Origin of the sequence: Ramlibacter sp., assembly GCF_050250995.1 — a bacterium.
GTDB lineage: Bacteria > Pseudomonadota > Gammaproteobacteria > Burkholderiales > Burkholderiaceae_C > Ramlibacter.
Window position 1 is genome coordinate 1 of record NZ_JBFWNP010000041.1, and the last position, 46,769, is coordinate 46,769.

Consider the following 46,769-nt stretch of genomic DNA (forward strand, 5'->3'; position numbering starts at 1 on the left):
GAGTGGTTGCTCACGGTGAAGTCGCCGGACAGGTTGGACTTCACCGAGAGGTTGCCGAAGCAGGGCTCGATGGAGGCGTCCACGCCGATGATGTTGGAGATGGTCGCGGTGGGCGCGATGGCGACGCAGTTGCTGTTGCGCATGCCGTCGGCGGCGATCTTTTTACGCAGTGCGTCCCAGTCGAGCGTGGCGGAACGGTCGACCTCGACGTAGCCGCCGCGCGCCTGCTCCAGCAGGTCCAGCGTGTCGGGCGGCAGCACGCCCTTGTCCCAGAGCGAGCCCTTGTACGACGAGTACTTGCCGCGCTCGCGGGCGAGCTCGGTGGACGCCCAGTAGGCGTGGTAGCAGATCGCCTCCATCGACTCGTCGGCGAACTGCACGGCCTGCTCGCTCGCATAGGGAATGCGCAGCTCGTACAGCGCGTCCTGGAAGCCCATGACGCCCAGGCCGACCGGGCGGTGGCGCAGGTTGGAGTCGCGCGCTTTCTTCACCGCGTAGTAGTTGATGTCGATCACGTTGTCGAGCATCCGCATCGCGGTGGAGATGGTCCGCTTCAGCTTGTCGTGATCGACCTTGCCGTCCTTCAGGTGCTGCGGCAGGTTGACCGAGCCGAGGTTGCACACGGCCGTCTCGGTGTCGGACGTGTTGAGCGTGATCTCGGTACACAGGTTCGACGAATGCACCACGCCCGCGTGCTGCTGGGGCGAGCGGACGTTGCAGGCGTCCTTGAACGTGATCCAGGGGTGCCCGGTCTCGAACAGCATCGAGAGCATCTTGCGCCACATGTCGGTGGCCGGCACGGTCTTGGACGGCTTGATCTCGCCGCGCCGCGCCATCTCTTCGTAGGCGACGTAGGCCTTTTCGAACTCGGCGCCGAACTTGTCGTGCAGGTCGGGCACGCTCGACGGCGAGAAGAGGGTCCACTCGCCCTTTTCCATGACGCGGCGCATGAACAGGTCGGGGATCCAGTTGGCCGTGTTCATGTCGTGCGTGCGCCGGCGGTCGTCGCCGGTGTTCTTGCGCAGCTCCAGGAACTCCTCGACGTCGAGGTGCCAGGATTCGAGGTAGGTGCAGACCGCGCCCTTGCGCTTTCCGCCCTGGTTGACTGCCACCGCGGTGTCGTTCACCACTTTCAGGAAGGGCACGACGCCCTGCGACTCGCCGTTGGTGCCCTTGATGTGCGAGCCGAGCGCCCGCACGCGCGTCCAGTCGTTGCCCAGGCCGCCCGCGAACTTGGAGAGCAGCGCGTTCTCCTTGATCGACTCGTAGATGCCGTCGAGGTCGTCCGGGACCGTGGTGAGGTAGCACGACGACAGCTGCGAGCGCAGCGTGCCGCTGTTGAAGAGCGTCGGCGTGCTCGACATGAAGTCGAAGCTGGAGAGCACTTCGTAGAACTCGATGGCGCGCGCTTCGCGGTCGATCTCGTTGAGCGCCAGGCCCATGGCCACGCGCATGAAGAAGGCCTGCGGCAGCTCGATGCGCGACTTGCGCACGTGCAGGAAGTAGCGGTCGTACAGCGTCTGCAGGCCGAGGTAGTCGAACTTCAGGTCGCGCTCGGCCTTGAGTGCGGCGCCCAGGCGCTTCAGGTCGTACTGCAGCAGCTCGGGGTTGAGCAGCTCGTTGTCGACGCCCTTGCGGATGAACACCGGGAAATAGTCGGCATAGGCTTCGGCGGCTTCGGCGGCGGGGACTTCGCGGCCGAGGATTTCCTTGAAGATCGTGTGCAGCAGCAGGCGCGCGGTGACGAAGGTGTAGTCGGGGTCCTTCTCGATCAGCGTGCGGGCCGCGAGGATCGAGGCCTTGTACACCTCGTCGAGCGGCACGCCGTCGTACAGGTTGCGCATGGTCTCGGCCATGATGGGCTGGGCGCTCACGTCGGCGCCGAGGCCGCGGCACGAGGTCTCGATCAGCGTGCGCAGCGCCTGCAGGTCGAGCGGCACGCGCTGGCCGCCGTCGATCACGTGGAACTGCGGCTCGCGCGGCGCCTCGGGCGCCTGCTTCGCGCGTTCCTGCGCGCGGCGCTCGCGGTACAGCACGTAGGCGCGCGCGACTTCGTGGTGGCCGCCGCGCATGAGGCCGAGCTCGACGGAGTCCTGCACGTCCTCGATGTGGAAGGTGCCGCCGCCGGGGCGCGAGCGCACCAGCGCGCGGATCACGGCGTCGGTCAGCTGTTCGACGGTCTCGCGCACGCTGGCGGAGGCCGCGCCGCTCGTGCCATGCACGGCGAGGAAGGCCTTCATCAGCGCGATCGAGATCTTCTGCGGCGCGAAGGGCACCACGGCGCCGTTGCGGCGGATGATCTGGTGGTGCGCGAGGGGATTGGGCTGCGGGGCGGCGACGGCGCCGGCGAGGGGCTGGATCGTGATGGCGGTGGGGGCGTGGGACGTGCTGGTAACTGCTTGCTGCATCGTTTCTTCCTCGACGGGGTTGTTCTCGGCAGGAGGCGAGTGTAATCGCTCCGTGACTGCGGACACACTATAGATAGTGTCTCCGGGAACTTCAAGCACTAGATGTAGTGGTTGTCCTGGGGGCGAGTCGTGTATGGACGGTGCATGCCCTGTGGATAGCTTGTGTGCAGAAACGCATGGCCGGGCTGCATGCCGCGCCGATGCTCGATTCCCCGTTCACCGCGGGAACGAGGAACGTTCCCAGCCGAGTCCCGCGATCAGGCACGGCCAATCGAAGCGCGCGCCCGGATCGGCCTTGCGTCCCGGCGCGATGTGTTCGTGTCCCGCCACATGTTCGACCGGATAGCGCAGCGCGATCGCGCTGCACAGCGCGAGGAGCGTCTCGTACTGCGCGTCCTCGAACGGCTCGCCCTCGAGCCCCTCGAGCTCGATGCCGATGGAGTCGTCGTTGCAGTTCGCGCGGCCCCGGTATTCGGAGGCGCCCGCGTGCCACGCGCGGTCGTCGCAGCTCACGAACTGCCAGAGCTCGCCGTTGCGCCGCACGAAGAAGTGCGCGGAGACCTGCATGCCTTCGATCGACTTGAAGTAGGGGTGCGCGTTCCAGTCGAGCGTGTTGGTGAAGAGCTGGCGTACCCCGTCGCCGCCGTACCGTCCGGGCGGCAGGCTGATGGAATGCACGACGATGAGGTCGATGGCCGCCCCCTCGGGACGTGCGCCGAAGTTCGGCGAGTCCTCGCGCCGCGCGAAGCGGTACCAGCCGTCGCGCCACGGCGCCGAATCGTCAGGAGGCTGTGTCATTCGCCTCGGTGTCGCTGCCCGGCACCGCGATGCCCAGGCGCGAAATGCGGTAGCGCATCTGCCGCAGCGTGAGGCCGAGGCGCTGCGCGGCGGCGGTGCGGTTGAAGCCGGTTTCGCGCAGGACCTGCGTCAGGACCTCGCGTTCCTGCTGGTCGAGCCAGGCCTGCAGATCGGTCGGGATCGACGGCGGATGGGGCGTGGCGGAGGGAGCGGCGGGAGCGGCGGATGCGGCGCTTGCCGTGGGCGCCACCCATTCGCCCGCCGCCTGCAAGGGCGCGAAGTCCGCCTGCAGCTCCCCGCCATCGGACAGGGCCACCGCGCGATGAAGCAGGTTCTCGAGTTCCCGCACGTTGCCCGGCAGCGGCTGCTGGATGAGTTGTTCGAGCGCCTGCGTCGACAGGACCGGCACCGGCAGGCCGGACTCGAGGCCGATGCGCGCGAGCAGGGCGTCGCACAGGGCCGGCAGGTCCTCGCGCCGTTCGCGCAGCGGCGGCAGCACGAGCTCGATCACGTTGAGCCGGTAGTAGAGATCCTGCCGGAAGCGCCCCGCCTGCACGTCGGCCGCGAGGTCGCGATGCGTCGCGCTCACGATGCGCACGTCGACCGCGTCTTCCTGCGTCGAGCCGAGCGAGCGCACCTGCCGCTCCTGGATCGCGCGCAGCAGCTTCGACTGCATCGCAAGCGGCAGGTCGCCGATCTCGTCGAGGAAGAGCGTGCCGCCGCGCGCGGCCTGGAAGTAGCCCTCGCGGTCCGCCGCCGCGCCGGTGTACGAGCCCTTCTTCGCGCCGAAGAACTCCGCCTCGAGCAGCGCCTCGGGGATCGCGCTGCAGTTCACGGCGACGAAAGCGCCGTCGCTGCGGTGGCTGCACGCATGGAGCGCGCGCGCGGCGAGTTCCTTGCCCGTGCCGGATTCCCCGCGCACGAGCACCGGGGCCATGCTCCGCGCGACCTTCGCGATGCGCTCCTTGACCATGCGCATCGGCGGCGAATCGCCCACCATGCGCTGCAGCGCGCCGTCGGCGGTCTCGGCGCGCGCCGGCGCGGAGGCGGCACGCGCTGCCGCCGCGCCGCGCGGCTTGACGGCGCCGGGGTCGTGGATCGCGGAGGCGACCACCGAGCGGAACTGCTTCAGGTCGACGGGCTTGGTGAGGTAGTCGAACGCGCCGGCCTTCAGCGCCTCGACCGCGTTCTCGGCCGATCCGTAGGCCGTCATCACGATGCAGCGTTCGCTGCGCTGCTGCGTGCCGATGCGCTGCAGCAGTTCGAGGCCCAGGCCGTCCGGCAGCCGCATGTCCGTGATGACCGCGTCGAAACGGCGGCCTTCGAGCAGCTGGCATGCCTCCGCCAGCGTGCCCGCGGCATCGACGCGGTAGCCTTCGCGCAGCAGCGTGAGCTCGTAGAGCGTGCGCAGGTCCGGCTCGTCGTCGACGACGAGGACGTGGGCGGCGGACGCGGCGGCGTTGGGGGCGGCGGGGGCGGCGGAGGCCATCAGGCGCTGATTGTGTCGTACGGCGCGCGGCCGGCCACGCGCGCCGGTGCGCGAAATGTGACGAAAAACTCGTTGCCGTCCGGACGGTCGCCCGCCGCCGACACGCGGCGGTAGGCGATGGTGGCGCCGTGCCGGTCGCACAGTTCGCGGCATATATAGAGGCCCAATCCGCTCGAGCGGCTCTCGGACGAGAAGAACGGCTCGAACAGGTGGCGCTGCACGCCCGGATCGATGGGCGCGCCGTCGCTGAACACCGACAGCTGCGCGAACGCGGCGCCCGAGCGCGTGCCGACCTGGATCGAGCCGGGCCGGTGCCCGGCGTAGCGCAGCGCGTTGTCGAGCAGGTTCACCAGCACGCGGCGCAGGTGGTCGGGCTCGAAGATCACGGCGCCTTCGCCCGCGTGCAGCGCCATCCGCACGCGGGGTTCGGCATTCGCGTGCTGCGCCCACTCGTCGCAGATCGCGCAGACCGACTCGTCGAGCGCCAGCGTCTCGGCCGCGGGGCGCTGGTGCTGCACGCGCGCGATGTCGAGGATGTCCTCGACGATGCGCGCGAGCCGCTGCGCGTTCTGGCGCACGAGCTCGCTCAGCTGCTTCTGCGTCGGCTCCGCGAGGTCTTCGCCGAGCAGTTCGTTGGCCTGCGCGATCGCCGCGAGCGGATTGCGAATCTCGTGCGCGACGGCGGTGGACATGCGGCCCATGGCCGCGAGCCGCTCGGTGCGCAGCCGCGCCTCCAGTTCGCGCTGGTCCTGCAGGAACATCACGCACAGGCTGCCCGCCTGCGCTTCCTGCGCGAGCGTCATGCGCGTGCGCACGTGGACGAGCCGGCGCTCGCCGCCCGGTTGCGCGAGGGCGAGTTCCTCGCGCTGGCCTTCGTTGTCGCCGAAAGCCCGCTGGGCGACCACGGCGAGCGGCTGGCCGGCCGGGTCGTCGCGCAGCGGCAGCGGCAAGGGCGCATCCATTTCCCAGCCCAGCAGCGCGCGCGCGGCGGGATTCGCGGCGTGAACCTGGCCGTCGGCGTCGATCACGAGCACGCCCTCGCTCAGCGTATCGATCACGAGCTCGTTGACCTGGGCCTGCGTGCGCGCGGCGAGCAGGCTGCGGCGCGCCGCGTTCTCCTCGCGCGCGAGCCGCGCCGACAGCTGGTTCGCGAGCATCGACATCGCGAAGTAGCCGATGCCGGTGAGGCCCGCCTGCAGGAAGCGTTGCGCGTAGTCCTGCGGCTGCTGCAGGGCATGGATCCACGCATCGGTGAGCAGCAGCAGCGTCACGGCCGCCGCCGTGCCGAGCGCCAGCAGCGCGGAGCCGAGCACGGCGGCGGTGAGCACGGGCAGGGTGAAGAGCGCCGAGAAGTTGAGGCCGCCGGCCTGCAGGAACTGCAGCGTCGCGAAGGCCAGGAGATCGACGCCGATGGTCGACACCCACTGCGGATCGAACGCGTGCCCGGGCGACAGCGGCTGCGCGAACACGCGCACCGCGAGCGCCGCCGCGACGTAGGCGATGCACATCGCCACGATCCAGAGGCTCATGTTGCCGCTGTAGCCGAGCGTGGCGAGCCCGCCCAGCGAGAGCGACAGCACGATGCCCACGGACACGCGGGCCGTCATGAAGCCGCGCCACAGGCGGTCGAACGCCCAGTCGTCGCCGCGCGGCCCGCCCGGCGGCGGGCTGGCCCAGGCGAGGGGCGCGGACGCGGCGGTCACGGCGAAGGCGCGTCGCCGCCGCGCAGGCGATGTTCCTGGCTGCAGAAAAGGCGTCCGCCGGCGTCCGCGACGGCGTCGCCGCGCGGCAGGTGGACCGAGCACACGGGGCAGCGGATCATGTCCTGCGGATCGGCGACGGGCCGGGGCCCGGGAGCGGCGCGCGACGAGGATTTCGTGGCGATGCGGCCGTTGCGCCACCAGACATAGGCGACGACGAGCACGGCGAGGAGGACGAGATACTTCATGCGGGACGTTGCAGCACGACTTCGAGCACGAAGCGGGAACCGGCGTAGCCCAGCAGCAGCAGCAAGGCGCCGGTGTAGAGGACGCGCACGGCCTTGCGCCCGCGCCAGCCGAAGCGCAGCCGACCCACCAGAAGCAGCGCGAAGGTGAACCATGCGAGCAGGGTGAGCACCGTCTTGTGGTCCCAGCGCCAGGCGCCGGAGACGATGCCCGCGGCGAGCGTGAGCGACAGCAGCAGGAAGCCGGCCGTGGTGAAGCGGAAGGTGAGGCGTTCGAGCGTGAGCAGCGGCACGCCCGCCGCATCCGTCGCCGAGCGCATCTGCCGCTCCGCCCGGCGCATCAGGAAGGCATGCAAGACCGCGGCCGCGACCATGCCGTACGACGCGATGCCGAGCGCGAGGTGGATGGGCAGCCAGGGCGAAGTCCCGATGTGGACCGGGCGTCCGGGGAATACCAGCGCGGGCAGCAGTGCGAGCGTGCCGAGCGCGGCCATGGCCCAGCGCGCCTGGAGTTGCGGAAACATCCGGCGCTCGACGATGTAGATCGTGAGCATGAGCCAGACCGTGAACGACAGTGCCTGCGCCCAGCCGAAATGCGGCGCGTCGCCGAGCAGGCCCCACACCAGCGCGAGCCCGTGGAGCAGCCAGGCGGCGATAAGGGTGCCGCGCGCGGCACCCTCGCTCAGCCGCGCGGCGCCGGCGGCGGGCAGGGCGTAGGCCACGGCGGCGGCCAGCGTGAGCGCCACACCGGCTGGAGACGCACTCGCTAGAATCATGGCTCCAGTTTAGCGGTTGCGCTGCGAGCCACGCGCGGCCGGTCTCCCAACTCCCCATGGCCTCCGCCCTCTCCGACAAACTCTCACGCCTGGTCAAGCAGATGCGCGGCCAGGCGCGCATCACGGAAGACAACGTGCAGGACATGCTGCGCGAAGTCCGCATGGCGCTGCTCGAAGCCGACGTGGCGCTGCCCGTCGTGCGCGACTTCATCGCGCGCGTGAAGGAGAAGGCGCTGGGCCAGGAGGTGATGGGCTCGCTCTCGCCGGGGCAGGCGCTGGTGGGCATCGTGCATCGTGAGCTCGCCGCCACGATGGGCGAGGGCATCAGCGACATCGACCTCGCGACGCAGCCGCCCGCCATCATCCTCATGGCCGGCCTGCAGGGCGCAGGCAAGACGACGACGACGGCCAAGCTCGCGAAGCACCTGATCGAGAAGCGCAAGAAGAAGGTGCTCACCGTGTCGGGCGACGTGTACCGCCCCGCCGCTATCGAGCAGCTGAAGACGGTGACGGCGCAGGCCGGCGCCGAGTGGTTCCCGAGCACGCCGGACCAGAAGCCGGTCGACATCGCGCGCGCCGCGATCGACCATGCGCGCCGTCAGTACTTCGACGTCCTGCTGGTCGACACGGCCGGGCGGCTGGCCATCGACGAAGCGATGATGCGCGAGATCAAGGAACTGCACGCGGTGCTCAAGCCGGTGGAGACCTTGTTCGTCGTCGATGCGATGCAGGGCCAGGACGCGGTGAACACCGCGAAGGCGTTCAAGGAAGCGCTGCCGCTCACGGGCATCATCCTCACCAAGCTCGACGGCGATTCCCGCGGCGGCGCGGCGCTGTCGGTGCGCCAGGTCACCGGTGCCCCGATCAAGTTCGCGGGCGTCTCCGAGAAGATCGACGGGCTGGAGGTGTTCGACGCCGACCGGCACGCCGGCCGCATTCTCGGCATGGGCGACATCGTCGCGCTGGTCGAGCAGGTGCAGGCGGGCGTGGACATCGAGGCCGCGCAGAAGCTCGCGGCCAAGGTGAAGTCGGGCTCCGGCTTCGACCTCGACGACTTCCTGTCGCAGATCCGGCAGATGAAGCAGATGGGCGGTCTGTCGAATTTCATGGACAAGCTGCCCGCGCAGATGCAGGCCAAGGCCGGCGACGTCGACATGAACAAGGCCGAGCGCGAGATCCGCCGCAAGGAAGGGATCATCTGCAGCATGACCGCCGCCGAGCGCCGCAAGCCCGAGATCATCAAGGCCACGCGCAAGCGCCGCATCGCCGCCGGCGCGGGCGTGCACGTTCAGGAGGTGAATCGCCTGCTCAACGAGTTCGACCAGATGCAGCAGATGATGAAGAAGATGAAGGGCGGCGGCCTCATGAAGATGATGAAGCGCATGGGCGGGGGCAAGGGGATGCCCAAGCTGCCTTTCTGAGGGCCGTCGACCTGCGAGGCCGTCATCCCGCCTTCGCGGGAAGGACGGCGATCAGGCCGCGGCCATCACCACCTCGCCGCGCAAGGAGTGCGGCAAGGCCTGGGTGATCGTCACGTCGACCATGTGTCCCGTGAGCCGCGGGTCGCCCTTGAAATTGACGATGCGGTTGCACTCGGTGCGGCCCATCAGCTCTGACGCATCCTTGCGCGACGGACCTTCGACGAGGATGCGCTGCACGGTGTCCACGCGGCTGGCGCTGATGCGCCGCACGTTGTCTTCGAGCACCTGCTGCAGGTGCTGCAGGCGCTTGAGCTTCACCGCATGCGGGGTGTCGTCGTGCAGCGTCGCCGCGGGCGTGCCCGGCCGCGGCGAGAAGATGAACGAGAAGCTCGCGTCGTAGCCCACGTCGTCGACCAGCTTCATCATCTTCGCGAAGTCGTCCTCGGTCTCGCCGGGGAAGCCGACGATGAAGTCGGTCGACAGCGAGATCTCGGGCCGCACCGCGCGCAGCCGGCGGATGATCGACTTGTATTCCATGGCCGTGTAGCCGCGCTTCATGGCCATGAGGATGCGGTCGCTGCCATGCTGCACCGGCAGGTGCAGGTGGCTCACGAGCTGCGGCACCTTGGCGTAGACGTCGATGAGGCGCTGGGTGAATTCGTTCGGATGACTCGTCGTGTAGCGGATGCGCTCGATGCCGGGGATCTCGGCGACGTACTCGATCAGCAGGGCGAAGTCGGCGATCTCGCCGGACTCGCCCATGGGCCCGCGGTAGGCGTTGACGTTCTGGCCAAGCAGCGTCACTTCCTTTACGCCCTGGTCGGCCAGCAGCGCGACCTCGGTCAGCACGTCGTCGAAGGGCCGTGACACCTCCTCGCCGCGCGTGTAGGGCACGACGCAGTAGGAGCAGTATTTCGAGCAGCCTTCCATGATCGACACGAAGGCCGACGCGCCTTCGACGCGCGCGGGCGGCAGGTGGTCGAACTTCTCGATCTCGGGAAAGCTGATGTCGACCTGCGGCCGCGCCTGCTTCTCGCGCGCGGCGAGCAGCTCGGGCAGGCGGTGCAGCGTCTGCGGGCCGAACACGACGTCGACATACGGCGCGCGCTCGATGATGGCCGCGCCCTCCTGGCTCGCGACGCAGCCGCCCACGCCGATCAGCACGCCCTTCTGCTTGAGGTGCTTCACGCGGCCGAGGTCGGAGAACACCTTCTCCTGTGCCTTCTCGCGCACGGAGCAGGTGTTGAAGAGGATGAGGTCGGCCTCTTCCGGGTCGCTCGTGGGCTCGTAGCCCTGGGCGGCGTTCATCACGTCGGCCATCTTGTCCGAGTCGTACTCGTTCATCTGGCAGCCGAAGGTCTTGATGTAGACCTTGCGCGTCATCGCACGACTCCGATGGCCGTGCGCGCGGCCCAGATGAGCGAAAGCAGCTCGTTGAAGCGCTTGTAGCCATTGGGGTCGCCGGTGTTCACGCCGCCGACCTTCTCGTACTCGGCCGGCGTGAGCAGCCAGACCTCATGGACGAGCCCCATGGGGTCGCGCTTGTAGACGACGGGCACGGTGCGTCCCGCGAGCGCGCCCGACAGCACCATCATGTTCTGCGTGTCGCGGATGCGCGAGCCCGGCGACAGGCGCGCGGCCTCGCCGTTGATGCGGATGTCGGGGGGCGTGGCGCTCACGGTCATGAGCGCGGGCTTCACGTCGACGGGCGCTTCGCGCACGATGCCCTGTGCGAAGGCGAGCGAAGAGGAGGCAAGGAGGAGCAGGGCCGTGGCGGCCCGTTGCGTCCAGCGTTTCATGGTGTAGATCCAGAGGCTGTGTCGACAGGGACGGATTTTACTTGGGCGCGGCTCTGAATGAGAGATCGACGACTTCGCGCCGGCGTTCGAGCACGCGGAGCTCGAAGCGGCGAAACGGCTCTCGGCCTAGGAGCGAGCCCAGTTCGCAAGGTCGCTCGCGACCCGTCCGACGACCGCGGGCCAGCCCTCCGCGGCCGACTGGCGGTACAGCCGCATGCAATCGGGGTACCACGGGCTGTCGTCGCGACGCTGCATCCACCGCCAGTCGAGCCCCGCGCCGGGCAGCATCACCCAGCAAGGAATGCCGAGCGCGCCGGCGACGTGGGCGATGGCGGTGTCGACGCAGATCACCAGGTCGAGTTGCGAGACGATGGCCGCGGCGTCCGCGAAATCCTTCATCTCGTGGCCCAGCGCGAGCAGCGGCTGTCCCGGCGGCGGCTGCAGCGCCTCGGCCTCGCCCTGGCCCTTCTGGAGACTGACGAAGTGGACGTCCTGCACGTCCCACAGGGGCGCGAGCCCGGCCAAGGCGAGGGAGCGCCGCGCGTCGTTGGGATGCGCGGCGCTGCCGCGCCAGACCAGGCCGACCTTGCGCGCGGCGGGCAGCCGGGCGTGCCAGTGCGCGACGCGCTCGGGCAGTGCGTGCAGGTAGGGCAGGCGCGCGGGGATGGTGGCGAGCGTCGTCCCCATGTAGAGAGGCGCGCTCAGCATCGGACATTGCCAGTCGGCCTCGCCCGCGAACCGGCTGGATGCGTCGTCCACGCCCTCGCAGGTGCGCAGCAGCGCGACGAGGCTTTCGGGACACTTCACGGACAGCCGCGCGAGGCCCCGGGCCTTCAGCAGGGGGGCATAGCGGATGAACTGCACCGCGTCGCCGAGTCCCTGCTCGGCCACCAGCACGAGCGTGCGACCGGCGAGCGGTTCGCCCCGCCAGCGCGGCAGGCCCGGCACTTCGGCATGGACCGGCGGCTCGGCGCGCGTCGGATCGAAACGGCTCTCGTAACCGGCCCAGCCCTCCTCGAAGCGGCCGAGCGCCAGGCGCAGCATCGCGAGGTTCGTGCGCGCATCCGCGTCGGCGGGCGCCAGTTCGCTCGCACGCAGGCATGCGACCTCGGCCTCTTCCCACCGGCCCGCTTCCTGCAGCAGCATGGCGAGGTTGTGGTGGGCTGCGGTGAAATCGGGCTGGGCCGCGATGGCCGCGCGAAAGGCGACTTCCGCCTCCGCGGGCCGGCGCTGCGACTGCAGCAGCATGGCCAGGTTGTAGTGCGCGGGCGCGCGGCCGGGATCGAAGGCGATGGTCGCACGGTAGGCCGCCTCCGCCTCGCCCGCGCGGCCCGCGCTCGCCAGCACGACACCGAGGTTGTAGTGCGCGGCCGCATAGCGCGGGTTCAGGGCGATGGCCTTGCGCAAGGCGCTTTCCGCTTCGTCGGGCCGCATCGAGCGGGCAAGCACCGCGCCCAGATTGGTCCAGGATGAAGGGCGTTTCGCGTCGGCGGCGATGGCGGCGCGAAGGCGTGCTTCGGCGGCGGCCAGGTCGGCGTCGTCGATCGCGGTCGCGCCCGGATGTTCGAGCGCGCGGTGACGCGCCCAGCGGGCGAGATCGCCGCGGACGCGTTCGAGGACCGAAGCCCAGTCGCCTCGCGCGGGCTGGCGATAGAGCCGCATGCAGCCCGGGTACCACGGGCTGTCGTCGCGGTCGTCGAGCCAGCGCCAGTCGGCGCCCGCTTTCGACAGCAGGACCCAGCACGGCTTGCCGAGCGCGCCGGCCACGTGCGCGACGGCGGTGTCCACGCAGATCACCAGGTCCATCTGCTGCACCAGCGCGGCGAGGTCGGCGAAGTCGTTCATCTCGTGGCCGAGCGCCAGCAGCGGCTGGCCCGTCGGAGGCTGCAAAGCTTCTTCCTCGCCCGCTTCCTTCTGCAGGCCGACGAACTGCAGGCCCCGCACCTGCCACAGCGGGGCGAGGGTCGCGAGCGGCATGGAGCGATGCGCGTCCTCCGGATGCGATGGCCGTCCCCGCCAGACGAGGCCGACCTTGCGTCCGGCCGGCAGGCGCTCGCGCCATCGCGCGACACGCTCGGGCAGCGCGCGGAGATAGGGCAGTTGCGCGGGAATGGTGTCCAGGGTCGTGCCCAGGTGCAGCGGCACGCTCAGCAGCGGACAGTGGAAGTGGTGCGCGCTGCGCGGCAGCGCGGCGGCCTCGTCGATATCGGCGCACGTCGCGAGAAGAGGGACAAGCCTCTCGGGACACTGGACGACGATGGAGCGGGCGCCCCGCGCCTTGAGGAGCGCCGCATAGCGGACGAACTGCACCATGTCGCCATAGCCTTGCTCGCCGACGAGGAGCAGCGTCCGGCCGGCGAGCGGCTGCCCGTGCCAGCGCGGACTCACCTGCGGCGAGAGCGGCGTCGGAACATGACGGCGCGCGTCGAATCGCGATTCGCAGCGCTGCCAGCCTTCGGCGAACTTCCCCCGCCGCAGCAGCAGGAGTCCGAGGTTCGATACGGCGTCGGCGTTCGCCGGATCGAGCGCCATCGCACGGCGGTACAGCGCCTCCGCCTCGTCGAGTCTTCCGTCGTCGAGCAGGAGGTTCGCCTCGTTCATGCGGTCCTCGGACTGGCGCGGGTCGACGGCCGACCGCGCGCGCTCGGCGCGCGCCAGCGCCTCGAGATCGCGCAAGACCTGCGCGAGCACCGGCGCCCAGTCGCCTGCCTGCCGTTGCCGATACAGCCGCATGCAGCCGGGGTACCAGGGACTGTCTTCGCGGTCGCGCAGCCAGCGCCAGTCCACGCTGGTGGCGGGCAGCAGCACCCAGCACCGCTTGCCCAGCGCGCCCGCGACGTGCGCGACGGCCGTGTCGACGCAGATGACCAGGTCCAGTTGCTGCACGAGCGCGGCGAGGTCGGCGAAGTTCTCGACCTCGTGGCCGAGCGCGAGCAGCGGCTGCTGCGGCGGCGGGCGAAGCGCCAGGTCTTCGTCGCGGCCCTTCTGGAGGCTCACGAACCGCACGTCCGGCACGGTCCACAGCGGCGCGAGCTCCGTCAGCGCGATTGAGCGATGCGCATCGTTCGGATGCGTCGGGCGGCCGCGCCAGACGATACCGACCTTCAGGCCCTCGGGCAGCTTCGAGCGCCAGTGCGCACCGCGTTCAGCCGGGGCGCGCAGGTACGGCAGGCGCGCGGGCAGGTTCGAGAGTGTCGTGCCGATGCGCAGCGGCACGCTCAGCATCGCGCAGTGCAGGTCGTGCGAGTTTCCCGGCAATTCGGGCGCGGCCACGTCGACCCCCTCGCACGTCCGAAGGAGCGGCGCCAGCTTCGCATCGCACAGCACGTCGACACGCGCCGCGCCGCCCGCCTTCAGGAGCGCGGCGAAGCGGATGAACTGCACGCAGTCGCCGAAGCCCTGCTCGCCGACGAGCAGCAGGCGCTTGCCGGCAATCGGCTCGCCCCGCCAGGCCGGCGTGTCGAGCGCAGGCAGGCGCACGGCGTCGGGACGCTCGGGGTCGAGCCGGGATTCGACGTCGGGCCAGGCTTCCGCATAGCGGCCGAGCGCAAGTCGCAGGCGTCCGAGCGCCGTCCGGGCTTCGGACAGGCCGGGCTCGAGGCGCAGGGCATGGAGCCACGCCTGCTCGGCTTCCTCGTGACGCCCCATGTCGACGAGCAGGACGGCGAGGTTGTGCCATGTCCGCGGCGCGCGGGGCGCGAGCGCGATCGATGCGCGAAGGGAGGCTTCTGCCTTCCAGAACGACCCTCTCTCCAGCCAGAGCAGACCGAGGTTATTGTGGATGTCCGCATGACCGGGCTCGAAGAGGAGCGCCTGATTCAGGCAGGCGAGGGCTTCGTCGTGCCGCCCGGCGGATCGCAGAAGCGATGCGAGATTCACGAGCGCGGCGGCATTGCGCGGCTGCGCCGACAGCGAGCGGCGGAAGGCGGCCTCGGCGGCATCGCCCTCGCCGCGCTTCATCAGCGCGGTGGCGAGGTCGGATTGCAGTTGCGCGTAGTCGGCATGCATGCCGCCGCGACTATAAGGCGTATCGCGAGGGGCGTCAGCGGCGCGCCGAGGGCTTGCGCCGGCTGGATGGGGTATGGGAGTTTCGAGGGATACTGCGCGAACCATGAAGAAGTTCCTCATCTACGAACAGAAGGGCGCCGTCGTCACGCTCACGATGGACCATGCCGAGCACCGCAACCCGCTGACCGGCAACACGGCCGTGGCGGAGTTCGTGGAGGCCATCGACCGCATCCACGACGACGCCTCGGTGCGCTGCGTCATCGTCACTGGCAATGGGCCGTCGTTCTCGGCAGGCGGCAACGTCCGCGACATGAAGCGCCAGACCTCGCCCGAGGTGGGCGAGATCCTGATCCGCCAGGAATACCGCCGCGGCATCCAGCGGCTCGCGCTCGCGCTCTTCGGCCTCGAAGTGCCCGTGATCGCGGCCGTCAACGGCCATGCCATCGGCGCGGGGCTCGACCTCTCGTGCATGTGCGACATCCGCATTGCTTCGGAAAAAGCGAAGTTCGCCGAAAGTTTCGTGAAGCTCGGGCTGATCGCGGGCGACGGTGGCTCCTGGCTCCTGCCGCGCATCGTCGGCCTGTCGCGCGCGGCCGAACTCGCGTTCACCGGCGACACCATCGATGCGCAGCAGGCGCTCGCGTGGAACCTCGTGTCGCGCGTGGTGCCGCACGAACAACTGCTCGACGCGGCGAACGAACTCGCCGCGCGCATTGCCGCGAACCCGGGGCATGCGCTGCGGCTGACGAAGCGCCTGATCCGCGAGGGACACGACAGCACGCTCGCCAGCGTGCTCGAACTGGCCGCGGTGTTCCAGGCCGTCGCGCACAAGACGCCGGACCATGCCGAGGCCATCGACGCGTTCCTCGAGAAGCGGGCAGCGAAGTTCGGCGACGGGCGATAGGACGAGGAGGGGGCGGGCCTCCCTCAGGACTCGGCCACGTAGGTATTCGTCAGCGCGCCGATGCCCTCGATGTCGATCGTGATGCTGCATCCGGGCTTGAGCCGGCCGACCCCGATCGACGTGCCGCAAGCGATCACGTCGCCGGGCCGCAGCGTCATGTCGAACGAGATGCGGCTCACGAGCTCGGCGGGCGGCATCACCATGTCGTCGAGCCGGTAGTTCTGGCGCTCCGTGCCGTTGAGGATCGTGCGCACCGTCGCGTTGCGCCAATCGAACTCGGTCTCGATGCAGGGTCCGAACGGACCGAAGGTGTCGAAACCCTTGGCGCGCGTCCAGTGCGGGAACACCTTGTCCTGCAGCGGTTCCATGCCGGTGACATCGTTCACGCAGGTGTAGCCGAAGATGCAGCGGGTGGCCTCGGCCTCGTCCACGCCGCTCGCCTCGCGACCGATGACGATGCCCAGTTCTCCTTCGAACACGACGGTGCCGTCGAAGCGTCGCGGCCGGCGGATCGTGCCGCCCGGCGCGAGGAACGAGGTGCCGGCCTTGATGAAGTAGAGCGGTTCCACGGGGTCGGGCAGGTGCATCGCGGCCCCGAGCGCCTTGAAGTTGCGCCACATGCCGAGCATCTTCGACGGCTCGCAGGGTGCGAGCAGCTCCACGTCCGCGAGCGCGACACGCTCGCCCGTGGGCTCCGCGCCGGCGAACATGTCGCCCCGATGCACCTGCACGGTCTCCTCGTCGAGCCGGCCGAACGCCGTCGTGATGCCGCGACGGAATCGGATCCACCGGCTCATGACGTCACCTCGGCGCGGCTCCCGCCGAAGATCGCCGCGTTGTGTTCGCCCAGCGACGGCGCCGCATAGCGCACGGGCACGTCCGCGCCGCGCGCACCGAGGTTGCAGCCGACCTGCCGGATCGTGCCGCGCGTCGGGTGCGGCACGTCGACGAAGATGCCGTTGTGCCGCGCCTGCTCGAGCCCGGCCACGCTCGCGTAGTCGGCGATCGGCGCGCAGAGAACGTCCGCCGCTTCGAGCCGCTCGACCCAGGCTGTCGTCGTGTCGTTCTTCAAGGTCGCGGCCAGTTCTGCGACGAGCGCGGGCCGGTTCGCGACGCGGTCCGCGAGCGCGGCGAAGCGCGTGTCGTCGACGAGCTCGCTGCGCCGCAATGCATCGCAGAGCTTGCGCCACCGGTCCTGCTGGTAGGCCGCGATCATGATCCAGCCATCGCGCGTCGGAAACGCTTCGTTGGGCGCGGCATACGGCGCTGCGCTGCCGGTCTTCGCGGGCAGTTCGCCGGACGCGAAGTAGCCGGCGATCGCGGTCTGCTGCAGCATGAGCGAACTCGCGAGCATCGAGATGTCGACATGGCGACCGAGCCCCGTCGCGTTCCTCGCGAGCAGCGCCGCCTGCACGGCCGACGAGGCGAGGAAGCCGGTCACGATGTCGAGGATGGGCACCGACACCTTGATCGGCCCGCCGCCCTCCTCGCCGGCCAGGCTCATGAGGCCCGACACCGCCTGCAGCACGCCGTCGACGCCCGCGCGGTGTCGCCAGGGGCCTTCCTGACCATAGGCCGAGATGGAGCAGTAGACGAGGCGCGGATTCATCTCGTTCGCCTGCTTCCAGCCGAGGCCGAGCCTGTCCATCACGCCGGGGCGGAAATTCTCGACCAGCACGTCGGCGTCGGCCACGAGCCGGCGGGCGCGCTCGACATCATCCGGCTTCTTCAGGTCGAGAACGATGCCGCGCTTGTTGCGGTTCAGGGCGAGGTAGATCGTGCTGACGCCGTCGATCCACGGCGGGCCCAGCGTGCGGCTCGTGTCGCCCGTGGGCGGCTCGATCTTGATCACGTCCGCGCCCAGGTCGGCGAGCACGAGCGTGCATACCGGGCCCGAGGCGATCTGCGTGAAGTCGACTACGCGCAGGCCGGCGAGCGGCGTTGCGGATCCTGTCGATGACGATGCGTCCATGGTCACTCCGGCTTGATGTTGGCGCTGCGGATCAGCTCGCCCCACACGGGGCCTTCGCGCAGCAGCATCTTCGTCACGTCGTCGCCGCTGCCGCGGCCCACTTCGACGCCCTGCTTCTCGAGCGTGGCGACGAAGCTCGCGTCCTGCCGCACCTTCGCCATGGCGGCCGCCACCTTCGCGACCACAGGCTTCGGTGTCGCCGCCGGCGCGGCGAGGAAGTATCGCACCGCGCTGTCGACGTCCTGCAGCCCCTGCTCGGCGAAGGTGGGCACCTCGGGCGCGACCGCCGAGCGCTGCGGCAGGGCGACGCCGTAGCCGCGCAGCTTGCCCGCGCGGATGTGGGAAAGCACCGAGCCGACGGCGAAGAAGCCGTATCCGACCTGGCCCGACAGCACGTCCTGCAGCGCGGGACCGGAACCTTTGTACGGCACGCCGTTGAAGCTCACGTTCGCGCGCTTGTTGAACAGCTGCCCGGTGAGGTGCTGCGGCGTGCCGAGTCCGCCGAAAGCGTAGTCGAATTTCGCCGGGTTCGCTTTCATTCCCTGCAGGAGTTCGCCGAGGTTGCGATAGGGCTGCGTCGACGCGGAGACCAGCAGGATGGGCGCGACGGCCACCGGCGCGATCGCCACGAAATCCTTGATCGGGTCGTAGTTCAGCTTCGGATACAGGTGCTGGTAGATCGACATGCTGTTGTCGCCCATCAGCAGCGTGTAGCCGTCCGCGGGCGCGCGCGCCACGAGTTCGGTGCCGAGGTTGCCGCCGCCGCCCGCGCGGTTCTCGACGATGACGGCCTGGCCGAACTCCTTGTTCAGGCGTTCGGCGACGAGACGCGCGAGCGCATCGGTGCCGCCGCCGGCGGGGTAGGGCACGACGATTTTGACGGTGCGTGCGGGCCAGTCCTGCGCCTGGGCCTGCACTTGCGCATGGCCGGTCGCGACGAATGACAGCAGCGCGAGCAGCGCGGCGCGGCGCGCGGGGGAGGAAATGCGGTTCATGTGTGTCTCCGTTGGAAATGGAATCAGCGTCCGGAGAAGCGCGGCTTGCGCTTCTCCGCGAAGGCGCGGCGTCCCTCGATGCGATCGGCGCTGTTCTTGAGCAGGCCGAAATAGGTTTCGGTGAGCGAGAAGGCGGCGTCGACCGGCAGGCCTTCGGATTCGTGCGCCAGCTTCTTGATCGCGGCGACGGCGAGCGGTCCGCAGTCGCAGATGCGCTGCGCGAGCTCGCGGGCGCGCGGCATGAGCTCGTCGGGCGACCACACGTCGCTCACGAACCCGTGGCGCATCGCCTCGGCGGCATCGATGCGGTCGCCCGTCATCATCAGCTTCATCGCGATGGCCGGCGGCAGCTTGCGCAGCAGCATCGGCACGCCGCCCACGCCGGGGAAGCTGCCCACCTTCGCCTCGGGCAGGCCGAAGGATGCATTCGACGAGGCCACGCGCAGGTCGCATTGCAGCGCGAGCTCCATGCCCCCGCCCACGCAGTAGCCGTTGACCGCGGCCACGACCGGCTTCCACAGCTGGAGGTGGTGGAACATCATGTAACGCACATAGTTGCCCGCCTTCACGCTGGCGTCGTCGGCGCGCACCATCATCTCGGCGTAACTCGTGTCCGTGGGCGTCGACTTCTTGAGGTCGGTGCCCACGCAGAACGACTTCTGCCCCGCGCCCGTGAGCAGGATCGCGCGCACGCCGTCGTCGTCTCGGCAGGCGATCAGGTGGTCGCGCAGCAACGTGACCGCCTCGACGTCGAGCGCGTTGAGCGCGTCGGGGCGGTTGATGGTGATCTCGGCCAGATGGCCGGCGCGCGTGAGTTCGATGGAGGACATGGCGCGGACCTCAGACGTTGGGGCTGGAGAGGCTTCGGCCGCCGCACACGTAGAGCGTCTGGCCGGTGATGTAGGAGGAGTCGGGTCGCGCGAAGAACTCGACGGCGGCCGCGATGTCCTCGGGCGTGCCCACGCGCCGCGCGGGCACCGAATTCGCGAGCTTCTCCTGCAGCTCGGGCGTGAAGCCGCGGAACAGCGGCGTATCGATCAGGCCCGGCGCGATGGCATTCACCGTCACGCCTCTCGCCGCGAACTCGATCGCGAGACTGCGCGTGAGGCTCACCACGCCGCCCTTCGCCGCCGAGTACGCGGCCTGGCCCGCCGCGCCGAGCCACGCGCGCGACGACAGGTTCACGATTCGGCCGTAGCCACGCTCCACCATGCCGGGCAGAACGGCGCGCGCGCACAGGAACTGCGAGCGAAGGTTCACCGCGAGCACGGTGTCCCAGTCTTCGTCGGTGAGTTTCAGGAAGCGCTTGTCGCGAACGATCCCGGCGTTGTTGACGAGGACGTCGATGCGGCCGTGCTCGCCGGCGATCCGCGACATGGCATCGTCGACCTGCGCACCCTGCGCGAGGTCCGCGACCTGCGTCGTTGCGTGCGGCAGTGCCTCGCGTGCCTGCGCCAGCGCGTCCGCATCGCGGTCCACGATGACGACGTGGGCGCCACTCGCCTGCAGGCGCTGTGCCACGCCGAAGCCGATGCCACGCGCGCCGCCGGTGACGATGGCGACCGCGCCGACGAGCGGAGACGCCGAAGGGGTGGATGCGGAGGAGGGGACCATGTGCGACGCCTGCCTATACTTCGTTTAAATCGATGCCGCCGATTCTTCCGGGCGTGGCCCCGCTGCTCAATCGATTTGTTTTGACGCTCGCTTTAGCAAAACTACATGCAAACCGCTGTCCCCCCGCGTGCGCCGCACCATCGCCTGCCCGCGCTGCGCGCTTTCGAGGCGGTGTCGCGTCACCTGAGCGTGACGCGCGCGGCCGAAGAACTGTTCGTGACGCCGGGCGCCGTGAGCCAGCAGGTGCGCCAGCTCGAGGCCTCGCTCGGTACGCCGTTGCTCGAGCGGCATCACCGTCGCGTGTCGTTGACGCCCGACGGCGCGAAGCTGGCGTTCTGTCTTTCGAGCTGCTTCGAGCGCATCGACCGCACGCTGCTCGAGATTTCCGGGGGCGCCGCGGGCGGCGTGCTGTCGCTGCGCCTCATGCCAACGTTCGCGATCCGCTGGCTGGTGCCTCGGCTGTCGCGCTTCTACGGCGCATACCCGGGGATCGAGCTCGAGATCGCGACGCAGAGCGCGACGGACGATCACTCGATGGTCAACGTCGACATCGCCGTGCGCCTCGGCACGGGCGATTGGGCCGACGCCGCATCGGACTTCCTGTTCGCCGACGACCTGGTGCCCGTGTGCGCGCCGGCCGTGGCGAAGACCCTGCGCCGGCCTGCCGACCTGAAGAAGGCGACGCTCATCCACTCGGCCGCGCGCACCGAGGGATGGCCCGTGTGGCTCGAAGCCTTCGGTGTCGACGCGCGCGGCTTCACGCGCAATCTGCAGCTGGCGAATGCCGCGCTCGCGTGCCAGGCCGCGCTCGACGGCCTGGGCGTGGCGATCACGCAGCGCGAGTATGTGGCCGCGGATTTGGCGAGCGGGCAGCTCGTCGCGCCTTTTCCCTCGTACGGCCGGTCGGAGCTGGGCTACTGGCTGGTGTGTCCGCGGCACAAGGCGGATTGGCCCAACGTCCGGCAGTTCCGCGCGTGGGCGCGCAGCATCGCGAAACCGCGAAGTTCCGGGCACTCGCTCCCACCCTCGAATCGTTGATGCGCGCTCGACGTGTCGTGTGCCGCGCGGTTCGTCCGCCGCCGTTCCGCTTTGCAAAACTCCGGCTGTCGCCGGAGCGCGCGTCTTGCTAGGCTCTCGCCGTCCATCAGGAGCCCACGTGACATCGCTACGCGCCACCGTTTCGAAGTTCATGCCCACGCGCGAGGAGGGCGTCGCGCGTGGCGTGGCCCTCGTGCCGTGCGAAGACGCTTCCGCGCACACGCTCGCGCCCGACGAGGTGCTGGTGGAGGTGAAGGCCGCCGCCGTCAACTACATCGACCTGCTCATGCTGAGCGGCCAGTATCACCACAAGCCGGAGCTGCCGTACACGCCGGGCCTCGAATACGCCGGGGTCGTGCGCGCAGTGGGCAGCGCGGTCACCACGCTTCGCCCCGGCGAGCGCGTCATGAACGACTTCATGACCTCGGGGCCGCGCAGCCACGGCGCGCATCAGCGCTGGGGCGGCTGGGCGAAGTACGCGGTGGCGGCGGCGTCCTCGCTGCTCCGGGTGCCCGATGTCATCTCCGACGAGAGCGCGTGCAACCTGCTGCTGAACTACGAGACCGCGATCTTCGGCCTCGAGGACCGTGCGCAACTCGTCGCGGGCGAGACCGTGCTCGTCATGGGCGCGACGGGCGCCGCGGGGCTCGCGGCGGTGCAGGTGGCCAAGCTGCTCGGCGCCGGCACGGTCATCGCCACGGGACGCGGCATGGACCGGCTGGAACATGCGCGCCGGCTCGGCGCCGACCACGCGATCGACCTGCTCGCCCTGCCGCAGCCGCACGAGCGTGCATTGCAGGCCGAAGTGAAGGCGCTTACCGGCCGCGGCGCGGACATCCTTTTCGACCCCGTGGGCGGCGACTGGCTCGTGCCGTCGATGCGCGCGCTCGACTTCGGCGGCCGCCACGTGATCATCGGCTGGGCCGCGAACACGAACGTCGCCAAGGGCGAGGGTGCGGGCGGCACGGTGTCCCCCGACCGCATGCCGACGAACCTGATCCAGATGAAGGGCCTGGTGGTGATGGGCTCGCCGATGTCGATCATCACGCAGCGGCGTCCGCAGACGCGCCAGCGGCGGCTGGACCTGCTCGCGCGGTGGATGCGGGACGGAAGCATCACGCCGGTGGTGTCGCGCAGGTTCGCGATGACGCAGCTGCAGGACGCGATGCAGGCGCGGCTCGAAGGCGTGATCGGCGGGTGCGTGCTCACGGGCATGGGTTGAAGCGTCGGGGTTCGCGCGCGTTGTCACTTGCAGGCATCCGGCGTATTCTTGTTCGCAAGGAGACAACGATGCAACTGACGAAAGAGCAACTGGCGCAGTTCGATCGCGACGGCTACCTCTTCTTTCCCAACCGGTTCAGCGCCGAGGAGATGCGCACGCTGACGGCCGCCGTGCCCGAGCTCTACAGCCGGCGCGAGGCCTACAACGTTCGCGAGAAGGGCAGCGACGCCGTGCGCACGAACTTCGCGGCGCACCTCGTGTCGGAACCCTTCGCGCGGCTCGCGCGCCATCCGCGCATGGTGCAGCCGGTCATGGAGCTCTTCGGCGAAGGCGTCTACATGCACCAGTTCAAGATCAACGGCAAGATGGCGTTCGAGGGCGACGTCTGGCAGTGGCACCAGGACTACGGCACCTGGCTGAACGACGACATGATGCCGACCGAGCGCGCGATGAACGTCGCGATCTTCCTCGACGACGTCAACGAATTCAACGGGCCGCTGATGTTCATCCCCGGCAGCCACAGGAAGGGTGTCGTCGAGGCGAAGCACGACCTCACGACCACGAGCTATCCGCTGTGGACCGTGGACAACGACCTCATCGCCCAGCTCGTGGAGCGAGCGGGCGGCAAGGACGGCGGTATCGTGAGTCCCAAGGGGCCGGCGGGATCGATGATCCTCTTCCACAGCTGCCTGGTGCATGCGTCCACGAGCAACCTGTCCCCCTGGAACCGCGTCGCGGTGTATCTCAGCCTCTGCGCGGTGTCCAACCATATCCGCCGCTTCAAGCGGCCAGAGTACATCGCGCATCGCGACTTCACGCCCATCGAGCTGCTGCCGGACGACTGCCTGCTGAATCCGCCTCCGGTCGACGTGCCCTGGCAAGACGGCATGCCGGCGAGCGCGCTGCAGACGAGCAGCGTGCCGATCGACGAGATCCGGCAGGCCGCGTGATGAGTCTTCACGCCAAATTGCAGCAACGCGCCGCCGAAGGCCGGCCCGTGCGCGTGGGACTCATCGGCGCCGGGAAGTTCGGCTCGATGTATCTGGCCCAGATCCCCCGCACGCCCGGCGTGCATCTCGTCGGCATCGCGGACCTTTCGCCCGCGAATGCGCGCGCCAATCTGCAGCGCGTCGGCTGGAACCCGGAGCGCACGCAGGCCGCATCGCTAGACGCCGCCGTAAAGCAGGGCACCACGCACATCGGCGAGGACTGGCAGGCGCTGGTGCGTCACCCGGCGATCGACATCGTCGTGGAATGCACGGGCCACCCCATCGCGGCGGTGGACCACTGCCTCGAAGCGTTCGCGAACGGAAAGCACGTGGTCAACGTGACGGTGGAGGCCGATGCGTTCTGCGGGCCGCTGCTCGCGCGCAAGGCTGCGGAGGCAGGGGTCGTGTACTCGCTCGCATTCGGGGACCAGCCCGCCCTCATCTGCGACCTGGTCGACTGGGCGCGGACCTGCGGCTTCCCGGTCGTTGCCGCGGGGCGCGGCCACAAGTGGCTGCCGCACTTCTGCGAGTCGACGCCCGAGACCGTGTGGGGCAACTACGGCCTCACGCCCGAACAGGCGGCGCGCGGCGGATTGAACCCGAAGATGTTCAACAGTTTTCTCGACGGGTCGAAACCCTCCATCGAGAGCACGGCGGTGTCGAATGCGACCGGCCTTTCCGTGCCGGGCGACGGCCTGCTGTATCCGCCCGCGAGCGTCGAGGACATTCCGGTCGTGACGCGCCCGCGCAGCGAAGGCGGCGTGCTCGAACGCAAGGGAATGGTCGAAGTGATCTCCTCGCTCGAGAGCGATGGCCGGCGCATTCCCTACGACATCCGCATGGGCGTGTGGGTCACGGTCGAGGCCGAGACGGAATACATCCGGAACTGCTTCGAGGAATACAACGCGCACACCGACCCGAGCGGCCGCTACTTCACGCTGTACAAGCGCTGGCACCTCATCGGGCTCGAAGTGGGCATGTCGGTGGCCTCCGTCGCGTTGCGCGGCGAGCCGACGGGCGTCGCGACCGGCTGGCATGCGGACGTCGTCGCGACCGCGAAGCGCGACCTGCAGCCCGGCGAGATCCTCGACGGCGAAGGCGGCTACACGGTGTGGGGCAAGCTGCTGCCGGCCGAGCGCTCGGTGCAGATGGGTGGCCTGCCGCTCGGCCTGGCGCATGACGTCAAGGTCGTGCGGCCCGTGCGCAAGGGGCAGAGTCTCACGTGGGCCGACGTCGCGATGGACACGGGCACGCATGCCTATCGCGTGCGCCGGCAGATGGAGGACGCGTTCGGGCCGCAGCGACTGAAGGCGGCCTGAGCCTGCTCGGCCGCCCGAGGCGCCTCAGCGCCTCATCGCCTCATCGCGTCACTATCCCCGCACCGCCTCGCGCGCCGTGCGGACGATCGCCTCCGTATCCACGCCGAAGAATGCGCGCAGCGCCTTGCGCGTGTCGCTGCGGCCGAAGCCGTCGGTACCGAGCGTGAGATAGCGTCGCCCCGGCGGAACGAACTCGCGGATGGCCTCGGGCACCGCGCGCACGTAGTCGGTCACGGCGATGACGGGGCCTTGCGTCTGCGACAGCAACTGCGCGACGAAGGGTTCGCGCGCTTCTTCGCCCGCGCGTCGTCCCTCTCGGGCGAGTTCGCTCCAGCTCGTGATGCTCAGCACGTCGCCCGCAATGCCCTCGCTCGCGAGCTGTTCGGCCGCGCGCAGCGCCTCGGGCAGCAGCGCGCCGGAGCCGAGCAGGGTGACGCGGCGCGCATTCGCCGCGTCGCCGAACGACGAGAACCGATAGCCGCCGCGGATCACCGCCTCGTGCAGGTCCGGGGCAATCGCAGGCTGCGCGTAGTTCTCGTTCATCAGCGTGACGTAATAGAACACGTCCTGTTGCTCGGTCAGCATCTCGCGCATGCCGCGGTCGACGATCACCGCCATCTCGCCTGCGAACGCGGGATCGTAGGCCTTGCAGTTCGGAATGGTCGCGGCGACCAGGTGGCTCGTGCCGTCCTGATGCTGCAATCCTTCGCCGCCGAGCGTCGTGCGGCCGGAGGTCGCACCGAGCAGGAAGCCGCGCGCGCGCTGGTCCGCCGCCGCCCAGATCGCATCGCCCACGCGCTGGAAGCCGAACATCGAGTAGTAGATGTAGAAGGGCAGCATCGGAAACCCATGCACGCTGTAGCTCGTGGCTGCGGCCGTCCAGCTCGCGATGGCGCCCGCTTCGCTGATGCCTTCCTCGAGGATCTGTCCGTCGAGCGCCTCGCGGTACGACAGCACCGAGCCGATGTCCTCGGGCTCGTAGCGCTGCCCCACGCTGGAATAGATGCCGACCTGCTTGAACAGGTTGGCCATGCCGAAGGTGCGCGCCTCGTCGGCCACGATCGGCACGATGCGCGGGCCGAGCGGCTTGTCCTTCAGCAGGTTGCCGAGCAGGCGAACAAAGGCCATCGTGGTCGACATCTCCTTGCCATCGGCCTGCGTCGCGAACGTGCCATAGGAGGCAAGCGGCGGCACGGGCAGCGGGTCCGCGGCGCACAGGCGGCGAGGCATGGACCCGCCGAGCCTGGCTCGCATGTCCTTCAGGTAGCGCAACTCCGCGCTGTCCTCGGCCGGCTTGAAGAATTCGAGTTCGGTCGCCTGCGCATCCGACAGCGGCAGGTTGAAGCGGTTGCGGAATTCGAGGAGCGCCGCCTCGTCCAGCTTCTTCTGGCTATGCGTCGTCATCTTTCCCTGGCCGGCCGCGCCCATGCCGTAGCCCTTCTTCGTGTGCGCGAGGATCACGGTCGGCGCGCCGCGGTTTTTCGCGGCCGCGTGATAGGCCGCGTGGATCTTCACGAGGTCGTGGCCGCCGCGCTTGAGCCGGTCGATCTGCTCGTCGGTCATGCCTTGCGCGAGCCGCTGCAGCTCCTCGTTCTGGCCGAAGAAGTTGTCGCGGTTGAAGCGGCCGTCCTTGGCGGCGAAGGTCTGCATCTGGCCGTCCACCGTGTTCGCGAAGGCGAGCGGAAGTGCGCCCGTGGCGTCGCGCGCGAAAAGGCCGTCCCAGTCGCTGCCCCAGAGCAGCTTGATGACGTTCCAGCCCGCGCCGCGAAACAGCTTCTCGAGCTCGTCGACGATGCGGCCGTTGCCGCGCACCGGGCCGTCGAGCCGCTGCAGGTTGCAGTTGACGACCCACACGAGGTTGTCGAGCTTCTCGCGCGAGGCGAGCGTGAGCGCGCTCATGCTCTCGGGCTCGTCCATCTCGCCGTCGCCGAACACGCCCCACACCGTGCGCCCCTGGCAATCGAGCAGGCCGCGGTGCGTGAGATAGCGCATGAAGCGCGCGTGGTAGATCGAGCTGATCGGACCGATGCCCATCGAGCCGGTGGGGAACTGCCAGAAGTCCGGCATGAGCCAGGGATGCGGATAGCTCGAGAGGCCGCGCGCGCCGTGCGAAGGCGCGGTGATTTCCTGCCGGTAGTGCGCGAGGTCGGCTTCGGTCAGGCGACCTTCGAGGAAGGCGCGCGCGTACACGCCGGGCGCGCTGTGCGGCTGGAAGAAGACGAGATCGCCATGGCCCTGCGCATCCGCCGCGCGGAAGAAATGATTGAAGCCGACTTCGAAGAGATCGGCCGCACTCGCGTAGCTCGCGATGTGCCCGCCGAGTTCGCCGTAGCTCGCGTTGGCGCGCGCGACCATCGCGAGCGCGTTCCACCGCATGATCGAGCCGAGCCGCTCCTCGATCGCGAGGTCGCCGGGGAATGCCGGCTGCTGCTCCACGGGAATCGTGTTGACGTAGGGCGTCACGAGCTCGGGCGACCAGGCGACGCGCGGGCTGCGGCCGACGACGGCGAGCTGGTCGAGGATGAAGCGGGCGCGGGCCGGCCCGTGCGCGGCCACCAGCGCCTCGAAGGCGTCGCGCCATTCCTGGGTCTCGGCGGGATCGATGTCGCCGTCGGCATCGGCGAGGTAGCGGGTGAGGCTCTGGTCGGTCATACCCTGACTCTAGGGGCGCCGGCGCGGAACAGGATTGCGAAAATGCGTCGGCGGCGCAAGAAAACGGCAGAAAATGCCGTCTCATGAAGCTGGACCTGATCGACCTGCGAATCCTGCACGAACTGCAGCAGGATGGTGCGCTATCGAACGTGGAGCTCGCGCAGCGGGTCCACCTCTCGCCGTCGCCCTGCCTGGCGCGCGTCAAGGCGCTGGAGCGCGAGGGCGTGATCACGCGCTACGTGGCACTCGTCGACCCGAAGGAAGTGGGACTCGGCTTGAACGTCTTCATCAACATCAGCCTGAAGGAGCAGTCGAAGGAGGCGCTCGCCGCTTTCGAGCAGCACGTGTCCGAGCGCGAGGAGGTGATGGAGTGCTACCTCATGACCGGCGACAGCGACTACCTGATCCGCGTCGCCGTGCGGGACATCGGCGCGCTGGAGCGCTTCATCCTCGACAAGCTCACGCCGATTCCGGGCATCGAGAAGATCCGCAGCAGCTTCGCGCTGAAGCAGGTGCGGTACAAGACGGCATTGCCGCTTTCGGGGTGAGGGTGTCCGCGCTCGTTGTGGCAAGTGAGGGCGTGGCGTCGTAAAGCTGCTTTTCGCAATCCGGCGCGCCGGGCCGGGGGGTGCATTCGAAGATCGCGGTTGCCTTCGAGGAGACCCCATGAAACCCGCCCACCCCAGCACCCTGGCGTCGCACGACCGCATGCGCCGCGACCTCGACTTCACCGACCGTCGCGATTACGACGACGCGCAGCGCGGCTTCATCGCCACCCTGCCGGATGCGCACAACGACGCCGACAGCGGCGGCGCGCCGTCCTGGAGCATGAAGCCCTACGGGTTCCTGCGCGGCGAGTCGCCCGACACCGTGAACCCCAGCCTGTGGCGCATGTCGCAGCTCAACGCGATCCATGGCCTGTTCCAGGTCACCGAGCGCGTGTACCAGGTGCGCGGTTTCTCGCTGGCCAACGTCACGTTCATCGAGGGCGACTCCGGCGTCATCGTCGTCGACCCCCTGCAGTTCACCGAGCACGCGCGCGAGGCGATCAGGCTGTACCGCGCGCACCGCGGCGACCGCCCCGTCACGGCCGTCATCTACACCCACAGCCACCGCGACCACTACGGCGGCGTGCGCGGCGTGATCGGCCCGGACGACGTGCGCCGTGGCGTCGAGGTCATCGCGCCCTTCGGCTTCACCGAGGAGTCCTTTTCCGAATCGATCCTCGCCGGCGTGCCGATGCGCCGCCGCGCGCTGTTCCAGTTTGGATGGTCGCTCGAGCCCGGCGCGATGGCGCATGTCGACAGCGGCCTGGGCAAGGCCGTCGGCCGCGGCGGCGACGGTTTCATCGCGCCGACGAAGCTGATCCGCGAGCCGGTGGAGCGCCACGTGATCGACGGCGTCGAGATCGTGTTCCACCTCACGCCGGGCACCGAGGCGCCGGCGGACATGAACATGCACTACCCCGGCCTGCGCGTGCTGAACCTGGCCGAGAACGCCTGCCACACGATGCACAACCTGTGCCCCTTGCGCGGCGCGAAGACGCGCGATTCCCTCGCGTGGGCGCACTACCTGAACCAGGCGCTCGACCAGTTCGTCCCGCATGTCGACGCGCTCGTCGTGCAGCACCACTGGCCGGTGTGGGGCAGCGATCGCATCGGCGAGTACGTTGCCGGCCAGCGCGACATGTACCGCTACCTGCACGACCAGACGCTGCGTCTCATGAGCCACGGCAAGACGCCGCGGGAGATCGGCGAGGAGCTGATGCTGCCGGGGAAACTGTCGAAGCAGTGGTTCGCCCGGGGCTACTACGGCGCGGTTGCGCACAACGTGAATGCCGTGTACGCGCACTATCTCGGTCCCTACGAAGGCAACCCGGCGCACCTGAATGCGCTGCCGCCGGAGCACGGCGCGAAGAAGTACGTGGAGTACATGGGCGGCGCGGACGCCGTGGTCGCCCGGGCGCGCAAGGATTTCGAATCGGGCCAGTTCCGCTGGGTGGTGGAAGCACTGAACCACGTCGTGTTCGCCGACCCCTCGAACCGCGCCGCGCGCGAACTCTCGGCCGATGCGATGGAGCAGCTGGGCTACCAGGCCGAGTCCGCCACCTGGCGCAATTCCTATCTGCTGGGCGCGCGCGAACTGCGCAGCACGTCGCAGGCTTCGGCGCCCAAGGGCGTGTCCATCAGTCCGGACGTCGTGTCGATCCTGCCGCTGGGCAGCTTCCTGGAGTACCTGGGCATCCGCGTGAACGGCCCGAAGGCGCAGGACCTGGCGGCCCGGTTCGACTGGCAGCTCACGGATGCCTCGGGCACGGACTCGCACCGCATCACGCTGTCGAATGGGGCTTTGAACCATCTGCCGGGCGCGCACGGCACGGCGGCCGACGCGGTGGTGCGCATGTCGCGCGAGCAGCTCGGCAGGTTGTCGTCGGGACGCGATGCGCTGCTCGCCGCGCTGGATGCGGGGCAGCTGGAGGTGGAGGGCGATGCAGGGCTGTTCCGGCAGTTCGTCGAGTGCCTGGACGAGTTCGATCCGATGTTCAATATCCTGGAGCCGTGAGAGCGGCGAGCGCGAAGGTCTAAAGCAGTTCCTCCGCCCAGCGAGCGAGTTCCTCGAGGTCCGCGAGCAGCCGACCAGCTTCATCGCGCGTCATTTGCCGGGTGCCGTACTGCACTTCGTCCTTATGGCTCAGGATGCGGCGGTAACGACGCTCCTGGCCATCGGGCAGCAGGTTGCCGAGCACGTCCCGCAGCAGGCGTGGCGCCTGGGCGTGGTCCTGCTGGTTGACGACCTGCGCGCGCTTGGCCGCCAGGCTGTCGCCGAACGCGATCGCCGACAGTACGATCTGGCTCACGACCGGGTTGCAGTCCTGGCCCGCCTCCGCAAGCAGATGCGCCTGCTGTGCGGCCTCGAGGTAGGCATGCGCCACGCGCAGGCGGCCCTGCCAATACAGCGCGTCGACCTTCCTGCGCGGGCTCTTTCCGGTCATGCCGACTGTGCCGCCTTGGCGCAACGGGCTGCTTCCCTGGCCGGTGCGACCCCTTTGAGCACTTTCGCGTCCCGGCAGACCTCCGACCACCAGCGGTCACCTGGGGGCAGCTTGACCAGTTCAGAGGGTGTGAGCATCACCGTGGAAATCTGCACGCCCAGCCGGTCACCGAGCGCCTGCAAGGCATCGCGTACCCGGCGGCTTGCGTCCACGCTGTCGTTGGCAAGCACGACGGCTACGTCCATGTCGCTTCCAGGCTCGTCCGTGCCCCTTGCGACACTCCCGTACAGCCATGCCGAGCGAATCTGCTTTTCAGCGGCCAGCCCCTCGCGCAGTTCCTCTTGCAACCCCAGCCAGTGCTGGCGCTCGGATTCGAAAAGCTGGGCCAGCGCCGCGACGAGCGGTTGCTCGAGGGCCGGGGCAAAGAGCCTGGCACCAGCGGGGCCCAACACCTTGACGGCGCCTTGTGCAACCAGCGCGTCGAGCGTGTTGCGAACGCCACGCGCCGTCATGGCGCAGTCCGCCGCCAGTTGTCCCGCGCTCTGCGGGCCACCGTGGGCGAGCAGGGCACGCAGCACACGCACGTGCCCCCCGCTGGCCAGCAGCTGGGTCAGCGGAAAGCGCACGAAGCTCTGGACGGACGAGCGCTGCATCGTGCTCACGATCCTAGAGCGTCTCAGGTGGGAAGTCAACTTCCCCATACGGAATAAAAGTTCCTTATCGGGAAATCAAGGTTCCTGGTGGCTCCGGCCGGTGTGACCAAGAAAAAGCCCCGTCGCAAGGACGGGGCTGGCTTCCAATGCGGGTGACCCGAGGTGCTTACTGCCCCGCCTTCGGCAGATTCAGGCTCTTCACGAACGGCATCCACCGCGCGATCTCGCCCGTGAGCAGCTTCTCCATCTCCGCGGCCGTGCCGCCCGCCGGCTCCATGCCGATCGCGCGGGCGCGCTCCACGAAGGCCGGGTCGACCAGCACTTCGTTGATCGACTTGTTGAGCTTCTCGATGATGGGCTTCGGCGTCGCGGCGGGCGCCGACAGGTAGTAGCGCAGCGGCGCCTGGAAGTCGTAGCCCATTTCCTTGAACGTCGGCGCGTCCGGCACCTGGGGCAGGCGCTTGGTGTCCATCACGCCCAGCACGCGGAACTTGCCCGACTTGATGTGCGGCAGCGAGCTGGTGATCGAGGTGCCGTAGATGTCGATCGAGTCGCTCAGCATCGCCTGGATGGCGGGCGTGTCGCCGTTGAACGGCACGTGGTTCGTGCTGAACCCGGCCTGCTTCTCGAAGGCGAGGGGCGCCAGGTTGCTCAGGATCGCCGCGCCGGGGGAGCCGCGGTTGATCTTGCCGGGGTTCGCCTTGGCGTACTCGACCATCTCCTTCAGGTTCTTGTACGGCAGGCTGGCGCGGCCGACGATGATGGTCGGCTGGTAGGCGACGCTCGAGACGGCCGTGAAGTCCTTGACCGGGTCGTAGGGCAGCTTGTCGAACAGCAGCGTGTTCGTGCCCATCATGCCCACGAAGGACATGACGACCGTCGTGCCGTCCGGCTTCGACTTCGCGACGTAGTCGGCCGCGATCACGGCGCTGCCGCCCGGCTTGTTCTCGACGATCGTGCGGGTGCCGCGCTTGGTCAGCTCGTCGGCCAGCATGCGCAGGAACGAGTCCGTGCCGCCGCCGGCGGCGAAGGGGACCACGATCTTCAAGGGTTGTTGCTGCGCAAGCGCGGCGCCGGAGATGGATGCGGCGACCAGCGCGCCGAGAAGAAGGTTGCGACGTTTCAAGGTTTGTCTCCTGGGGTTGTGGACTGCAGGCCTCGCCGGCCCGTGGACGAATTGTTTCCGCGTGGGTCTTCCGTGGTTCATCGGTCGCCGCAAAGCAGCTTTGCGCGTGCGCAGCCGACGGGCGTTCAGGTGGAGCGGGGCGCCAGCCACTGCACGATGCGCGGCCAGGTCCGGGTCGCGGCGCCGACGCCCGCGACGAGGCTCACATGGCCGCCCTTGATCGACAGCTCCTCCTTGTCCGTGCTGCCCGCGAGCCGCACGAGGTCGGCCGACGCTTCGCGCGGCACGACATGGTCGTGCTCCGCCACGACATGCAGCAGCGGCACGCGGATGCGGTCCAGCGTGCAGTCGACACCGCGCACCTCCAGGCCGCCGTCCACGATGCGGTTGTCCAGCACGAAATCCTTCGCGAGACCGCGGAACGCCTCTCCGGGGAAGGGCAGGGCCTCGGCCCCCCACTTCACGATGCGCAGGTGCGCCTTCACGAATTCGCGGTCCTTCAGGTTGTTCAGGAGCGTGGCCTGGCCGCTCGCCTTCTGCAGCGGCCGCAGCATCTGGAATGCGCCTTCGATCATCGACGCCGGGATGTTGCCCAGCGTGTCGACCAGCCGGTCGGCGTCGAGGCCGCCCGACGTGAGCAGCTTGCGCTGCAGCACCATGCCTTCGCCGTTGATGGGCGTGGCCAGCAGCAGCAGGTTGCGCAGCGGCCCCCGGTTCTCCCGCGCGGCATACAGGGTCGTGAAGATGCCGCCCAGGCAGTAGCCCACGAGCGTGATGCCCTCCTCGCCGGAATGCGCCTGCACCTGCGCGATGCAGTCGGGCAGCAGGTCGGCCACGTAGTCGTCGATGCCGAGACCCTTGTGCTCGGCGCGCGGCAGGCCCCAGTCGATCAGGTAGACGTCGAAGCCCGCGCGCACGAGATGCTCGATGAAGCTCTGGCCCGGCGTGAGGTCGAAGATGTCGGGCCTGCTGACCAGCGACATGACGATCAGCAGCGGCGTGCGGTAGACATCGTCCGTCTGCGGGAGGTAGTGGTACAGCCGCAGCGTCCCGCGCGCATGCACGAGCTCGCGCGGCGTGCAGGCGGTCTCGCGCGCCATCTCGGCTTCAAGTTCCACGAGGGTGGATCGTTGCTCGTCCACCCATTGCTGCGCGACCCTCATCGGGCGGCCTTGCGCCGCTTCACGGGTGCCGGGGCGTCGGCCGGCGCCTTGCGCGTGCGCGCCGGGCGCGGCGCGGACAGCGGCGCCAGGCGGGTCACGAGGGCTTCGACGCGCGCGACGGCGTCCTCGAGGCGGCCGATGCGTTCGCCGATGGCGACGAGGTCGTCGCGCGTCGGCACGTTCATCGCCGCCAGCGGTCCGGCCAGGGACTGCGCGAGCATCTGCTGCTTGTACAGGCCCGCGTGGATCTCCTGGCCGAGCAGGCGCGCGACGTTCTCGTCCTTCATCAGGCTCGTGAGTTGCTCGCTCCAGTCGCGCTCGGACTTCACGAACCAGTCGCGCCAGGCCTTCATCGGGTCGGTGTTGGAAATATCGGTCATTCGAATGTCCTTCGCGCTTCGCGCTGCGGTGCCATGCGCCTTGGGGCGGCCCGGCGGCTCATGCGGTCGCCACTTCCTCGAGCCAGCGCAGCTCGTGCTTCATCGTGAGGGGATCGAGCCTGGCCTTTGCAAGCACCAGGGCCGCCTCGCGGCCGCCGGCCGGCTCGCCCGACAGCGTCACGCCGATCAGCGTGCCGTGCTCCTTGTGCGAAGCGACGTTCACGTCCACCGTGCAGCCGTCCTTCTCCAGGAGCGCGAGGAGCCGTCGCACCGCGCGCTCGGCCGCCTGCAGCCGCAGCGCGGGCTTGAACACCTTGCCCACGGCGGTGAGCGGAATGGTGTCGACGACGTAGAGCTGCACCGGGACGGCCGCGCGCTCGGGCGTGCGCGCCGCGGCGTAGGCGAGGATCTGCTTTGGGTCGGCGTCGGCGAAGTCCTCCTTCAGCTGCACGAAGGCCACCGGCAGTTCGCCCGCATAGGCGTCGGGCTCGCCGACGACCGCCGCGACGGCCACGGCGGGGTGCTGGTACAGGATCTCCTCGATGCTGGTCGGGTCGATGTTGTGGCCGCCGCGGATCACCAGGTCCTTGGCACGGCCGGTGATCCACAGATAGCCGTTCGCATCGACGCGGCCGAGGTCGCCGCTGTTGACCCATCCCGGCTCCACGAAGGGCGCGTCGGGCGCGCCGGTCGCATAGCCGGTGAAGACGCCCGGCCCCCACATCGTGACCACGCCGATCCTGCCCGGCGCGCACTCGCCGCGGAACTTGCCCTTGTCGTCGACCTCGACGACGCGCACGCGACTGTACGGCAGCGGATGTCCCACCGAGCCGAGGTACACCGGCCGGTCGGCGTAGGAGATCGTGTGGCAGCTCGACGCCTCGGTCATGCCGTAGGTTTCGAGGATGGGGATGCCGAAGCGGTTTCGGTACGCATCGGCGATCGGCACCGGGATCGCCGAGCCGCCGCCGGTCGCCTTGCGGATGCTGGACACGTCGCGCCCGTCCATCGGCACGTTCAGCACCGCGCCCAGAACGGTGGGCACGCCGCCGAGCAGCTCGGGCTTGTAGCGCTCCACCAGCTTCCAGATGCTGGGCATCGCGTTCTTGTTGCGCCACCCGGCCGCGGACAGCACCACGAGGGTCCCGCCGGCGGACAGGTGCTGCAGGCCTTGCGTCAGCGCGCCGCCCACGTGGAAGAGTGGCAGTCCCATCAGCAGCGTGTTGCCCGGCTTCGTGCGGAACATCATCGCCATGCCCCACGCCTGGTAGACCTGGTTGCCGTGCGTGAGCGGCACGAGCTGCGGCAAGCCGGTCGTGCCGCCGGTGTGGAACAGGGCGCCGACGTCGCTCGCGTCGATGCGGCGGCCGCTGGTCAGGCGGTCGCGCGGCTCCCTGTCGGCCAGTGCGTCGAAGTCGTGCTCGATGCCCTTCATGGGTCCGCAGCGGCCGACGACGAGGATCGCCTTCAGCTCCGGCAGCTCCTTTCGGATGCGTGCGACCTTGTCCCAGATGTCGTAGCCCTCGCGCGGGGCGAGCGCGATCAGCACCTTGGTCTTGGCGGCGCGCAGGATGTGCGCGATATGACCCGCTTCGAGGTACGCATTGACGGGGTTCGCGATGCCCGCGGCCTGCGCGCCGTACAGCGCGACGAAGGCCTGCGGCACCAGCGGCAGCAACAGGCTGACCACGTCCGTCGGGCCGACGCCCAGCGTGTGCAGCATGTTCGCCACCTGGGTCACGCGGGCGTGGAATTCGCCGTGCGTGATGGTCAGCGGCTCCTCGTCGGGACTCGCATTCGCGAGGAAATGCAGGGCCGGGCACTCGGGGTCGTGCTCGGCGCCGAGGCGCAGCGCGTCGTAGGTGCTTTGCGCCGCGATGCGCTCTTCGTAGGGAATGGATTCGAAGGCGCGGACCTCGGCGTCGCTGGCGAGGCTCGGCCATTCGTCGCCGATGACGCGGTCCAGTAGATGCAGGCCCATGCGTTGTCTCCGGTTGTTCCGGCGGAATTTAGTGGGGCCGGGTTTTCCCGGCGCACCGCGCCGCGCAAAGCAAGATTGCACAAAGCTCAAGGATGGTTCGCGACCCCGCCTCCTACACTGGGAAACACCCACGGATCCGCCGTGGCGAGCCACCACAAGGAAACCCAAAAGATGCGCGCTGCAGTCCTCGAAGAATTCGGCCAACCGCTGGTGATCCAGGACGTCGCCATCGCCGCGCCGGGGCCGAACGAGGTCCTCCTGACCACCGCCGCCGTCGGCCTGTGCCACAGCGACCTGCATTACATCCAGGGCATGCGCAAGTTTCCGCTGCCGGGCGTGCTGGGCCACGAGGTCTCGGGCGTCGTCGCCGCCGTCGGCGCGGGCGTGAAGGACCTGCAGCCGGGCGATCACGTCGTCGGCGCGCTGTCGGTGTTCTGCGGCACCTGCAAGCAGTGCCTCGGCCAGCGCTTCGCGCTGTGCCAGGACACGGAAGTCAAGCAGCCGCCCGGGCAGGCGAAGCGCCTGTCGCGCGGCGAACAGCCGGTCAGCCAGGTGTTCAACCTCTCGGGTTTCGCCGAGCAGATGCTGGTGCATCGCAATGCGCTGGTGAAGATCCGCAAGGACATGCCGCTCGACCGTGCCGCGCTGCTCGGCTGCGCGGTGATCACCGGCACCGGCGCCGTGTTCCGCAATGCGCAGGTGCCGGCCGGCTCCTCCGTCGCCGTGGTCGGCTGCGGCGGCGTCGGCCTGGCCGCGATCAACGGCGCGAAGATCGCGGGCGCGGCGCGCATCATCGCGATCGACAACGTGCCGTCGAAGCTGGAGCTGGCGCGCAGGTTCGGCGCGACCGACACGATCCTCGCGAGCGAGGGCGACGTGGTTGCCAGGGTCGTCGAGCTCACGCAGGGCGGCGTCGAATACTCGTTCGAATGCATCGGCATCGCGGCCACCGTGGAGCAGTGCTTCAAGATGCTCCAGCCCGGCGGCACGGCCACCATCGTCGGCCTGTTCGCGCCGGGCGTGAAGGCGCAGATCGAGGGCGCCGACTTCTTCCTCGAGAAGAAGATCCGCGGCTCCGCGCTCGGCTCGGCCCGCATCCGCGACGACATTCCGCGTCTCGTCGAGCTGTACCTGCAAGGCCGCCTGAACCTGGACGACCTCGTCTCGCGCCGCATCGCGCTCGAAGACATCAACGAGGGCTTCGCGGCGATGACGCGCGGCGAAGTCGCACGCAGCGTAATCGTGTTCGACGGCGTCGGTTCGTGAAACCGGTTCCGCGTTCGGAAGAGAAGGTCGTCAAGGCCAACGGCATCTACCTCTGCCACCAGACCTTCGGGTTGGAGACCGACCCCGCGGTCGTCCTCGTCATGGGGATGGGCGCGCAGATGGTCGGCTGGGACGAGGAGTTCTGCGAAGAGCTCGCGCGGCAGCGCCTCTTCGTTGTGCGCTTCGACAACCGCGACTCGGGCAAGTCCACCCGCTTCGACCGCGCCGGCCTGCCCGACGTCATGGCCGCGATGATCCGCGCGTGGTTGCGCAAGCCGGTGGAGGCGCCGTATCTCCTGTCCGACATGGCGCGCGACGTGACCGGCCTCATGGATGCCCTCGGCATCGAGCGCGCCCATCTCGTCGGCGCGTCCATGGGCGGCACGATCGCGCAGACGCTCGCCATCGAGCAGCCGCAGCGCGTGCGCACGCTCACCTCGATCATGTCGACGACCGGCGACCCGGCGCTGCCGTCGCCCGGCTACGCCGTGCTGTCGACGGTCTTCAAGCCCGCGCCGCGCGAGCTGGCCGGCTACACCGAACACTACGTCGCGACGTGGAAGCAACTGCGCGGCAGCACGTCGCCCGAGGACGAGGCGCGGGATCGTGCGCGCGCCGCGCTGAACCATGCGCGCGGCCTGTGCCCCGATGGCGGCGCGCGGCAACTCGTGGCCATCCTGGCTTCGGGCAGCCGGCGCGAAGCGCTGAAAGCGGTGACCGCGCCGACGCTCGTGATCCATGGCGACACCGACCCGCTGGTGCCGCTCGCGGGCGGCGTCGACACGGCGAAGAGCATTCCCGGCGCCGAGCTGATGGTGCTCGAGGGCATGGGCCACACGCTGCCCGTGCGGCATTGGCCGCGCATCGTCGAAGCGATCGCGGCCTTGAGCATGCGCGGCTGATCGCCGCGCTCCCCATCGATCTCAGTGCGCCTGCTTCGGCAGGTTCAGGCTCTGCAGCAGCGGGACCCAGCGGTCGAACTCGACCTTGGTGAACCGGCCGTAGTCGTCCGCGCTGCCGCCGCGCGGCTCCATGCCCATCGCGCGGGCGCGGGCCACGAAGTCGGGATCGGCGATGACTTCGTTCACGGCCTTGTTCATGCGGTCGACCGTGGCGCGCGGCGTGCCGGCGGGCGCGGAGAGGCCGTACCAGAGCAGCGCTTCGATGTCGAAGCCCTGTTCCTTGAACGTCGGCGCTTCCGGCACCTGCGGCATGCGCTTGGCGTCCATCACACCGAGCACGCGCAGCTTGCCGGCCTTCACGTGCTGCAGCGAGCCCGTGATCGACGTGCCGTGGATGTCGGTGTTGCCGCCGAGCAGGGCCTGCAGGCCGGGTGCGTCGCCCGCGAAGGGAATGTGCGTGGTCGTGATCCCGGCCATCTTCTCGAAGGCCATCGGCGCGAGGTTGGTGAGGATGGACGCGCCGGGCGAGCCGCGGTTGATCTTGCCGGGATTCGCCTTGGCGTACTCCACCATCTCCTTGATGTTCTTGTACGGCAGGTCCATGCGGCCGACGATGATCGACGGCTGATACGCGATCTGCGTGACCGGCACGAAGTCGCGCGGGTTGTACGGCAGCTTGTCGTACATGACGGTGTTGCTCGCGAGCACTCCGAGCGAGGTCATGAGGAAGGTCGTGCCGTCGGGCTTGGCGCGCGCGACGTAGTCGGCGGCGATGATGCCGCTCGCGCCCGGCTTGTTCTCGACGATGGCCTGCATGCCCTTCTTCGAGAGGTCGGCGGCGATCAGTCGCACGTACTGGTCGGTGCCGCCGCCGGCCGGGAAGGGCACGACGAGGCGGACGACGTTCTGCTGCGCGAAGGCGGGCACGGCGGCGAGGCCGAAGGAGGCCAGCAAGGCGCTGGCGAAGGTGCGACGGATCATCGAGTCTCCTGGTATGCGGACGGGTGGCGACGGCAGTCTAGGGCGACGCTCCGTCGCGATGCCTCCAGGCCCTGAAAAGGTGCTTTGCATGCCTTGCGATGGCGCATGCGCGCCCGCTGGCGACACTGCGCTTCCATGGAGACGACGATACGCCGCATCGGCAGCAGCAAGGACCTGCTGGGCGAGAGCCCGTGCTGGGATGCGCGCAGCGCGGCCGTATGGTGGATCGACTCGCTCTCGGGCGTGGTGCGACGCCTCGCGGTCGGGCCCGACGAGGGCGGCGAGCAGATCCACCGAGTCCCCGCGCCGGTCGGATCGATGGCGTTGTGCGAGGGCAGCGGCATCCTGCTCGCGCTGAAGGATCGCTTCGCGCTGTTCGACCCCGCGACGGGCGCGATCGAAGACCTCGCCCGCATCGACGTGGACCATCCCGACGTGCGCCTCAACGACGGCAAGTGCGACCCCTGGGGCAACTTCATCGCGGGCACGCTGCAGGTCCACCGCGCGCCCGGCGAGGCGGCGAAGGGCGGACTCTATCGGCTGGCACCGGACGGCGGGCTGGAAGTGCTCGCCCGCGGCTACGGCCTCACCAACGGCCCCTGCTTCAGCCCCGACGGCCGCACGCTCTACGTGGCCGACAGCAGCCTCGGCGTGCGAACCATCCGGGCCTACGACTATGCGCCGGACCGGCCGCTTTCGGGCGAGCGCGTGTTCGCGCAAACCGAATCCCTCGGCGCGGGACCGGACGGCGCCGCGGTGGACGAACAAGGTTTTCTGTGGTCGGCGCTGCCTCGCATCGGCCAGCTCGCGCGCTTCGCGCCGGATGGCCGCCTGGAGCGGCTGGTGAAGATGCCCGCCACGCATCCCACAAGCCTGTGCTTCGGCGGACCGGACCTCGACCGCCTGTACGTGACGTCGATTTCGCGCAGCACGAACCTCACCGGGACGCTGCCCGACGATGGGGGATTGTGGGAGGTGCGCGGGCTGCCGGCGCGCGGCGTCCCCGTGAGTCGCTTCGACCGCTAACCCGTCTCCAGCTTCACGCCCTTGAGCTCATCCGCGAGGAAATCCACGAACGCCCGCACCTTGACGGGCAACGTGTTCGAGCGGCGGAACACCGCATAGATCCCATTCGAGTACGCGCGCACCGCGAAGCGGTACTGCGGCATGAGGCGCAGCAAGGTGCCGTCCTTCAGGTGCGAATGCACCACCGCCTCGGACAGCAGTGCGACGCCCATCCCGCCGAGGGCGGCCAGGCGCAGCATCTCGCCGCTGTTGGCGCTCAGCACGCCCTGGATCCGCAGCTCGTGCTGCTCGCCCGCCTCGTCGAGCCAGCTCCAGTTCGTGGCCTCCTGGTCGCGCCGGTAGACGAGGCAAGGCACCTGCGGCAAGTCGGTGGGCAGCTTCAGGCGCGGATGCGTCTTCATGAAGGCGGGGCTCGCCACCAGCACTTCGTCGCTGCTGAGCAGGCGCTTGATCACGAAGTTCGAATCGTTGGACGCGCCGGTGCGGATGTCGACGTCGAAATCCTGCTCCACCAGGTTCACCGGATGCTCGGACAGCTCGAACTCCAGGTGGATGTCCGGGTATTTCTGCGCGAAGCGCGGCAGCAGCGGCGCGACCACGCGCAGGCCGATCTGCGCGCGCGAATGCACGCGCAGCTTGCCCTCGGGACGCTGCTTGGTGTTGCGCGCCGCGTTCTCCGCGGCGGCCATCGCCTCGAGCACCGTCTCTGCATGCTCGAGGAAGGCCTTGCCGCCCTCGGTGACCTTGAGGTTGCGGCTCGTGCGGTCGACCAGCTGCACGCCGAGCTCTTCTTCGAGCGCGCTGATGCGCCGCGAGATGGTGGCGGGCGACAGGCTCAGCGCGCGGCCCGCGGCGGAGAGGCTGCCCTTGCGCAGCGTGGTCACGAAAACGCGGAGGGTATCGAGCGATTTCATTTCGGAACCCGCAAAGAAGGTGTGCGCGAGATGGCGCTTCGACCGCGAGTCCCGTTCCTAAGATCGGCGCATACAACTTCCACCAGGAGCCCCTTCATGGATTTCGGCATCTTTCTGCTCATGCAGCAGCGCAACAAGCACAAGTCCTCCTACGAGATCCTGCGCGACGCGGTGGAGCAGACCCGCACGGCCGACGAACTGGGCTTCGGCGCCGCCTGGTTCGCCGAACACCATTTCACCAACTACGGCATGTGCTCCTCGCCGCTGACCATGATCGCCCATTGCGCGGCCGTGACCAAGAGGATTCGCCTGGGGAGCGGCATCGTCGTCGCGCCGCTGTACACGCCGGCGCGCCTGATCGCCGACATCGCGATGGTCGACCAGCTCTCCGACGGCCGCCTGAACGTGGGCGTGGGCTCGGGCTACCAGCAGTTCGAATTCGAGCGCTTCGGCGTCTCGCTGGAGCAGTCCAAGCAGCGCACGATCGAGATGCTCGACATGATCGAGCTGGGCCTGAAGGAGCCGAAGTTCAGCTACGAGGGCCAGTACTACCGCCAGCCGCCCTCCGCCATCAGCCAGCGCGCGCTGCAGTCGCCGATGCCCCCGCTGTGGATCACCAGCATCGACCCGACCTTCATGGCCCGCGCGGTCCGCAACGACAACCACCTATTCGTGTCCGGCAGCGACGGCGGCGTGGAGAAGCTGCGCAATACCCGCGCCACGATCGACAAGATCGCGCTCGCCGAAGGCAAGGACCCGGCCAAGGTGAAGGTCGGCCTGCTGCGGGCCGCCTACGCCAGCAACGACAAGGCCGAGGTCGACCACTACCTGGACTGCTCGCGCTACCAGCGCCGCGTGGCGCTCAGCATGAAGCGCCGCACCGCGCAGATCGCCGACGACTACCAGGTGGCCGAGACCGCGGTCGACGGCGAACCCACCATCGAGGAGTCGCGCGCGCACCTGCCGGTCGGCACCATCGACACGGTGATCGAGCGCGTCATCGCCGACATCCGCACGCTGCGCCCGGTTCACTACTGCTTCCAGACGCAGATGGGCGACTTCGACCAGGCCACCATGCTGCGCCAGCTGAAGACCTGGGGCGAGATCATCATCCCGACGGTGCAGCAGGAGATCGCCAACGATCCGCCTTACGCCGTGGCGGGCGCCGCCGAACTGGCCGTCGCCTGAAGTCGAACGGCGCCCGGCCATGATCGACACGGCGGCGTTCCGACAGCTGCTCGGCTGCTTCCCGACAGGCGTCGCGGTCATCACGACCGTCGGCCCCGACGGGCGCCCCGCGGGGCTGACCTGCAACTCGTTCAGCTCGGTCTCGCTCGAGCCGCCGCTGGTGCTGTTCAGCCTGCGCAAGGCGAGCCGGCTGGTGGACACCTTCCGCAGGGCCAAGGGCTTCGCGATCAACGTCCTCACGCGCAGGCAGGACGGCCTGTCGGCCCGCTTCGCTTCCAGCAGGATCGAGGACAAGTTCGAGGGCGTCGCGTGGCAGTCGGGGCAGACCGGGCTCCCGGTGCTGCATGACTGTCTCGCGAGCTTCGAATGCACGACCTTCTCGTGTCACGAGGCGGGCGACCATCTCGTTTTCATCGGCGAGGTGCGTCACATGACGGCCGGCGCGCAGGAGCAGGCGCTGGTGTTCTACCAGGGCGCGTATCGCGAGCTCGCCGAGTCGCTGCGCAAGCTGGTGGTCGACGGCCGACTGGACCAGCCGGACATCGACGAGTCCTACCGCACGCTGTACGGCACCCTGCTGAAGCTGGGCTGCGCGCGGGCGAGCGACGAGGACATCGACGCCGTCGAAGCGGCGGCGACCGCCATCGAAGAACATGAGGACGATGCGCCGCTCGCCGAGCGCATCGATTCGGCCAGCCGCTTCTTCACGGCCATCGCGCGCGCGGGGCACAACGAAGCGCTGCTGCTCATGGCGCAGACCATGTCGAGCGTGCTGCGCGAACGCATGACGCACGTGCTTACCGTGCGGCCGCGGCCGGACCTGTATCCGCTGCGGCGCGAGATCGTGCGGCGGCTGCGCGGCCGCGATGCCGAGGGCGCCGCGGCGGCGCTCGGCCAGATGATCGACACGCTGCGCCAGGGTCAGACCGCGGTGCAGCCGGTCGAAGCCTGAATACTCCTTTCGGAAAGAAGAGATGCAGGACACAGACCTGGACGCGTTCCGCCGCGAGCTCGAAGCCTTCGCCCGCGAATCGTGCCCGCCCGAGATCCGCGCCGTCGTCGCTGCCGGCCAGAAGGTCACCAAGCGCGAATACCAGCGCTGGCAGCAGATCCTCAACGACAGAGGCTGGGGCGCGCCCGGCTGGCCGAAGGAATTCGGCGGCACCGGCTGGGGCGTGCGCGAGCGCCAGGTGTTCGAGGAGGTGATGGCCGAGTGCGACTGCCCGCCGCTGTACCACCACGGCCTGGGCCACATCGGACCCGTGATCATCCGCTTCGGCACGCCCGAGCAGAAGGCGCGATTCCTGCCGCGCATCCTCGACGGCTCCGACTGGTGGTGCCAGGGCTATTCCGAGCCGGGCTCCGGTTCCGACCTCGCGTCGCTGCAGACCCGCGCGCAGCGCGAGGGCGACCACTACGTCGTCAACGGCCAGAAGATCTGGACCTCGCACGCGCACGAAGCCAGCATGATCTACATGCTGGTGCGGACCTCGAAGGAGGGGCGCAAGCAGGACGGCATTTCTCTGCTGCTGGTGTCGATGGACGCGCCGGGCGTCACGGTTCGGCCGATCAGGACCATCGACGGCTGGCATCACCTGAACGAAGTGTTCTTCGACGAGGTGCGCGTGCCGGTCGAGAACCTCGTCGGCGAGGAGGGCAAGGGCTGGACCTGCGCCAAGTTCCTGCTGGAGCGCGAGCGCCTGCCGGCGGCGAACATCGCCCGGCTCGAACTCGTGCGCCGGCAGGTGACGCGCGTCGTGGAAGAGGCGGCGTCGGCCGCGGCGGCGGCCGGCGGCGAGCGCGACATCGGCTCGCTGCGCTATCGCCTGCTGCTGTGCGAGGCCGACACGCGCGGCGCTCGCGTGCTGATGGCGCAGGCGACCGACGACCTGCTGAACCAGCGCCCGCTGGGCGTGCAGCCCTCGGCCATCAAGATGCTGGTGGCCGACGTCGCGCAGCGTCTGACGACCATCGCGCTCGACGCGGTCGGCCCGGAAGCCGCGCACCGCTTCCAGTTGCGCGACGAGGAAGCGCCCGGCGTGGGCGAATCGACCTGGATCCAGAACTACATGTTCACCCGTGCAAGGACGATCGCCGGCGGCACGTCCGAAGTGCAGCGCAACGTGGTCGCCACCGACCTCCTGGGAGTCTGACGTGCCGACCCTCATCGAACCTCTCTTCCCCGGCATGGCGCTGGACGCCGCCGAGCGCTTCGCGCAGGACCACGCGGGTTCGCGCGGCTTCGGCGATGCCGATCCCGTCGCCGAAATGGGCTGGGCGCTCACGCTCGTTCCCGAAGAACTGGGCGGCCTGGGCGGAACGCTGGCCGATGTCGCCGCCACGATCGAAGGGCTCGCGACGCACGGCGTGCAATTGCCCGTGATCGAAACGAGCGCCGTCGCGCCCTTGCTGCTGCAGGCGAATGCCGAGAGCGCCGCGCAGTGGCTGCCGCAACTGTGCGATGGCAACGCGCGCTTCGGCGTGCTGGCCGCGCTGTCGATGCCGCTGCGCGACGTGGCGGTGCAGGCGCGGCAGCTCGACATCGGCTGGGAACTCGCCGGCTCGGTGCGCGGCGCCGACGTCACCTTGTCCCCGACACATCGGGTCCTTGCCGCGCGCGTGCAGGGCAGCGGGGAGATCGCGCTGTTCGTGCTCGACGCGGACCGCCTGCAGCCCGCTGCGACGTATCGCACGATGGAAGGCCGCCTTGCCGCCGACTTCGCGCTCGACGCGCTGAGCGTGCCCGCGAGCGCCTGCATCGCGCGCGGCGCCGCCGCATCCGCCGCGCTCGCCCGCGCCGACCAGGCGGCCCTGCTGCTGACGGCCATCGACACCGTGGCCTCGCTGGCCGCGCTGCTGCGCGCGACGATCGCGCACCTGCAGGAGCGCAAGCAGTTCGGCGTCGCCCTCGCCACCTTCCAGGCGCTGCGCCACCGCGTCGCCGACATGTTCGTGCGCTACCAGGCGGCGAAGGGTCTGGCAATCCATGCCTTCGGCGAATACGACGCCGGCAGCGCGTCGCTTGACCGGACGCTGCGGCTGATGAAGGTGTCGCACGCCGAGTCCGCACGCGCGAGCGCCGAGGCGGCGATCCAGATGCACGGCGGCATGGGCGTGAGCGAGGAGGTGCTGGCCACGCGACTCGCGCAGCGCCTGATCGCCTCCGAATTCCGCTACGGCGACCGACTCACCCATTCTTCGCGCCTCCTGCGCGAAGACGCAGCAACCCGCGCGAAGCAATCCGCAGTCGCGCAAGACACCCACACCCGGAGCGCAAGATGAGCGTCACTCTCGAAGTCAAGGATTACATCGCCGTCGTCCGGCTCGACCGCCCGCCGGTCAATGCGCTGGACCGCGAGACGCGCAAGCGCATCATCGCGATCTTCGACGAGGTCTCGGAGCGGCAGGACATCCGCGTCGCCGTCCTCACCGCCGAGGGCAAGGTGTTCTGCTCGGGCGCGGACCTGAAGGATCGGCCCGACGCCGAGACGCCCGGCGACTTCCTGCTGCACAACCGGCTCACGCGCGAGACCGGCAACTCGATCCGCGAATGCGTGAAGCCCGTGATCGCCGCCGTCAACGGCGCGGCGCTGGGCGCGGGCCTGGGCCTCATGTGCGCCTGCGACATCTTCGTCGCCTCGGAAGACGCGACCTTCGCCATGCCCGAGATCAACGTCGGCCTGGCCGGCGGCGTGTCGATGCTGCGCACGCTGGTGGGCCGCTCGTTCACCCGCCGCATGTTCTTCACCGGCAAGCGCGTGACGGCCGCCGAGCTGTACCGGCGCGGCGTGCTCGACGAGGTCGTGCCCGCCGACCAGCTGATGGCCACGGCCATGGGCATCGCCGAGGAGATCGCCTCCAAGAGCCCGATCGCGATGGCGTACGCCAAGAACGCGGCGAACATGATGGACCTGCTGCCGCAGCGCGACGGCTACCGCTTCGAGCAGAACTTCACGATGGCGCTGTCGCAGACCGAGGACGCGAAGGAGGCCCGCACGGCCTTCCTCGAGAAGCGCAAGCCGGTCTACAAGGGCCGCTGAATGCAGGCCGTGGAAGTCGGTCGCGGCCTCGAGGCGCTGTTCAGCCCGAAGTCCATCGCCATCTTCGGCGCGTCCGACGACGTGACCAAGATCGGCGGACGTCCCGTGCAGTTCCTGCGGAAGTACGGCTATGCGGGCGCGATCTACCCGATCAACCGCAAGGGCGGCACGGTGCAGTCGCTGCCCGCCTATGCGACGGTGCGCGACGTGCCGGAGGTGCCGGAACTGGCCGTGGTCGCGGTGCCGCCGCAGGGCGTGCTGGAGGCGGTGCAGGACTGCGCGGCGCGCGGCGTGCGCGCGGCGGTCATCCTGTCGTCCGGCTTCTCCGAGATGGGAGAAGAGGGCGCGAAGCTGCAGGCGCGCATCGGCGACGTCGCTCGCGCGAGCGGCATGCGCGTGGTCGGGCCGAACTGCCTGGGCTCCATCGGCGTGCCCGAGAAGAGCATCGCCACGTTTTCCGTGACGCTGGAGTCGGCATTGCCGCCCCCTGGCGACGTGGGCATCGTCTCGCAGAGCGGCAACCTCGGCAGCTACACGATGCGCCTCGCCGCCGAGCGCGGCGTCGGCATCAGCCGCTTGCTGACGACCGGCAACGAATGCGACGTCGATATTGCCGACGGCATTGCTTCGCTCGCCAGGGACCCGGGCACCTCGGTGATCCTGTGCTGCATGGAGACGTGTCGCAACGGGCCGAAATTTCGCGTGGCCTTGTCCCTCGCGCGTGAAGCCGGCAAGCCGGTGGTGCTGCTGAAGGTCGGCGTGTCCGACGCCGGGCAGGCCGCAGCCGCTTCCCATACGGGGGCGCTCG

The 46,769-nt window shown here is 69.2% G+C and carries 40 protein-coding genes; 17 read left to right on the forward strand and 23 right to left on the reverse strand.

Annotation, left to right across the window (positions count from 1 at the left end):
• From AB7E83_RS21040 to AB7E83_RS21065, 6 genes are all read right to left on the reverse strand, one after another.
• A partial coding sequence (locus tag AB7E83_RS21040) for a ribonucleoside-diphosphate reductase subunit alpha (RefSeq protein WP_428572767.1) occupies positions 1-2,408 on the reverse strand: 2,408 nt, incomplete at its 3' end.
• A 216-nt stretch (positions 2,409-2,624) separates the two neighbouring features.
• On the reverse strand, positions 2,625-3,206 hold the full coding sequence (gene ampD, locus AB7E83_RS21045) for a 1,6-anhydro-N-acetylmuramyl-L-alanine amidase AmpD (RefSeq protein WP_428572768.1): 582 nt from the start codon (positions 3,204-3,206) through the stop codon (positions 2,625-2,627).
• Positions 3,190-4,695: a sigma-54-dependent transcriptional regulator gene (locus AB7E83_RS21050; protein WP_428572769.1), complete on the reverse strand. Its 1,506-nt coding sequence runs from the start codon at positions 4,693-4,695 to the stop codon at positions 3,190-3,192. The genes ampD and AB7E83_RS21050 overlap by 17 nt, the downstream gene beginning before the upstream one ends.
• Entirely contained in the window at positions 4,695-6,398 is a 1,704-nt protein-coding gene (locus tag AB7E83_RS21055) for a sensor histidine kinase (RefSeq protein ID WP_428572770.1), read from the reverse strand. The genes AB7E83_RS21050 and AB7E83_RS21055 overlap by 1 nt, the downstream gene beginning before the upstream one ends.
• Positions 6,395-6,643 (reverse strand): PP0621 family protein, encoded by a 249-nt coding sequence (locus tag AB7E83_RS21060; RefSeq protein ID WP_428572771.1) that lies wholly within the window; start codon positions 6,641-6,643, stop codon positions 6,395-6,397. Before AB7E83_RS21060 ends, AB7E83_RS21055 begins: the two co-directional genes overlap by 4 nt.
• Positions 6,640-7,416, reverse strand: coding sequence for a cytochrome C assembly family protein (locus tag AB7E83_RS21065; RefSeq protein ID WP_428572772.1), 777 nt, complete (start codon positions 7,414-7,416; stop codon positions 6,640-6,642). Before AB7E83_RS21065 ends, AB7E83_RS21060 begins: the two co-directional genes overlap by 4 nt.
• Positions 7,417-7,472: 56 nt before the next feature.
• Between AB7E83_RS21065 and ffh the strand changes: the two genes are divergently transcribed.
• Entirely contained in the window at positions 7,473-8,837 is a 1,365-nt protein-coding gene (gene ffh / locus AB7E83_RS21070; RefSeq protein ID WP_428572774.1) for a signal recognition particle protein, read from the forward strand.
• Positions 8,838-8,888: 51 nt separating this feature from the next.
• Here the strand turns inward: ffh and miaB are convergent, their stop codons facing one another.
• The 3 genes from miaB to AB7E83_RS21085 all read right to left on the reverse strand — a co-directional run bounded on the left by miaB (position 8,889) and on the right by AB7E83_RS21085 (position 14,644).
• Entirely contained in the window at positions 8,889-10,220 is a 1,332-nt protein-coding gene (gene miaB, locus AB7E83_RS21075) for a tRNA (N6-isopentenyl adenosine(37)-C2)-methylthiotransferase MiaB (RefSeq protein ID WP_428572775.1), read from the reverse strand.
• Entirely contained in the window at positions 10,217-10,636 is a 420-nt protein-coding gene (locus AB7E83_RS21080; RefSeq protein ID WP_428572776.1) for a hypothetical protein, read from the reverse strand. Before AB7E83_RS21080 ends, miaB begins: the two co-directional genes overlap by 4 nt.
• 126 nt (positions 10,637-10,762) lie before the next feature.
• On the reverse strand, positions 10,763-14,644 hold the full coding sequence (locus AB7E83_RS21085; RefSeq protein WP_428572777.1) for a tetratricopeptide repeat protein: 3,882 nt from the start codon (positions 14,642-14,644) through the stop codon (positions 10,763-10,765).
• A gap of 103 nt (positions 14,645-14,747) precedes the next feature.
• On the opposite strand from AB7E83_RS21085, the gene AB7E83_RS21090 reads away from it, so the two are divergent.
• Positions 14,748-15,548 (forward strand): crotonase/enoyl-CoA hydratase family protein, encoded by an 801-nt coding sequence (locus AB7E83_RS21090; protein ID WP_428572778.1) that lies wholly within the window; start codon positions 14,748-14,750, stop codon positions 15,546-15,548.
• 23 nt (positions 15,549-15,571) lie between these two features.
• On the opposite strand, the gene AB7E83_RS21095 is transcribed toward AB7E83_RS21090, so the two are convergent.
• From AB7E83_RS21095 to AB7E83_RS21115, 5 genes are read right to left on the reverse strand one after another with little or no spacing between them, the layout of a single operon-like run.
• Positions 15,572-16,345 carry a fumarylacetoacetate hydrolase family protein gene (locus AB7E83_RS21095; RefSeq protein ID WP_428572779.1) on the reverse strand — a complete coding sequence of 258 codons (774 nt, stop codon included), beginning with the start codon at positions 16,343-16,345 and terminating at the stop codon, positions 15,572-15,574.
• Positions 16,342-17,520: a CaiB/BaiF CoA transferase family protein gene (locus tag AB7E83_RS21100; protein WP_428572780.1), complete on the reverse strand. Its 1,179-nt coding sequence runs from the start codon at positions 17,518-17,520 to the stop codon at positions 16,342-16,344. Before AB7E83_RS21100 ends, AB7E83_RS21095 begins: the two co-directional genes overlap by 4 nt.
• A gap of 2 nt (positions 17,521-17,522) precedes the next feature.
• Complete coding sequence (locus AB7E83_RS21105; RefSeq protein ID WP_428572781.1) at positions 17,523-18,515, reverse strand: Bug family tripartite tricarboxylate transporter substrate binding protein; 993 nt, start codon at positions 18,513-18,515, stop codon at positions 17,523-17,525.
• Between the two features lie 23 nt (positions 18,516-18,538).
• On the reverse strand, positions 18,539-19,345 hold the full coding sequence (locus AB7E83_RS21110; protein ID WP_428572782.1) for an enoyl-CoA hydratase/isomerase family protein: 807 nt from the start codon (positions 19,343-19,345) through the stop codon (positions 18,539-18,541).
• 10 nt (positions 19,346-19,355) lie between these two features.
• Positions 19,356-20,129: an SDR family NAD(P)-dependent oxidoreductase gene (locus AB7E83_RS21115; protein ID WP_428572783.1), complete on the reverse strand. Its 774-nt coding sequence runs from the start codon at positions 20,127-20,129 to the stop codon at positions 19,356-19,358.
• A 105-nt stretch (positions 20,130-20,234) separates the two neighbouring features.
• Here AB7E83_RS21115 and AB7E83_RS21120 point away from each other — a divergent pair, with 105 nt between their 5' ends.
• The 4 genes from AB7E83_RS21120 (at position 20,235) to AB7E83_RS21135 (ending at position 24,697) form a co-directional block, all read left to right on the forward strand.
• Complete coding sequence (locus AB7E83_RS21120; protein WP_428572784.1) at positions 20,235-21,167, forward strand: LysR substrate-binding domain-containing protein; 933 nt, start codon at positions 20,235-20,237, stop codon at positions 21,165-21,167.
• 118 nt (positions 21,168-21,285) lie between these two features.
• Positions 21,286-22,389, forward strand: a complete 1,104-nt coding sequence (locus AB7E83_RS21125; RefSeq protein ID WP_428572785.1) for a zinc-binding dehydrogenase — start codon at positions 21,286-21,288, stop codon at positions 22,387-22,389.
• A gap of 68 nt (positions 22,390-22,457) precedes the next feature.
• Entirely contained in the window at positions 22,458-23,339 is an 882-nt protein-coding gene (locus AB7E83_RS21130) for a phytanoyl-CoA dioxygenase family protein (protein WP_428572786.1), read from the forward strand.
• Positions 23,339-24,697 carry an NAD(P)H-dependent oxidoreductase gene (locus AB7E83_RS21135; RefSeq protein WP_428572787.1) on the forward strand — a complete coding sequence of 453 codons (1,359 nt, stop codon included), beginning with the start codon at positions 23,339-23,341 and terminating at the stop codon, positions 24,695-24,697. The genes AB7E83_RS21130 and AB7E83_RS21135 overlap by 1 nt, the downstream gene beginning before the upstream one ends.
• Before the next feature lie 51 nt (positions 24,698-24,748).
• On the opposite strand, the gene mdeB is transcribed toward AB7E83_RS21135, so the two are convergent.
• Positions 24,749-27,349, reverse strand: coding sequence for an alpha-ketoglutarate dehydrogenase (gene mdeB, locus AB7E83_RS21140; protein ID WP_428572788.1), 2,601 nt, complete (start codon positions 27,347-27,349; stop codon positions 24,749-24,751).
• 83 nt (positions 27,350-27,432) lie between these two features.
• Between mdeB and AB7E83_RS21145 the strand changes: the two genes are divergently transcribed.
• Together AB7E83_RS21145 and AB7E83_RS21150 are read left to right on the forward strand one after the other, a co-directional pair.
• A complete protein-coding gene (locus AB7E83_RS21145) occupies positions 27,433-27,897 on the forward strand; it encodes an Lrp/AsnC family transcriptional regulator (RefSeq protein ID WP_428572789.1) in 465 nt (154 codons plus the stop codon).
• Between the two features lie 118 nt (positions 27,898-28,015).
• Positions 28,016-29,911 (forward strand): alkyl/aryl-sulfatase, encoded by a 1,896-nt coding sequence (locus AB7E83_RS21150; protein WP_428572790.1) that lies wholly within the window; start codon positions 28,016-28,018, stop codon positions 29,909-29,911.
• 19 nt (positions 29,912-29,930) lie between these two features.
• Here the strand turns inward: AB7E83_RS21150 and AB7E83_RS21155 are convergent, their stop codons facing one another.
• From AB7E83_RS21155 to AB7E83_RS21180, 6 genes are all read right to left on the reverse strand, one after another.
• Positions 29,931-30,341, reverse strand: coding sequence for a hypothetical protein (locus tag AB7E83_RS21155; protein ID WP_428572791.1), 411 nt, complete (start codon positions 30,339-30,341; stop codon positions 29,931-29,933).
• Positions 30,338-30,994, reverse strand: coding sequence for a nucleotidyltransferase domain-containing protein (locus AB7E83_RS21160; protein WP_428572808.1), 657 nt, complete (start codon positions 30,992-30,994; stop codon positions 30,338-30,340). The genes AB7E83_RS21155 and AB7E83_RS21160 overlap by 4 nt, the downstream gene beginning before the upstream one ends.
• A 166-nt stretch (positions 30,995-31,160) precedes the next feature.
• A complete protein-coding gene (locus AB7E83_RS21165) occupies positions 31,161-32,120 on the reverse strand; it encodes a Bug family tripartite tricarboxylate transporter substrate binding protein (protein WP_428572792.1) in 960 nt (319 codons plus the stop codon).
• A 125-nt stretch (positions 32,121-32,245) separates the two neighbouring features.
• Positions 32,246-33,283: an alpha/beta fold hydrolase gene (locus tag AB7E83_RS21170; RefSeq protein WP_428572793.1), complete on the reverse strand. Its 1,038-nt coding sequence runs from the start codon at positions 33,281-33,283 to the stop codon at positions 32,246-32,248.
• Positions 33,280-33,663 carry a hypothetical protein gene (locus AB7E83_RS21175; RefSeq protein WP_428572794.1) on the reverse strand — a complete coding sequence of 128 codons (384 nt, stop codon included), beginning with the start codon at positions 33,661-33,663 and terminating at the stop codon, positions 33,280-33,282. Before AB7E83_RS21175 ends, AB7E83_RS21170 begins: the two co-directional genes overlap by 4 nt.
• Positions 33,664-33,721: 58 nt before the next feature.
• Positions 33,722-35,644, reverse strand: a complete 1,923-nt coding sequence (locus AB7E83_RS21180) for an acyl-CoA synthetase (protein WP_428572795.1) — start codon at positions 35,642-35,644, stop codon at positions 33,722-33,724.
• Positions 35,645-35,815: 171 nt separating this feature from the next.
• Between AB7E83_RS21180 and AB7E83_RS21185 the strand changes: the two genes are divergently transcribed.
• Together AB7E83_RS21185 and AB7E83_RS21190 are read left to right on the forward strand one after the other, a co-directional pair.
• On the forward strand, positions 35,816-36,910 hold the full coding sequence (locus AB7E83_RS21185; RefSeq protein ID WP_428572796.1) for a zinc-binding dehydrogenase: 1,095 nt from the start codon (positions 35,816-35,818) through the stop codon (positions 36,908-36,910).
• Entirely contained in the window at positions 36,907-37,812 is a 906-nt protein-coding gene (locus AB7E83_RS21190; RefSeq protein WP_428572797.1) for an alpha/beta fold hydrolase, read from the forward strand. The genes AB7E83_RS21185 and AB7E83_RS21190 overlap by 4 nt, the downstream gene beginning before the upstream one ends.
• A 21-nt stretch (positions 37,813-37,833) precedes the next feature.
• Here the strand turns inward: AB7E83_RS21190 and AB7E83_RS21195 are convergent, their stop codons facing one another.
• On the reverse strand, positions 37,834-38,793 hold the full coding sequence (locus AB7E83_RS21195; RefSeq protein WP_428572798.1) for a Bug family tripartite tricarboxylate transporter substrate binding protein: 960 nt from the start codon (positions 38,791-38,793) through the stop codon (positions 37,834-37,836).
• A 135-nt stretch (positions 38,794-38,928) separates the two neighbouring features.
• Between AB7E83_RS21195 and AB7E83_RS21200 the strand changes: the two genes are divergently transcribed.
• The gene (locus AB7E83_RS21200; RefSeq protein ID WP_428572799.1) at positions 38,929-39,819 is read left to right on the forward strand and encodes an SMP-30/gluconolactonase/LRE family protein; all 891 of its coding nucleotides are present in this window, start codon (positions 38,929-38,931) and stop codon (positions 39,817-39,819) included.
• On the opposite strand, the gene AB7E83_RS21205 is transcribed toward AB7E83_RS21200, so the two are convergent.
• Positions 39,816-40,733: a LysR family transcriptional regulator gene (locus AB7E83_RS21205; RefSeq protein ID WP_428572800.1), complete on the reverse strand. Its 918-nt coding sequence runs from the start codon at positions 40,731-40,733 to the stop codon at positions 39,816-39,818. The two genes, AB7E83_RS21200 and AB7E83_RS21205, sit on opposite strands and share 4 nt — an antisense overlap.
• Positions 40,734-40,829: 96 nt before the next feature.
• Here AB7E83_RS21205 and AB7E83_RS21210 point away from each other — a divergent pair, with 96 nt between their 5' ends.
• From AB7E83_RS21210 to AB7E83_RS21235, 6 genes are all read left to right on the forward strand, one after another.
• The gene (locus AB7E83_RS21210) at positions 40,830-41,921 is read left to right on the forward strand and encodes an LLM class flavin-dependent oxidoreductase (RefSeq protein ID WP_428572801.1); all 1,092 of its coding nucleotides are present in this window, start codon (positions 40,830-40,832) and stop codon (positions 41,919-41,921) included.
• A gap of 19 nt (positions 41,922-41,940) precedes the next feature.
• Positions 41,941-42,873, forward strand: coding sequence for a flavin reductase (locus AB7E83_RS21215; protein WP_428572802.1), 933 nt, complete (start codon positions 41,941-41,943; stop codon positions 42,871-42,873).
• A 22-nt stretch (positions 42,874-42,895) separates the two neighbouring features.
• Positions 42,896-44,074, forward strand: coding sequence for an acyl-CoA dehydrogenase family protein (locus tag AB7E83_RS21220; RefSeq protein ID WP_428572803.1), 1,179 nt, complete (start codon positions 42,896-42,898; stop codon positions 44,072-44,074).
• A 1-nt stretch (position 44,075) separates the two neighbouring features.
• Positions 44,076-45,203 (forward strand): acyl-CoA dehydrogenase family protein, encoded by a 1,128-nt coding sequence (locus AB7E83_RS21225; RefSeq protein ID WP_428572804.1) that lies wholly within the window; start codon positions 44,076-44,078, stop codon positions 45,201-45,203.
• Complete coding sequence (locus tag AB7E83_RS21230; protein WP_428572805.1) at positions 45,200-45,961, forward strand: enoyl-CoA hydratase/isomerase family protein; 762 nt, start codon at positions 45,200-45,202, stop codon at positions 45,959-45,961. The genes AB7E83_RS21225 and AB7E83_RS21230 overlap by 4 nt, the downstream gene beginning before the upstream one ends.
• Positions 45,962-46,769, forward strand: an 808-nt coding sequence (locus tag AB7E83_RS21235; protein ID WP_428572807.1) for a CoA-binding protein, incomplete at its 3' end; no start/stop codon positions are given.

Excerpts from the sequence above, each read along its gene's own strand:
- AB7E83_RS21050 (WP_428572769.1), bottom strand. The coding sequence starts at position 4,695 with ATGGCCTCCGCCGCCCCCGCCGCCCCCAACGCCGCCGCGTCCGCCGCC.
- AB7E83_RS21195 (WP_428572798.1), bottom strand. The coding sequence starts at position 38,793 with ATGATCCGTCGCACCTTCGCCAGCGCCTTGCTGGCCTCCTTCGGCCTC.
- mdeB (WP_428572788.1), bottom strand. The coding sequence starts at position 27,349 with ATGACCGACCAGAGCCTCACCCGCTACCTCGCCGATGCCGACGGCGAC.
- AB7E83_RS21230 (WP_428572805.1), top strand. The coding sequence starts at position 45,200 with ATGAGCGTCACTCTCGAAGTCAAGGATTACATCGCCGTCGTCCGGCTC.
- AB7E83_RS21200 (WP_428572799.1), top strand. The coding sequence starts at position 38,929 with ATGGAGACGACGATACGCCGCATCGGCAGCAGCAAGGACCTGCTGGGC.
- AB7E83_RS21100 (WP_428572780.1), bottom strand. The coding sequence starts at position 17,520 with ATGGACGCATCGTCATCGACAGGATCCGCAACGCCGCTCGCCGGCCTG.
- AB7E83_RS21115 (WP_428572783.1), bottom strand. The coding sequence starts at position 20,129 with ATGGTCCCCTCCTCCGCATCCACCCCTTCGGCGTCTCCGCTCGTCGGC.
- AB7E83_RS21160 (WP_428572808.1), bottom strand. The coding sequence starts at position 30,994 with ATGCAGCGCTCGTCCGTCCAGAGCTTCGTGCGCTTTCCGCTGACCCAG.
- AB7E83_RS21155 (WP_428572791.1), bottom strand. The coding sequence starts at position 30,341 with ATGACCGGAAAGAGCCCGCGCAGGAAGGTCGACGCGCTGTATTGGCAG.
- AB7E83_RS21180 (WP_428572795.1), bottom strand. The coding sequence starts at position 35,644 with ATGGGCCTGCATCTACTGGACCGCGTCATCGGCGACGAATGGCCGAGC.
- AB7E83_RS21185 (WP_428572796.1), top strand. The coding sequence starts at position 35,816 with ATGCGCGCTGCAGTCCTCGAAGAATTCGGCCAACCGCTGGTGATCCAG.
- AB7E83_RS21145 (WP_428572789.1), top strand. The coding sequence starts at position 27,433 with ATGAAGCTGGACCTGATCGACCTGCGAATCCTGCACGAACTGCAGCAG.
- AB7E83_RS21210 (WP_428572801.1), top strand. The coding sequence starts at position 40,830 with ATGGATTTCGGCATCTTTCTGCTCATGCAGCAGCGCAACAAGCACAAG.
- AB7E83_RS21065 (WP_428572772.1), bottom strand. The coding sequence starts at position 7,416 with ATGATTCTAGCGAGTGCGTCTCCAGCCGGTGTGGCGCTCACGCTGGCC.
- AB7E83_RS21215 (WP_428572802.1), top strand. The coding sequence starts at position 41,941 with ATGATCGACACGGCGGCGTTCCGACAGCTGCTCGGCTGCTTCCCGACA.
- AB7E83_RS21150 (WP_428572790.1), top strand. The coding sequence starts at position 28,016 with ATGAAACCCGCCCACCCCAGCACCCTGGCGTCGCACGACCGCATGCGC.
- AB7E83_RS21135 (WP_428572787.1), top strand. The coding sequence starts at position 23,339 with ATGAGTCTTCACGCCAAATTGCAGCAACGCGCCGCCGAAGGCCGGCCC.
- AB7E83_RS21090 (WP_428572778.1), top strand. The coding sequence starts at position 14,748 with ATGAAGAAGTTCCTCATCTACGAACAGAAGGGCGCCGTCGTCACGCTC.
- AB7E83_RS21105 (WP_428572781.1), bottom strand. The coding sequence starts at position 18,515 with ATGAACCGCATTTCCTCCCCCGCGCGCCGCGCCGCGCTGCTCGCGCTG.
- AB7E83_RS21095 (WP_428572779.1), bottom strand. The coding sequence starts at position 16,345 with ATGAGCCGGTGGATCCGATTCCGTCGCGGCATCACGACGGCGTTCGGC.
- AB7E83_RS21080 (WP_428572776.1), bottom strand. The coding sequence starts at position 10,636 with ATGAAACGCTGGACGCAACGGGCCGCCACGGCCCTGCTCCTCCTTGCC.
- AB7E83_RS21085 (WP_428572777.1), bottom strand. The coding sequence starts at position 14,644 with ATGCATGCCGACTACGCGCAACTGCAATCCGACCTCGCCACCGCGCTG.
- AB7E83_RS21060 (WP_428572771.1), bottom strand. The coding sequence starts at position 6,643 with ATGAAGTATCTCGTCCTCCTCGCCGTGCTCGTCGTCGCCTATGTCTGG.
- AB7E83_RS21220 (WP_428572803.1), top strand. The coding sequence starts at position 42,896 with ATGCAGGACACAGACCTGGACGCGTTCCGCCGCGAGCTCGAAGCCTTC.
- AB7E83_RS21205 (WP_428572800.1), bottom strand. The coding sequence starts at position 40,733 with ATGAAATCGCTCGATACCCTCCGCGTTTTCGTGACCACGCTGCGCAAG.
- ampD (WP_428572768.1), bottom strand. The coding sequence starts at position 3,206 with ATGACACAGCCTCCTGACGATTCGGCGCCGTGGCGCGACGGCTGGTAC.
- AB7E83_RS21170 (WP_428572793.1), bottom strand. The coding sequence starts at position 33,283 with ATGAGGGTCGCGCAGCAATGGGTGGACGAGCAACGATCCACCCTCGTG.
- AB7E83_RS21110 (WP_428572782.1), bottom strand. The coding sequence starts at position 19,345 with ATGTCCTCCATCGAACTCACGCGCGCCGGCCATCTGGCCGAGATCACC.
- AB7E83_RS21130 (WP_428572786.1), top strand. The coding sequence starts at position 22,458 with ATGCAACTGACGAAAGAGCAACTGGCGCAGTTCGATCGCGACGGCTAC.
- ffh (WP_428572774.1), top strand. The coding sequence starts at position 7,473 with ATGGCCTCCGCCCTCTCCGACAAACTCTCACGCCTGGTCAAGCAGATG.
- AB7E83_RS21120 (WP_428572784.1), top strand. The coding sequence starts at position 20,235 with ATGCAAACCGCTGTCCCCCCGCGTGCGCCGCACCATCGCCTGCCCGCG.
- AB7E83_RS21175 (WP_428572794.1), bottom strand. The coding sequence starts at position 33,663 with ATGACCGATATTTCCAACACCGACCCGATGAAGGCCTGGCGCGACTGG.
- miaB (WP_428572775.1), bottom strand. The coding sequence starts at position 10,220 with ATGACGCGCAAGGTCTACATCAAGACCTTCGGCTGCCAGATGAACGAG.